This is a genomic window from Mycobacterium sp. SMC-14, assembly GCF_046250075.1.
Classification (GTDB): domain Bacteria; phylum Actinomycetota; class Actinomycetes; order Mycobacteriales; family Mycobacteriaceae; genus Mycobacterium.
Genome location: NZ_CP176429.1, coordinates 3920203 through 3976385, shown reverse-complemented (window position 1 = coordinate 3976385; position 56183 = coordinate 3920203). Strand labels below are relative to the sequence as shown.

Here is a 56183-nt window from a genome sequence, read left to right as displayed (position 1 = left end):
GACGGCCAGCAGCCGACAGACGTCCTTGAGCGCGTCGGGCAACCGGGTATCACCCATCGCGCAGTAGACCGCGGCCTCGGGCTTGGCGCCGATGATCGCCTCGAAGTCGTCGGTGGCGGCGATGCCGGTGTGGACGTCGAGACCGGCGAGCTCGCCGGCATCTTGGCCCACCTTGGCTGCTGTCGAGACCCACACTCCGGTGAGCTCGTAGGCGGGATTGGTGATCAGTCCGCGCAGGGCGATGCGCCCGGCGTTGCCGGTGCCGATCAGGGCGACGCGTATGGCCACGAGTTCTCCTGGAAGTGAGTTGTGTTCTACCAGAGTGGAACCGGAGCTGTTCCCAGCGGGTAGTAGCCGGGGAGCTTCTCGCCGGCCAGGCTGCGCTCGATGCGCTTCTGCATTCCGGCCGAGAGCTTGCCGGCGGTCATCAGGTCCAGGTAGAGCTTCTGGACGTGACCGAAGTCGAAGAAGTCACGCTGCCATTCGATCTTCGCGTCCGCGTTGAGGCGAAACCAGCTGCCGCCGATGCCGTAGATCTCCGACTCGGCACCGTCGGCGTCTGTCGCGACCTGCTTCCAGAAGCCGACGATCTCGCCCTGCTTCTCATCGATGAGCACCTTTTGGTAGGGGTACTGCCAGTTGTCCAGCCCCTCCATCTCCAGACCCAGGGCGATGTCGCGGATCTCGTCGATCCCGACGCACATGACGTCCTCTTTGGGACCGATGTTCCAGCCGTAGGTGGCGTCATCGGAGTAGAAGTCGGCCAGCGGCCGCCAGTCACCGGCCGCTTCAGCGTCGCGGTTGACCTGCAGCCAACGCTCGACCCAGTCATCGAGTTGTTCGCGGGAAAAAGACGCCATGTTCAATCCTGTTTCTCTTCGATGGACAACGCTCGGGTGGGGCAGGACCGCACGGCTGCCTGGATCTGGCGGCGGTCTTCGTCTGGTGGTTCGGAGTCGAGGATTTCGACCTTGCCGTGCTTGGGCACCTGGAAGTAGTCGGGCGCCTCCAGTTCGCACATGGCGTGGCCCTGACACAAGTCCAGGTCCACCTTCACTGTGTAGCTACCCATTTCAACGCTCCCTCGGCCTCTACTTGTTGCGCCGGCGGTAGCGCACCTTGGCGGGGCGAGCCAGTTGCACCACCATCTTGGAATGGTCGTTGCGGTAGGTCTCCGGAGGCTGCGACATCTCGAACTCATACTCGCGCAGCAGAACCGAGAAGATCGCCTTGATCTGCATGGTGGCGAACGCCGCCCCCACGCACCGGTGCCGACCAGCCCCGAACGGGATCCACGTCCAGCGGTGGATGACGTCTTCCTCGCGCGGTTCGTTGTAGCGCTCCGGCACGAAGTCATTGGGCTCGGGGAAGTTCTCCGGTATCCGGTTGGAGACCGCCGGCGAAGCCGCCACCATGTCGCCTTCGTGGATCGGGTAGCCACAGACCTCGAATTCACCCTTGGCGACCCGCATCAGAATGATCAGCGGCGGATGCATGCGCAGGGTCTCTTTGAGCACGTTCTCCAGGTTCGGGATCTGGCGCAGCGCATGGAAACTCACCTCGCCACCGTCGGCGTAGAGCTCGTCGAGTTCGGAGATCACCGCGGCATGGGCCTGCGGGTGGCGCAGCATCTCGATCAGCGTCCACGCGCTGGTTCCCGAGCTGGTGTGATGCCCGGCGAACATCATCGAGATAATGATCCCGGTGATTTCGTCGGCAGAGAACCGCGGGTTGCCGTTCTCGTCCGGGATCGACACCATGACGTCGATCATGTCCCGACGCTTCTTGTCGGACTCCGGGTTGGCCAGCCGGCCGTTCATGATGCCCTGCACCAGTTCGACCAGCTTGACTCGGGCCTCGTCACGGCGACGGAAGCTTTCGATCGGCAGGTACGGGTCGACGTAGCACAGCGGGTCGGTGCCGTTCTCCAGTTCGTAGTAGAGCTGGGCGAACCGGTTGTCGAGTTCTTCACGGAACTTTCGCCCGATCAGGCACGCCGTCGAGGTGTAGATGGTCAGCTCGGCGAAGAACTCCAGCAGGTCGATCTCGCCTTCGTCGCCCCAGTCGGCGATCATCTGGCGCACTTCATGCTCGATGGTGCTGGCATGGCGCTTCATGTGCTCGCCGCGAAGTGCGGTGTTGTGCAACATCTCCGCGCGCCGCTCCGGCGGGGCGTCGAACACCACGCCGTTGCCGAAGATCGGAGTCATGAACGGGTAGGCCGCGGCCTGGTCGAGCTCGTCGTCGGTGGAACGGAAGAAGAACTCGTTGGCTTCGGCGCCGGTCAGCAGCACGACCTTGCGGCCGGCCAGGTCGAACCAGCCGACGTCGCCGCATTCATCGCGCACGCGCTGCATCAACGCGATCGGATCGGTGCGGAACTCTTCGAGGTGGCCGTGTTCGGCCTCGCCCCCGGAGACCCGGGGAACCTCAGTCGCTAGCACCGTTGGTGCCACTCCTTCTCCGCCAGCTACGCGAGCTCCGCTGGCGGCATCGTCGATATCGCGGGTCATGACGGCATTCCTTCCTCACCCAGTTGCAGGTTCTGGCGATCGGAGGCGGTGTCGCGCAGCGGGGCCTCGGGCTGCACCTCCATGTCGACGATGTGTGCGCCGCGCGGAGTTTCGGCGACAAACGCGATGGCGCGAGCCAAATCTTGCGGGCGCAGGAAATAGCTGTGCCGGGCCTGACCCCACTTGGCCCAGTCCTCCAGCATCGGCCCCACCTGTTCGGCCGATAGCTTCCAGCCCATCTCGGTCAGGGTCGGGCCGGGGTGGACGATGGAAGCGCGTACCCCGGTGCCCTCCAACTCCATCCGCAGGTTGTGCACCATCGCGACCAGCGCAGCTTTGGCGGCGCCGTAGGCGCCCATGTGCGGACGCTGCTGCAACGCGACATCGGATCCGACGAAGATCACGTCGCCGCGCTGGCGGGCGACCATGTCCGGTAGAACCGCGGTGGCCAACCGGTTGGCACCGATCAGGTGTACTTGAATTTGGTCGTTGAACGCCTCGGTGGGCAGCTCGTGGATGCGCCCGGGGAACATGTCGCCTGCGCCGGAGACCAATAGCTCGATCTCTCCCAGTGCGTCGATACTTTGCGCCACAAACGATTTGACAGAGTCAGCGTCGGTTACATCGAGTGGGAACGCCACCGCCTCACCGCCATTGTCGCGGATCTTGGCGACCAGATCGGCGAGCCTATCCACACGCCTGGCGCCCAAGGCTACCGGGAATCCGCGGCCCGCCAACTCTTCTGCGGTGGCGGCGCCGATGCCCGAGGATGCACCCGTGACGATGGCGGGCCGCCGCTCGGGGGATGGGTCGAAACGTGGCATTTATGCCTCCTTGACGGTGATCGGGAGGTCGGCGAAGCCGCGCACGTTGGATGAATGCACCCGCACGGCCTTGGCCTCATCGACCTGGTAGTCGCTGATTCGACTGAAAAGTTCGTCGAGCGCCACCCGGGCCTCCATCCGGGCCAGGTGTGCGCCGAGGCAGAAGTGGGCGCCGCTGCCGAAACTGAGCAGCTTGGAGCCGATGTCGCGGCCGATCCGGAAGGCGTCGGGGTCGTCGAAGACCCGCTCGTCACGGTTTCCGGAACCGGGCAACAGCAACACCACCGAGTCGGCGGGAATGGTGGTGCCGTGCAGCGTGTAGTCCTGGGCGACGGTGCGCGCCAGGATCTGGCTGGGCGTGTCGTAGCGCAGTGTCTCCTCGACCCACAGCGGTATCAGCGAGCGGTCGGCGTAGAGCGGCGTCAGCTGGTCACGGTTGCGGTGGCCCCAGTAGATGGAACTGCCCAGCAGCTTGGTGGTGGTCTCATTGCCGGCGATCACCATCAGGAACAGGAACGCCAGGATCTCCTGGTCGCCAAGCCGGTCGCCGTCGACCTCGGTCTCCAGCAGCGCTGAGGTGAGGTTGTCGGCCGGATTTTTCTTGAAATCGGCGATCATCTCGTTGTAGTAGGTCATCAGATCCATCGATGCCTGGATCGCCGACTGCGGGACGTCGGTCACCCCGTCTTCGCGGTGCAGCACCCCGTCGGCGAGCTCCCGGATGCGTGCTCGATCGGCCTCCGGCACACCCATCAACTCGGAGATGACGTCCATCGGCAGCTTGCCGGCGAAATCGTTGATGAAGTCGAACGAGCAGGTGCCATCGGAGCCGGGCTGGATCGCGTTGTCCAGATGCTGACGCGCCAGCCGAATCACCTGCGGTTCGAGCTCGCGGATCCGGCGCGGGGTGAAGCCCCTGGACACCAGGGTGCGCAGTCGCAGGTGCTGCGGATCGTCCATCGCCAAAAACGACATCACCAGCTGGGCATGGGGACCGCGGGAGACCGGGTCCAGGGAAACCCCGTCCCGATTGGAGAGCGCTTCGCTGTTACGGAACCCGTGCAGCACATCCTGGTGGCGCGAGATCGCCCAGAAGTCGAGCTCTTCGTTGCGATACACCGGGGCCTCGTCGCGCAGGCGCCGATAGTAGGGGAACGGGTCCTCGTGGAAGTCGTAGTCGTACGGGTTGAGGACGGGTGGTGCCGTCTGCAAGCTCATCGTGGTGCTCCTGATTCGAGGATCAGGCTGACGACGTAGGCCAGCCGATCGGTGATCTGGTGGTAGGTGAAGGCGCCGCTGCCGGCGTTGACCAGAGCGCCGAAGAAGGTCATCTCCAGGGCGGAGACCTTCCGGGCATCCGCGTCCGGGCCGAACGCCGAGGTGATACGGCGGTGGATCTCCGCGCCGATCCGATCGCGCACCGTGCGGACCGCTGGGTCGCTGTTGCCGCTGAGCAGCGCTGCCGTGCAGGCCGCCGCGACTTCGGGTTCGTCGGCGACCACCAGTGCCAGGTGCCGCAGCGCCTGGTTGACCCGACTCGGCATCGGCTCGTTGACGTCGGTGAAGTACGGGACCTGACGAACCAGGTCCAGATACACCTCGGCGATCAGATGATTCTTGGAGGAGAAATAGGTGTAAGCGGTGGCCGGGGCGACCTTGGCGCGGGCCGCGACCGCGCGGACGGTCAGGTCTGCATAGGACTTCTCCCGCAGCATCTCGACGCCGGCGCTCAGCACCTTGCGGAAGGTCTCCTCCTGGCGCCGATTGCGGGTTGCGGGCGTGGCACCCGCAGTTGCGGGGTCAGCCAAGGCAGCGTTCGTCGATGTGACTGCCGCCACCGATTCGCTGGACACGTGTCCAACGTAGCTGAAGGTAGATTTGTTAGGCAAGTCCCCTGGGAAACAAGGGTTTCAGGCTCAGAGGGTTGCGGGGGCGCCAACTCTGGGTCTAGGGTTCGAGCCGGTGATAACGGACATGTGTCCATTTTCGCAGTGTTTCTTCACGGGGGCCTGCGACCAAGCTGCGGGAGTGAGACGATGGCGCTACTGGCTGACGGCGTGAGCCGGCTGCTTATCGACGGCAAGCTGACCTCGGGCGGAGCCGGCGGCTTCGCCACCGTCAACCCGGCCACCGAGGAGGTGCTCGGTGAGGCGGCCAATGCCGACGCCGCCGACATGGACCGCGCGATCGGTGCGGCGCGCCGGGCGTTCGACGAGACGGACTGGTCGACCAACACCGCACTGCGGGTGCGCTGTGTACGTCAGTTGCGCGACGCGATGCTCGAGCATGTCGAGGAGCTTCGCGATCTGACCATCGCCGACGTGGGCGCGCCCCGGATGCTGACCGCCGGCGCGCAGTTGGAAGGGCCGATCAACGACCTCAGTTTCGCCGCGGACACCGCCGAAAACTACGAGTGGACACAGGATCTCGGTCAGGCCTCGCCGATGGGCATCCCCACTCGACGCTCGGTGGTGCGGGAGGCGGTGGGCGTCGTCGGCGCCATCACCCCGTGGAACTTCCCGCACCAGATCAACCTGGCCAAGCTGGGCCCGGCGCTGGCCGCCGGCAACACCGTCGTGCTCAAGCCCGCCCCCGACACGCCGTGGGTCGCCGCGGTGCTCGGCGAGCTGATCGCGGAGAAGACCGACATTCCGCCGGGCGTGGTCAACATCGTCACCTCGACCGACCACGCGTTGGGCGCCACACTCGCCAAAGACCCACGGGTGGACCTGGTTTCGTTCACCGGCTCGACCGCCACCGGCCGCAGTGTGATGGCGGATGCCGCCGCCACCATCAAGAAGGTGTTCCTGGAGCTGGGTGGCAAGTCCGCCTTCCTGGTACTCGACGACGCCGACCTGGCCGCCGCCTGCTCGGTCGCGGGATTCTCGGTCTGCCTGCACGCCGGGCAGGGCTGCGCGATCACCACGCGACTGGTGGTGCCCCGGGCCCGCTACGACGAGGCGGTCGCTATCGCGGCCGGCACCATGGGCTCGATCAAGGCCGGCGACCCCTCGAAGCCCGGCACCATCTGCGGCCCGGTGATCTCGGCTCGCCAGCGTGACCGGGTGCAGAGCTACCTGGATCTGGCGATCACCGAGGGCGGGAGCTTCGCCTGCGGTGGCGGTCGCCCAGCGGACCAGCCCGCCGGCTTTTTCATCGAACCCACCGTGATCGCCGGGCTGACCAACGAGGCGCGGGTGGCCCGCGAGGAGATCTTCGGCCCCGTGCTCACCGTGATCCCGCACGACGGCGACGACGACGCGGTGCGCATCGCGAACGACTCGCCCTACGGGTTGTCCGCCACCGTCTACGGCGCCGATGCGCAGCGGGCGGCAGGGGTGGCCGCCCGACTGCGGGCCGGCACCGTCAACGTCAACGGCGGGGTCTGGTACTCCGCGGATATGCCGTTCGGCGGGTACAAGCAGTCCGGCAATGGCCGCGAGATGGGCGTCGCCGGGTTCGAGGAATACCTCGAAATCAAAGCCATTGCGACAGCAGCGAACTAACGACAATCACCGGATCAAGGAGAACAAGCTGATGGGTCAATTCGACGACAAGGTGGCTATCGTCACCGGCTCCGGTGGCGGGATCGGGCAGGCCTACGCCCAAGCTCTCGCCGCCGAGGGCGCCGCGGTGGTGGTCGCCGACATCAACGTCGACGGCGCGAAGACCGTGGCCGACCAGATCGTCGCCGACGGCGGCAAGGCCATCGCGGTGCGCGTCGACGTCTCGGACCTGGAGTCGGCGCAGGCCATGGCGGATGCGGCCGTGGCGGAGTTCGGCGGAATCGACTATCTGGTCAACAACGCCGCGATCTTCGGCGGGATGAAGCTCGATGGCCTGCTGACCGTGCCGTGGGACTACTACGAGAACTTCATGCGGGTGAATCTGGACGGTGCGCTGATCTGCACGCGAGCGGTCTACGAGCACATGGCTCAGCGCGGCGGCGGCGCCATCGTCAACCAGTCCTCCACCGCGGCATGGGTGTACTCGAACTTCTACGGCCTGGCCAAGGTCGGGGTCAACGGCCTGACCCAGCAGCTCTCCCGTGAACTGGGCTGGCGCAACATCCGGATCAACGCGATCGCGCCCGGCCCGATCGACACCGAGGCCAACCGGGTCACCACCCCGCAAGCGATCGTGAAGCAGATGGTGCAGCAGCTGCCGCTCGCTCGGATGGGCACGCCGGAGGATCTCGTCCCGATGTGTCTGTTCCTGTTGTCGGATCAGGCGTCGTGGATCACCGGCCAGATCTTCAACGTCGACGGCGGACAGATCATCCGGTCATAGCCACCGGTGACGACGCAGAGCGAAGCGATGAGGAGGAATCGGAACTTATGACTGTAGCCCCGGAAGAACAGCCCCGCCTCGGTTACATCGGCCTCGGCAATATGGGTGCGCCGATGGCCAAGCGTTTGGTGGAATGGCCGGGTGGCGTAACGATATTCGACCTGCGGACCGAGGCGATGACACCGCTGGCCGAGGCCGGAGCCAGTGTCGCCGGCAGTGTTGCCGAGGTGGGCGCGAACGCCGACATCATCAGCATCACGGTGCTCGACGACGCCCAGGTCCGACAGGTGGTCGCCGAACTGGTGCCCACGGTGAAGCCGGGCACCGTCATCGCAATCCACTCGACGATCGCCGATACCACGGCCGCTGAGCTGGCCGAGGAACTCAAGCCTCAGGGCATTCACGTCGTCGACGCACCGGTCAGCGGTGGTGCGGGCGCGGCCGAAAAGGGTCAGCTGGCAACCATGGTCGGTGCCGATCGCGCGGTCTACGACCAGATCAAGCCGGCGTTCAAGCAGTGGGCGTCGTTGGTGATCCACGCCGGGAAGCCTGGGGCTGGAACCCGAATGAAGCTGGCGCGCAACATGTTGACGTTCACCGCGTACGCTGCGGCCGGCGAAGCCATGAAGCTGGCCGAAGCGGCCGGACTCGATCTGCAGGCGCTGGGCCGGGTGGTGCGCCACACCGATGCGCTCACCGGCGGCCCCGGCGCGATCATGCTGCTGGACTCGACCACACCACTGCCGGCGGACCACTTCCTGTACAACGCCTTCACCCACACCCGCGGACTCGGCGAGAAAGATCTGCACCTCGCACTGGGATTGGGACAGGCCACCGGAGTCGACCTGCCGCTCGCCCAGGTGGCGCTCGCCGAACTCGCCGCCGGTCTGGGCGTGCCGCACACCGAGGACTCCGCTTTTCAAGAACCGGGAGAGATCTGATGGACGAACTGCGCCGTACCGGGCTTGCCAAGATGAACGAGGTCTACGCCTGGGACATGCCCGACATGCCCGGCGAGTACTTCGCGCTGACCGCCGACCACCTGTTCGGTCGAATCTGGAGTCGGCCCGGGCTTTCCATGCGCGACAAGCGCCTGATGACGCTGACGGTGGTCACCGCGGTGGGGGAGAAGGACCTGGCCGAGATCCAGGTCAACGCCGCCCTGCACAACGGCGAGCTGACTGAGGACGAGCTGCGCGAGATGGCCATCTTCATCACCCACTACGTCGGCTTCCCCCGCGGATCCGGGCTGAACGCCGTGGTGGAGAAGGTGATCGCCAAGCGCAACAAGGCCGCCGCCGAGGGCAAGGGTGAGGACAAGAAGGCCAACGTCGCAGCCGTGCTGGATAAGCAGAAGGGCGAGTGACCGAGTCCCTGCTCGCCGCGCGGGGCGCCGTCGTGGTCGGCGGCAGCCGTGGCATCGGCCGAGCGGTGGCGGAGCTGCTGGCGGGCTGCGGTGCCGGAGTGGTGGTGAACGGCCGGGACCCAGAGGCGGTGGACGAAACAACCGAAGCGATCACCGCATCGGGTGGGCGGGCCGTCGGCCTGGCCGGTGCGGCCCATGTCGAGGCGACCGCCGTGGCGCTGGTCCACGCCTGTCGGGAGGAATACGGCAGCGTCGACGTGCTGATCAACTGCGCCGGCGTTGCCGAACCCCCCGGCTCCTCGATCCTGTCGGTGTCCACCGAGCAATTCCAGGATCTGCTCGACGCACACTTGGGCACGGCTTTTCAGACCTGCCGGGCGGCCGCGCCGGTCATGGCCGAGCAGCGCCGCGGCTCGATCGTCAACAGCGGCTCGGTGGCATTTCTGGGCGATTACGGCGGCACCGGATATCCCGCCGGCAAGGGTGCGATCAACGGCCTGACCGTGGCGGTGGCCGCGGAGCTTGCGCCTTACGGGGTGCGGGCGAACGTCGTCTGCCCGGGCGCGAAGACACGGTTGTCCACCGGCGATGACTACGAGAAACACATCCGCGACCTGAACGCCAGGGGCCTGTTGGATGAGATCAGCATGCGGGCTTCGTTGGATCCGGCCCCCGCCGACTACGTCGCCCCGCTGTACGCCTACCTGGCCAGTGACCTGTCTGCCGGGGTGAGCGGATCGGTGTTCCTGGCATCGGGTGGTTTCCTGGGCCGTTTCGATCGGCCGGTCCCCGCGGTACTCGGATACCGCGATCACCAGCGCTTTTCGCCCTGGACCGTCGACGAACTGCACGCCATGGTGGCGAGCCGCTGACACGACGGAAGCGATGCCCGTATTGCCAGTAGGCCCGACTGTGGCGCGAACAGTCCGCACGCACCGCGGGCGGGCTCTTGCCTTCGATATCCTTTGTCTCGCGCCTCACCGATGACCATGCGAGGCGAACTCAGAGAGGAGTAGCGCCCATGCGCGTCCTGGTGATCGGTTCCGGCGCCCGGGAACATGCGTTACTTCTAGCCCTTCGCAACGACCCCAAGGTCGACCACGTGGTGATCGCCCCCGGTAACGCCGGTACCGCGGCGGTGGCCGAGCAACGAGACATCGACATCACCTCGGCGTCGGCCGTCACCGCCTTGGCCCGCGACGTCGAGGCCGACCTCGTGGTGATCGGGCCGGAGGTGCCGCTGGTCCTGGGTGTGGCAGATGCGGTGCGGGCCGCCGGCATCGCCTGCTTCGGGCCGTCGCAGGACGCCGCTCGCATCGAAGGCTCCAAGGCGTTCGCCAAGGACGTGATGGCCGCCGCCGGCGTGCGCACCGCCCGCTCGGAGATCGTCGACAGCCCCGCTGACCTGGACGCCGTCCTGACCCGCTTCGGCCCTGATGCCGGGGAGGCGGCCTGGGTGGTCAAGGACGACGGGCTGGCCGCGGGCAAGGGCGTCGTCGTGACTGCAGATCGGGCAGCGGCCCGGGCGCACGCTGCCGGGCTGCTCGACAGTGGGCATCCGGTGCTGCTGGAATCCTTCCTCGACGGACCCGAACTGTCCCTGTTCTGTGTCGTCGACGGCGCCACCGTGGTGCCGCTGTTGCCGGCGCAGGACTTCAAGCGGGTCGGCGACGGCGACAGCGGACCCAACACCGGCGGCATGGGCGCATACGCCCCGCTGCCGTGGCTGTCCCGGGAGGCCGCGGCCGGCATCGTCACCGACGTCGTCGAACCCGTCGCGGCCGAACTGCTCCGGCGGGGCAGCCGGTTCACCGGATTGCTGTATGCCGGTCTGGCGATGACGTCGACCGGGCCGGCGGTGGTCGAATTCAATTGCCGCTTCGGCGATCCGGAGACCCAGGCGGTGCTGGCGCTGTTGGAGTCGCCGCTCGGACAGTTGCTGCATGCCGCCGCCACCGGCGGACTGAGCGAGTTCGGTGTGTTGCGCTGGCGGGATGCCGCCGCGGTGACCGTGGTGCTGGCCGCCGAGAACTATCCCGGCCGGCCGCGTGTCGGTGACGTGATCGTGGGCGCCGAGGCCGACGGGGTGTTGCACGCCGGTACCGCGCGCCGTGACGACGGGGCGGTGGTGTCCTCCGGCGGGCGCGTGCTGTCGGTGGTGGGCGTCGGAGACGACCTCAATGCCGCGCGTGCCGACGCCTATCGGATCCTCGATTCAATTCGTTTGCCGGGAAGTCACTTCCGCAGCGACATCGGCGCGGCTGCCGCCGAGGGGAAGATCCAGATCTGACCGGATAGGCCTACCGCTATCCTTGGTGGCATGGCTGACCAAACTGAACCGGAGTCCACCGAATCCGAAACGCAGGATGCCCCGGCGAAAAGTGCCGGCGCGGCGAAACGGCGGTCAGCTCCCCTTCCGGCCCCGGCTCCGGCGCAGTCGAGCACCGGCCCCCTGCTGATCGCCGCGGCGGTCGGACTGGTCGCCGGGCTCATCGGTGGTGCGGCGGTAGCCGGCCTGTGGCACCCGGGTGGTTCGTCCTCGAGTGGTTCGACCAAGTTCAGCGGTGAGCAGGTCAACGACGCGAAGAAGGATGTGTGCGGCGCGGTCGTGCTTGCTCGTCAAGCGGTGGCCAACAACATGCACATGAAGAACCCGGACCCGGAGAACCCCATCGCCCAGCTCGCGGTGGCGGCCAACGCTCGGTTGTCGCTGACTGCGGGTGCGGCATATCTGCGTGGCCGGCTCGAAGCGGACCCCGCGACGCCGCAAGACATCGTGGAAACCACCCAGAAGATGGCCGGTGCGCTGGAGCGTCTGAACCTCAGCTACCTTGTCGGGCAACCGAATACGGAGCGCGAGCAGCTGGGGCATGACCTCGATGCGCACATCACCGCGCTGGGCAAGCTCTGCCAGTAACCCCGTTGGGGTTACCGCTCAGAGCCCGAACAGGGCCAGCGGGTCCATTGCCGACATGGCGCCGGCGTCGTCCAGGCCGTTGAAGGCGTCGCCCGGATCCAGTGGGTTGGCGGCGGAGAACATGCCGAACAACGAGCTCAGATCGACGTTGCCGAACGGCGTCACCAGGGTGTCGGTGACCGTGCCATCGTCGCCGGGCGTGGCGATGTAGATGTTCTGCCAGCCGCCGCCGAAGTTCAGGACGTCGTAGACGGTTCCTGCCGCCGGCAGCAGCGAGGCGTCCACCCCTTCGGCAGCGGCGACGCTCGCCACGGTGAACTCTGTGTTGGCCATCCCCAGCAAGTTCGACACATTCACGCCGGTGGTGATGCTCCCGAGGTCGGCGGGGCTTGACCCGGAGTCGTCGTAGACAGTGAAGACCTGCGGGGCGAAGTCGATCGGTGCACCTCCACCAATGCCGACCGAGGCACCGCCGAGGGCCAGCAGCGGCCCAACACCGAATAGCGCCGGCACGATGTTGAAACCCTCTTCCGAGCCGGTCAAGCCGAGCGTCGGGTCGAAGACGTACCCACCGAGGCTGAAAGCGTCCTCGCCGAGGCTGCTGTCGCCGACCTGTAGCCCGGTGAACGCGTCACCCGGGTCGAGCGGGTTGGCGGCGTTGATGCCGCCGAACAGCGAGTCCAGGTTCATGTTGCCGAACGGCGTGACCAAGGTGTCGTGGACGGTGCCGGGAGTGACGGTGCCGTCGACGGTGACGTCCGGCGTCGCCGTGTAGACATTCACCCATCCGCCGCCGAGGTTCAAGGCGTCGTAGACCGATCCCAGTACCGGTAGCTGCGAGTCCTCCACGCCGTCGGCCGCAGTGACATCTTGGACGATCAACTGGGTGTTGGTCATGCCCAGCAGATTCGCCACGTCCACCGCGGTCTTGACGCTGCCGAGCTCGCTGCCGTTGCTTCCGTAGACGTCGAAGTCCTGGGGTGCGAAGGCTTGTGGCTGGGTTCCGGGATACCCCAGGCTGAACACCAGTTGGCCGCCGCCGAGATTCAGCAGGGGCGGCAAGCTGGCGAGAGAGTCGACCGGGGTGAACCCCTCGGTCACCGTGCCGTCATCCCCGGTGCTGAATGGGTTGAACGTGAACCCGCCGATGGTGAAGGCGTCGGCGCCGATGCTGCTGTCACCGGCCTGCAGCGGGGTGAACGCATCGCCCGGCTGTAGCGGGTTGGCGGCGTTCATATCGGCGAACAGCGAGCTCAGGTCGGTGTTGCCGAACGGCGTCACCAGGGTGTCGGTGACCGTGCCGTTCGCGCCCGGGGTGGCGACATAGACGTTGTAGAAGCCATTGCCCAGGTTCAGTACGTCGTAAACCGTTCCCTTCACGGGTAGCGCCGAGGCCTCGACCCCGTCGGCGGGGGTGGTGTCGAGCACAGTGAACGCGGTGTTGGACAGGCCCAGCAGGTTCGCGACGGTTTCGTTGGTGCTGATGCTGCCGAGCGATTCGGTGCCGTTGTACAAATCGAAGGTCTGCGGGGCGAGGTCCAAGCTGGTGGGCCCAAGGCTCACCGACCCGCCGCCGAGACCCAACAGCGGCGGAGCCAAGCTGAGCGGACCGACCGGGTCGAAGCCCTCGGTGCCGGATGAGGTGATGGGGTCGAAGATGGTGCCGTCGATGGTGAAGGCGTTGTCACCGGGCGCAGCAGCGCCCAGCGCGGCCTGCATGAGTGCTGCGGTGATCAGCCCACCGCTGGCGGTGGCCGCAACGGCGGCAGTCTGAATTCGTCGATTTGTCATCACAAGGCCTTCCAATTCGTTCGGTTGGACTGGCATTTGGTGCGACCCAGAATCAGTTGAGTTACTGGTGAGTACTTTTTGACGCTACCGCGGGTGTTCTTCATCACACAAGGTTTTGTCGGGCTCATATACCGGACAATTCCGACGATTTCGGAGACAATGCGGCCGAATTACGGGACATGCACCCAGATTCGCGGTAAGTCCCGCCCGCGGCCTTCCGCTTCTTGTTCGTGCAGCGGTGTTCGCCAGACTGAAGAACGTTTAGGCAGTCAGGAGTGGGGCAAGCCAGGTCAACTCGGCGGGCAGCTGAGAACTCCAGTACGACCCGTCGTGCCCTCCGGGGGAGAAGCCGCCCGCCGGGGGGCTGGGCAACTGGGCGATGAAGGCCTGGGTCGCCGAATAGAACGGGTCGTCATTGCCGCAGTCCACCCGGATCGGGATCGAGCCCAATGCCGGCATCCCGAACACCGAGTTGGCCGCGAAGTCCGATGCGCCGTCGAACGCGCCCGGCGCCGTCGCTCCGGGTGACAGCCACAGTGCGGGGCTGACCGCGCAGATCGCCGCGGTTCGGCGCGGGCCGAGTCGGCCCCCCAGCAACAGGGCGCCGTAGCCGCCCATCGACCAGCCGATGAATCCCACCCGGGAGGTGTCCAGGCCCTGTTCGGCCAGCAGAGGCAACAACTCGTCGGTCACCATTGCGTCCGAGTCTTCACCGGAGGCGCGGTGGTGCCAGTAGCTCCCGCCGCCGTCGACGGCGACCACCGCGAACGGGGGCAGGCCCGCGTCCACGGCCTCGGCTAGGCCCTGCTCCACGCCGCCGGCCATCACGGTCGCGGCATCACTTCCCTTGCCGTGCAGCGCGATCAGTGGCCGCAACGCGCCGGTCTGGCCGGGCGGGCGGGCGATCGCCCAGTTGGTGGTGATGCCCCCGCGCGCCGCCGAGGTGAACGAGCCTGTCGTCATTGTTGGCGCGGCCTGCGCCGGGGCGGCCTGCGTGGGACGCGCATCGAGTAATGAGCTCGCCCCCAGTGCGCCCGCGGTACCCATCGCGGCTCCGAGGCGTAGTACCGTCCGTCGGCTCAACTCTGGCATGGCGGCCATCATGCCAGCGGGTGCTGTTTGTCCGAAAAGGCGGAAACGCATGATGCGGCGCTACCCGGGCTGGCAGCATCTCTAGGCGTGATGACAGCAGTGACGCCCAAGGGCGAACGACGGCGGTATGCGCTGATCAGCGCCGCCGCCGAGCTGCTGCGCGAGGGCGGTTTCGACGCCGTGCGGCATCGTGCCGTGGCGCAGCGAGCCGGTCTGCCGCTGGCATCGACGACCTATTACTTCTCGTCACTGGAAGACCTCATCGCCCACGCCGTGGAACACATCGGGATGTTGGAGGTCGCACAGTTGCGAGCGCGCATCACCGAGCTGTCCCGGCGCCGACGCAGTGCCGAGACCACAGCCGACATCTTGGTGGAGCTGTTGGTGGGGGAGGGCAGCGACGAGCAGATCGACGAGCAGCTCATCTCCCGCTATGAGCGCTATATCGTCTGTTCTCGCCACCCGGCGCTGCGCGGCATTCAGCGCCGGGTCCTGCATCAACGGTCCGACGCGGTCGCTGAAGCGGTCGAACGCTCCGGTCGGATCGCGCGGGTCGAGATGGCATATGCCCTGGTCTGCATGGTGGACGGCGCGGTGATGGCGGCACTGGTCGATGATCTGCAGGGGCCGCGGGTGGCCGCCCGGGCTGCGGTCGTCGACGTCATCGATATGCTCGCCCCACTGGATCAGCGCGCAGTGTCGGCCTGAGAGCCGCACACGGTATGCTGCCTCGATCCCTTTGTCGCTCCTTAGCTACTGGCGGGTAACAAAGGGGCCGGAGACGCTTGGAGAACGCCCGTCAGCGCCTGAAGACGGCCAAGAGATGCGAATGTGGAGAGCTACGTCATGAATATCGGTGTCCTATCCGAGGCGCAGCCCGGTGAGACGCGTGTGTCGGCGACGCCGACGACGGTCGCTGCACTGACCAAGCTCGGTTACGACGTCGTAGTGGATTCCGGTGCGGGCGAAGCGTCGTCCTTTTCCGACGCGGCGTACACCGAGGCCGGCGCCACGATCGGCGATGCGCGTGCCGCCGACATCGTGTTCGGTGTCAACGCCCCGTCGACCGAGCAGCTGGACGGCATGAAGCCGGGCGCGACGCTGGTCAGCCTGCTGGCTCCGGCGCTGAACCCGGACCGAGTGGAGGACCTGGCTCGCCGGCCAATCACGGCGCTGTCGATGGACGCGGTGCCCCGGATCTCGCGGGCGCAGTCGCTGGACGTGCTGAGCTCGATGGCCAACATCGCCGGCTACCGCGCCGTGATCGAGGCTGCCCACGTCTTCGGCCGGTTCTTTACCGGCCAGGTGACCGCCGCGGGCAAGGTACCGCCGGCCAAGGTGCTGGTGGTGGGCGCCGGGGTGGCGGGCTTGGCCGCGATCGGTGCCGCCGGCAGCCTGGGCGCCATCGTGCGGGCCACCGACCCCCGCCCGGAGGTGGCCGACCAGGTGCGCTCGCTCGGCGGGGAATACCTGTCGATCGAATCGACCGAGACCGAGGTTTCGGCCACTGGCTACGCCAAAGAGATGAGCGACGACTACAAGGTCCGCGAGGCAGCGCTCTACGCCGAGCAGAGTGCCGACGTCGACATCATCATCACCACCGCGCTCATCCCGGGTAAGCCCGCGCCGCGGATCATCACCGCCGAGATGGTCGCGTCGATGAAACCGGGCAGCGTGATCGTCGACATGGCCGCGGCCAACGGCGGCAACGTCGAGGGCACCGTCAAGGACCAGGCCGTCGTCACCGCCAACGGGGTGACGATCATCGGCTACACCGACCTGGCCGGCCGGCTGCCCGCGCAGGCGTCGCAGCTCTACGGCACCAACCTGGTCAACCTGATGAAGTTGATGACTCCCGGCAAGGACGGCCAGCTGGTGCTGGACTTCGACGACGTGGTGCAGCGGTCGATGACCGTGGTGCGCGACGGCGCCTCGACATGGCCGCCGCCCCCGGTGCAGGTCTCGGCCGCTCCGGCCAAGGTCGCCGAAGCCCCGGTGGTCACGCAGAAAGCCAAGGAACCGATGTCGGCCGGACGCCGGCTGGGCGTGGTGGTGTCCGCGGCGGCAGTGCTGTTCGCGCTGGTCGCCATGGCGCCGGCGGCGCTGCAGGTGCACCTGATCGTCTTTGCGTTGGCGATCGTGATCGGTTACTACGTGATCGGCCATGTGCACCACGCGCTGCACACGCCGCTGATGTCGGTGACCAATGCGATCTCCGGAATCATCGTGGTGGGCGCGCTGCTGCAGATCGGCCACGGTGACCCGGCCATCACGAGTTTGGCCGCCGCGGCGATCCTGCTGGCCAGCATCAACATCTTCGGTGGTTTCGCGGTGACCCGCCGCATGCTCGCCATGTTCTCCCGCAGCTAGGCGCTGCGCACCCCGACTTGGAGTAGACCCCGCTTATGTTTTCAGTTGAGACCGCCGCCTCGGCGGCATACATCGTCGCGGCGCTGCTGTTCATCCTGGCTCTGGCCGGGCTGAGCAAGCACGAGACGTCCAAGGCCGGCAACAGCTTCGGCATCCTCGGGATGGCGGTTGCGCTCGCCGCGACTATCACCTTGGCGGTCCATCACGACATCAATCAGGTCGGCCTGGCGCTGCTGATCGGGGCCACCGTGGTGGGTGCGGCGATCGGGTTGTGGCGCGCCAAGGTGGTCGAGATGACCGGCATGCCGGAGCTGATCGCGCTGCTGCACTCGTTCGTCGGTCTGGCCGCCGTGTTGGTCGGCTGGAACGGCTACCTGCACGTAGAAAACAGCCCGTGCAGCGCCGACGCCCGTGAACTGGCCGCCCAGGGGCTGTTCGGCATCCACTCGGCCGAGGTGTTCATCGGGGTGTTCATCGGTGCGGTGACCTTCACCGGCTCGATCGTGGCCAACCTCAAGCTCTCGGGGCGGATGAAGTCCAACCCGCTGATGCTGCCCGGCAAGAACTTCCTCAACATCGGCGCGCTGGTCGCGTTCGTCGCTTTGACGGTGTGGTTCGTCAACGAGCCCAAGCTGTGGCTGCTGATCGTGGTGACCCTGCTGGCGCTCGCGCTGGGCTGGCACCTGGTGGCATCCATCGGCGGCGGCGACATGCCGGTGGTCGTCTCCATGCTCAACAGCTACTCCGGCTGGGCGGCGGCGGCCTCGGGCTTCCTGCTCTCCAACGACCTGCTGATCATCACCGGCGCTTTGGTCGGCTCCTCGGGTGCCTACCTGTCCTACATCATGTGCAAGGCGATGAACCGGTCGTTCATCTCGGTGATCGCCGGCGGGTTCGGGATCGAGGCCGGACCGGCCGAGGACAAGGACTACGGCGAGCATCGGGAGATCACCGCCGAGGGCGTGGCCGAGATGTTGGGCGGCGCCGACTCGGTGATCATCACCCCCGGCTACGGCATGGCCGTCGCTCAGGCCCAGTACGGGGTCGCCGAGCTCACCCGCAAGTTGCGCGACCGCGGCGTCAACGTGCGCTTCGGCATCCACCCGGTCGCCGGCCGGCTGCCCGGCCACATGAACGTGCTGCTGGCCGAGGCCAAGGTGCCCTACGACATCGTGCTGGAGATGGACGAGATCAACGACGACTTCGGTGACACGTCGGTGGTGCTGGTGATCGGCGCCAACGACACCGTCAACCCGGCGGCCGCCGAAGACCCGTCCAGCCCGATCGCGGGCATGCCGGTGCTGACCGTGTGGGACGCCGACAACGTGATCGTCTTCAAGCGCTCCATGGCTTCCGGCTACGCGGGCGTGCAGAACCCGCTGTTCTTCCGGCCGAACTCCGCCATGTTGTTCGGTGACGCCAAGGACCGGGTCGAAGACATCCTGCACGCGCTGTAAGGCCGCGGCGGGTCGCCGTCAGCAGCACCCGGCGATCGCAAGCGCGGCGGAGCCGGGCGCGGCGGGTCGCCGCCACCAGCACCGCGGCGCCCCTTGCTGGGGCGTTTTCGGCTAGGGCGTTTTCGGCCGGGCGAAACCCAACCGTTTGGTTTCGCCCGCCGACTGCGGCTGGTCGCGATGCAGGCCGTTGAGCAACGCGAACAGCACCGGCTCGATCTCGCTGACCGCGTGTGCGGGATCGGCGGCGGCAGCGATGATGGGTCCGGTCTTGCTGAGCAGCGCGTAGAGCAACTCGGCGGTCACGGCAACGGGCACCGCTACGATCTCGCCGGCCTCGATCAGCTCGCCGAGTACCGCGCGCAGCAATGGAAGCGCCAGTTCCTCATCGACGGTCTGCTTGCGGTCCCAGCCCAAGGCGCTGGCCGATTCCCGTAGCAACACCCGTGCGTCGTGATTGTCGACGTAGCAGCGCAGCACCGCGCTGATGGCCAACAGCGCCTGTTCCCACGGGCTCGCGTCGCCAGGCATCGACTCCAGGGCGCCCGGTAGTACGGCCTGCATCACATCGGACTGGCTGAGCCGGAAGACCTCGGCGAAGATCGCCTGCTTGTCGCGAAAGTGGTGGTAGACGGCGCCCTTGCTGGACTGGGACGCCTGCGCGATCTCATCGACCGAGGTCGCTTCGAAGCCCTTGGCGACGAAAAGGGTCCGGGCGGCGTCGAGCACGGCGGTCCGCGTGAGCTCAGCGTGCATATCCCGCCGGGTTGGCCTCCCGTTGCTCATCGGCAAAAGGGTACTCACCGACCGGCAGTCTGTGTCAGACTACGAGCCTGTCCGTTTTTCTCGACATGTGGAGTCGCCATGTTGACCGTTGGCCGCGCCAACGAGAGTAATGCCGCGTTGGCGCATCATGAGTGGCCGCCGGCAGCCCGGATAGCGGTCGAGGTCTTCCTTGAGTTCATGCGTAACAAGCGAGTGCGCCCCTACGACATTGCCACCCGCTGCCGCACCCGTTCCCTCACCCGGCATGTCCCCGTAGGGCCGCGCCGAGAGATCGTGCGCTCCTTCGACCTCGCGCCGCCCTTCTGGCCGGTCACCGTCGACCCGTATGGCGGCCTGCTGGCCGGTTACGGCATCGACCGCGACGGGGCGTGCATTCGTTACACCCAGAACCCCTACCCGCTCACCAGCCGGGCTGACGAGGTGACGGTCCAGCGCGTGCAGTTCTCGCAGGGATGTCACCACGTGATGCGGCGCGCCACCCGAACCAACCCCGCCTTCATCTGCGAACCGCTGCCCTTATGGCGTGCCGTCCAGGTCGTCCGGGAGCACCTCATCGATGCCGCGATATCACTGTCCGAAGGTCGCGGCCCGGTCATGCTGCGAGCGGCGCCTGCTGTCCAGGCCGGTCAGACGCCGCCGGACAGGACGACCGTAAGCTAGCTGCTCGTGAGCATCCCCAATGTGCTGGCCACCCGTTACGCCAGCACCGCGATGACAGACATCTGGTCCCCGCAGGCCAAGATCGTCGCCGAACGGCGGCTGTGGCTGGCCGTACTGCGCGCCCAGTCCGAGCTTGGTGTGCCGGTCCCCGCACAGGCGATCGCCGACTACGAGGCCGTCCTCGGTGACGTCGACCTGGCGTCGATCGCAGCCCGCGAACGGGTGACCCGCCACGACGTCAAGGCACGTATCGAGGAGTTCAACGCCCTCGCCGGTCACGAGCACATCCACAAGGGCATGACCAGCCGCGACCTGACCGAGAACGTCGAGCAGCTGCAGATCCGCCAATCCCTGCAACTCGCCCACGACCACGGGGTCGCGGTCGCGGCGCGTTTGGTCAACCACGCGGTGGCCTACCGCGACCTGGTGATGGCCGGGCGCAGCCACAACGTCGCCGCGCAGGCCACCACGTTGGGTAAGCGGTTCGCTTCGGCTGCCGAGGAAACCCTGCTCGCGCTGGCGCGAGTGCGTGAGCTGATCGACCGCTACCCGCTGCGCGGCATCAAGGGGCCGATGGGCACCGCGCAGGACATGCTCGATCTGTTCGACGGCGACACCGCCAAACTCAGCGAGCTGGAACGTCGAGTCGCGGAATTCCTCGGGTTCTCCGCGGTGCTGACCAGCGTCGGGCAGGTATACCCCCGCTCGCTGGACCACGACGTGGTCTCCGCGCTGGTGCAACTGGGCGCCGGCCCCTCCTCGCTGGCCCAGACGATCCGGCTGATGGCCGGCCACGAACTGGTCACCGAGGGCTTCGCGCCCGGCCAAGTGGGCTCGTCGGCGATGCCGCACAAGATGAACACCCGCAGCTGTGAGCGGGTCAACGGCCTGCAGGTGGTGTTGCGCGGCTACGCCTCGATGGCAGCCGAACTGGCCGGCGCGCAGTGGAACGAAGGTGACGTCTTCTGCTCGGTGGTGCGTCGCGTCGCACTGCCCGACGCCTTCTTCGCCGTCGACGGGCAGACCGAGACCTTCTTGACAGTGCTCGACGAGTTCGGGGCCTACCCGGCGGTGATCACCCGCGAACTGGACCGCTACCTGCCGTTCCTGGCCACCACCAAGGTGTTGATCGCCGCGGTGCGTGCCGGGGTCGGCCGCGAAGCCGCTCACGAGGTGATCAAGGAACATGCGGTGGCCGTCGCGCTGGCGATGCGGGAGCGGGGCGCCGAACCCGACCTGCTGGACCGGCTGTCCGCCGACGAGCGGCTGCCGCTGGATCGGGCCGCGCTGGATGCGGCCGTCGCCGACCGGCAGGCATTCACCGGTGCGGCCGCCGACCAGGTCGACCGAGTGGCGGCAGAGGTGGCCGAACTCGTCGAACGGTATCCGGCCGGGGCTGCCTACACCCCGGGCGCGATCCTGTAGCCGTCATGGAGGTCCAGGGGCTCGCGGGCATCGATTTCACCGATCTGGACAACTTCGCCGACGGCTTCCCGCACCAGCTGTTCGCGCTGCACCGCCGCGTCGCCCCGGTGTTCTGGCACGAGCCCACCGCGCACACACCGGACGGCGACGGCTTCTGGTCGGTGGCCACGCACGCCGAAACACTCGAAGTGCTGCGCGACGCGCAGACCTATTCGTCGGTCACCGGCGGGGACCGGCCGTTCGGCGGCACCGTGCTGCAGGACCTACCGATCGCGGGCCAGCTGCTGAACATGATGGACGACCCGCGGCACGCGCAGGTCCGACGGCTGGTCAGCTCCGGACTGACTCCGCGGATGATCCGCCGCGTCGAAACCGACCTGCGCCACCGGGCCCGGGCCTTGCTCGACGCCGTCGAGCCCGGGGTTCCCTTTGATTTCCTGGTCGACATCGCTGCCGAGATACCGATGCAGATGATCTGCATCCTGCTGGGCGTACCCGAGGCCGACCGGCATTGGCTGTTCGAGGCGATCGAGCCCAGCTTTGACTTCCGCGGCTCGCGCAAGGCAGTGGTGTCGCGGCTGTCCATCGAGGACGCCGGCAACCGGGTCTACACCTTCGGGCGGGAGTTGATCGCGGCCAAGCGCGCCGAGCCCGCTGACGACATGCTGTCGGTGGTGGCCAACTCGACCGACCCCGAGCTCAGTGATCTCGAGGTGTATCTGTTCTTCCAGTTGCTGTTCAGTGCCGGCGCCGAGACCACCCGCAACGCCATCGCCGGCGGCCTGCTGGCGCTGGCTCAGCACCCCGACCAATATCGTGCGCTGCGTGGCGATCTCGGTCTGTTGCCCACCGCCATCGAGGAGATCCTGCGCTGGACCTCACCGGCGCCGTCGAAGCGGCGCACCGCCACCCGGCGCGCAGTGCTGGGCGGGCAGACCATCGAGGCCGGCCAGAAGGTACTGGTGTGGGAGGGATCGGCTAACCGCGACCCGGCGGTCTTCGACCGGTCCGAGCAGTTCGACATCACCCGTAAACCCAATCCGCACATCGGTTTCGGACACGGCGCGCATTTCTGTTTGGGCGCCCATCTGGCCCGATTGGAGCTACGGGTGCTCTACGAGGAGTTGCTGGGCCGATTCGGCGAATTGGCGGTGGTGGCGCCGGTGGAGTGGACGCGCAGCAACCGGCACACCGGGATGCGGCACATGGTGGTGGAACTGCGGCCCTGATATCCTGCGATTTCGGCGCGATCTCTCCCGGTCAGCGGGCACTACCGCGCCGAAATCGCCCACCGGATCTCGGCGATGACCCGGTCCGGGGCGGTGACCAGGTCCAGCCAGGTAAACCGGAGCACCGTCCAACCTCGCAACACGATCTGGTTCTGCCGCACCCGGTCACCTTCGAATTCATCCGGGCCGCTGTGATACGCCCAGCCGTCGACCTCGATCGCAATTGTGATTTCGGGAAAGGCAACGTCGATCTTGTAGCCGCCCAGTCGATAGTTCGCCACCCATCCAGTGATGCCGGCATCGCGCAACAGTTGGACTAGCATTCGCTCGGCCTGTGAACGCGCGCCGCTCTGCGCTGCCTGCAGCATCCGACGGGCCGCCGGGGATCCCTGCCGGCCTGCGTTTCGCAGCTGGGCCCGCCACAGGTGGGGTAGTTCAGTGTGACGCTGCAGGGCGGTATCCATCACCTTGGGGCCCCCGCCACGACGGGCAGCGGCTTCGACCGTTGTCAGGGCGAGCCCGGTAACCAGCAGCCCCCTGCGCTCGACCATGTCAGCGGGAAAGAGGTCCCGGCGCCTGAGCCGGGTGCCTCGGTGAGCCCGCCCATGTGAATTACGAGGAACGGTAACCTCGACCAAATTCGGTGCGGCGGTGGTCAGCTGGTGCCACCAGGCCGCGGCCAATCCGCTGGCGACGGCATTGGGTCCGTAGCTCCACACCGCTGCTCGGATGCGCGCGGCGGTGGTGAACGGACGATCGTCGGCAAAGTACACGCCCGGCCCGCAGCGCCGCCAGCGTCCGGATTGGAGTCGCCGGCCGATGGCGGAACTGGAGAGGCCGCACTCCAAGGCCTGAGAGCGGGTAATCACACCGTCATGACGCCGTAGATAGTTGTCCACACAGGTCGGACGTAGCCTGACCCGCCCGCGGTTCCCTGCGATTTTCGGCGCGATTTCTCCCGTTCAGCGGGCTGGACCGCGCCGAGATCGCCGGGCCAAGCCCGCGGAGTGCAGCTCAAGGGCGGCCAGTCCTCCGATCACCGCGGGGTCGGCATGCCGCCAGGCGCCGGCGGGATCGGGACTGATCGCGGTCAGCTTGCCCAAGGGACGATTGGTCAGCGCGCGCAGCGCCAGCAGTTGCTGCCCGGCCATGGTGGCGTACAGCCCCAGCACCGCTCGTTTGCGCAGGAAGAACCGCAGTCGCAAGGCCAGCCACGGCATCGCCACCGCCAGAATCGGCGGGGCCGCGACCGCGAACGCGAGCGCGTAGGCCAGCCAGCCGGCCGTGGTGTTCAGATTGTGGCCGGCCCCGGCGATGTCGACGGCGGCATGGCCCGCCGCGGTGAGCGGCTTGCTCACCGCGTCGCCCACCAGCGGGATACGGTCCGCGCTCTTGCCTGCCGACGTCAAGCTGTCGGCCACACCGTTGGCGCCGCGTTCGAACTGCTGCCCGACACCGGCGATGGTGGTGACCGCCCCATGGACGGCGAGCGCGACCAGCACCCACAAGAAGGTCCACGCCGCGACGACGACGTCGCTGAACAGTTGGGCCAGCAAGCGGCCGGGGGAGGTGGCGTAGGGCAGCAACCGGGACGTCATGATCCGATCCCAGCACATCCGAGGGCGTGCTGCGCCCGGCTTCGCCGGCCTTGCGGTCCCCGCTGCGTTTGTTGGCGGGGACCCGCTTCACCCGGCTTCGCCGGCCTTGCGGTCCCCGATAGGCTGACGCAATGTCGCGACCTGCGCTCTCCGATTACCAGCACCTGGCCAGCGGCAAAGTCCGCGAACTCTACCGGATCGATGATCAGCATCTGCTGTTCGTCGCGACCGACCGGATCTCGGCGTTCGACTACATCCTCGACAGCGAGATCCCGGACAAGGGCCGCATCCTGACCGCGATGAGTGTGTTCTTCTTCGACCTCGTCGAGGCCCCCAATCACCTGGCCGGGCCGCCCGACGACCCTCGCATCCCCGATGAGGTGCTCGGCCGCGCGCTGGTGGTGCGCCAGCTGAAGATGATGCCGGTGGAGTGTGTGGCCCGCGGCTACCTGACCGGCTCGGGGCTGCTGGACTACCAGCGCAGCGGTGCCGTGTGCGGCATCCCCTTGCCGCCCGGATTGGTCGAAGCCAGCAAGTTCCTCAACCCGCTGTTCACTCCGGCAACCAAAGCCGAGATCGGCGAACACGATGAGAACATCTCGTTCGCGCAGGTGATCGACCTGGTGGGTCCGGTGCGGGCCGGCCAGCTGCGCGACCGCACCCTGGCAACTTATGTGCAAGCGGCCGACCACGCGCTGACCAAGGGAATCATCATCGCCGACACCAAGTTCGAGTTCGGGATCGACGAACACGACAACCTGGTGCTGGCCGACGAGGTGTTCACCCCCGACTCGTCACGGTACTGGCCGGCCGACCACTACCGCGCCGGGGTCGTGCAGCAGAGCTTCGACAAACAGTTCGTTCGCAACTGGCTGACCGGTCCGGAATCCGGTTGGGACCGGGCTTCAGACCAGCCGCCCCCGGCGCTGCCGGACGACATCATCGCCGCGACGCGCGCCCGTTACATCGAGGCTTACGAACGTATTTCGGGTCTGTCCTTCGACGACTGGGTCGGCCCCGGAGCATGACCGACGTATCGCAGGATCTCCCGGGTCCACCTTCGGCAAAGCGGGTAGCCAGCACTCGCACGCACCACGGGGACGTCTTCGTCGACTCCTACGAGTGGCTGCGTGACAAGTCTGATCCCGCGGTGATCGCCCACCTGGAAGCCGAGAACGCGTACACCGACGCCGCCACGGCACATCTGGAACCCTTGCGGCAGACCATTTTCGACGAGATCAAGGCGCGTACCAAGGAAACCGATCTGTCGGTGCCCGCCCGCCGCGGCGACTGGTGGTACTACGCGCGCACATTTGAAGGAAAGCAGTACGGCGTCCACTGCCGCTGCCCGGTCAGCAGCCCCGATGACTGGGATCCGCCGCAGCTCGACGAGGCCACCGAGATCCCGGGCGAGCAGGTGTTGCTCGACCAGAATGCCGAGGCCGAAGGGCACGACTTCTTCGCGCTCGGTGCCGCCAGCGTCAGCCCGGACAGCCACGTCCTGGCCTACTCCGTCGACGTCGTCGGCGATGAGCGATACACCCTGCGGTTCAAGGATTTATCCACCGGCGAGCTGCTTGCCGACGAGATCGCCGGGATCGGCGCCGGGGTGACCTGGGCGACCGACAATCAGACCGTCTACTACACAACCGTCGACGAAGCCTGGCGCCCGGACACTGTGTGGCGCCACCGAATCGGCAACCCCGCGGACTCCGCCGAGCAGGTCTACCACGAGGCCGACGAACGATACTGGCTGTCGGTGGGACGCACCCGCAGCGATGCCTACGTGTTGATCGCGGCAGGTTCGTCGATCACCACCGAGGTACGCTACGCCGACGCGGCCGACTCGCACGCCGCGTTCACTGTGGTGCTGCCTCGCCGCGAAGGCGTCGAATACTCCGTCGAGCACGCCATCATCGGCGGTCAGGACCAATTCCTGATGCTGCACAACGACGGTGCGGTCAACTTCACTTTGGTGCAGGCCCCGGTGAGCGATCCGGCCGCGCAGCAGACCTTGATCGCCGGACGCGACGACGTGCGGCTCGACGCGGTGGACGCCTTCGCGCATCACCTCGTGGTCGGATACCGCGCCGAGGGCCTGCCTCGCATCCAGCTGTGGCCGATCGGCGCCGATGGTGATCTCCAACTGCCGCAGGAGATCACGTTCGACACCGAGCTGACGTCGTCGGGTCTGGCAACCAATCCGAACTGGGACGCCCCGAAGCTGCGGGTAGGTGCGACGTCGTTCATCACCCCGGTGCGGGTCTACGACATCGACCTAGCGACCGGTGAACGCACCCTGTTGCGCGAACAACCGGTACTGGGCGAATACCGCGGCACCGACTACGTCGAATATCGCGACTGGGCCTATGCCGAGGACGGCACCCGGGTACCGGTGTCGATCGTGCACCGAGCAGGGATCGAACTGCCTGCTCCCACACTGCTTTACGGCTACGGCGCCTACGAGGCGTGTGAGGACCCACAGTTCTCGATCGCTCGGTTGTCGTTGCTGGACCGGGGGATGGTGTTCGCCGTAGCTCACGTTCGCGGCGGCGGCGAGATGGGCCGGCTGTGGTACGAGCGCGGCAAGCTGCTGGAGAAGAAGAACAGCTTCACCGACTTCGTCGCCGTGGGACGTCACCTGATCGATGCAGGGGTGTGCCGGCCCGGGCATCTGGTGGCGATGGGCGGCAGCGCCGGCGGCCTGCTGATGGGGGCGGTTACCAACCTGGCGCCGGATCTGTTCGCCGGGGTGGTGGCGCAGGTCCCGTTCGTCGACCCGCTGACCACCATCTTGGACCCGTCGCTGCCGCTGACCGTCATCGAGTGGGACGAATGGGGAAACCCGTTGGACGACAAGGACGTCTACTTCTACATGAAGTCCTACTCGCCGTACGAGAACATCGCCAGCCGGGAATACCCGCCGATCCTGGCAATGACCTCGCTGAATGACACCCGGGTGTACTACGTCGAACCGGCGAAGTGGGTCGCGGCGCTACGGCATACCAAGACCGACATCAACCCAGTGTTGCTGAAAACCGAGATGAACGCCGGCCACGGCGGTATCTCCGGGCGCTACGAACGCTGGAAAGAGATCGCGTTCTCCTACGCCTGGCTGCTGGCGGTTGTCGGCTGCGGGTAACGTCGCGGCCATGAGCCTCGTCGATATCCCGCTGACCACCCTTGACGGCCGTGCCACCTCGCTGGCCGACTACGCCGACCGTGCGGTCCTGGTCGTCAACGTCGCGTCCAAATGCGGACTCACCCCGCAGTACGGCGCGCTGGAGAAGCTCGCGCAAGACTACGGCGACCGCGGGCTGACCGTGCTGGGCGTGCCCTGCAACCAGTTCATGGGCCAGGAGCCCGGAACGGCCGAGGAGATCGCGACCTTCTGCTCCACCACCTACGGGGTGACCTTTCCGCTGCTGGCCAAGACCGATGTCAACGGCGCGGACCGCCACCCGCTGTATGCGGAGCTGACCCAGACCGCCGACGCCGAGGGCGCTGCCGGTGACGTGCAGTGGAACTTCGAGAAGTTCCTGCTCGCCCCCGGTGCCAGCGTGGTCAACCGCTTCCGCCCGACCACGGTGCCGGATGCACCCGAGGTGATCGCCGCCATCGAAGCCGTCCTGCCTGGCTGATGCATACCCGGTCGGAACGCTTCCCCAGCGTGCGGGCGGCGGCGCTGGCCTACCGGTTCCGGGAGAGCCTGTTCGCGCTGCCGTTGGTGATCGTGTTCGGCGGAATGGCGCTCGCCGTCATCACCCGGGTGGCGGACCGCAACATCGGCCCGTCGCCGCGCTTCCTGCTGAAGATGGACAGCGGTGTGGCCACCACGCTGCTGTCCACCATCGCCGGCGCGACCATCACCACCGCGGGGGTCATCTTTTCGTTGACCATCGTCAGCCTGCAGCTGGCAAGCTCGCAGCTGTCGCCCCGAGTTATGCGGTGGTTCATCCGAGACCGGCTCAGCCAGGTTGTCATCGGCCTGCTGGTCGCGTCGTTCGTGTACTGCGTGCTGAGCCTGCCCGACCTCGATGGGTCGTCGCCGGTCCCCGCGCCACCGCTGACAGTGACGGTCGCGGTCGTACTGACAATCGCCACGGTCATCACGATCATCGCCCACGTCGACCACCTGGCCCACCGGCTGGAGGTCGGGCAGGTGGTGCGCGAGATCGCGGCCGAGGGATCGATGGTGATCGACGCGGTCGCGGCCGCGGCCGCCCACGAGCGGCCCGCGCACGAGGCGGACATGGAGGTTCCCTCGGACGCACTGCGGCTGACCTCGCCCGGCAACGGCTGGGTCAGTCAGGTCAACCCCCAGCGGCTGCTGGCCGCGATCCCGGCCGGCACCACAATCCGGTTGGACACCCGCGTCGGTGCCTACATCCACCTCGGCCAGCCGCTGGTCACCATCTGGCCGGTGCCGGCCAATCCGGATCGGGTGCGGGACAAGCTGTCCCGGGCCGTCGTCGTCAGTGACAGCCGCACCATGCAGGAAGACGTCGACTTCGCCTTCCGGCAGCTGGTCGATATCGGGCTGCGTGCACTCAGCTCGGCGATCAACGACCCGACCACGGCGGTGGAGGCCACGCTGCGGGTGGGCAGCCTGCTGCGCCGCGTGCTGACGGTGCCACCGCGACCGCGGGCGGTGGCCGGGCCGGACGGGCGAATACTGTTGCGGCCCTGGGATCTCGACCCCAAGGAATACATCGGGCACGGTTTCGACCAACTTCGCCAGGTTGCGCCCAGTCAGCCCCTGGTGGCAGCGGCGATCCTGCGGGTGCTGCGGATGCTGGTCGCTCACGTTAAGGAATACGGCCGGCCCGAGCACCTGCCCGCCCTGCGGGAGCAGACCGACCTGCTGCTGGAATCGCTGGAGATGACGCCGGGGCTGCACCCCCGTGATCTGGCCAGGCTCAAGGCTATCGCCGCGGACACCACCGATCCGGCCGACCACAGCCGCCGCCGGGCGACTCCGTAGCGCTATCTGACGTCTTCCTCGATGTCACCGACAGGACACCTGCGCTGGTCACACTGATGTGGTGACCGGACAACTGATCGTCTCCGTCTCCGGGATCGGGCCGCACACCCGGGCCGACGCCGAGGCCTTCTGCGCGCAACTGGACGCCCGCGGCGTACCGGTGTCGCTGCTGGTGGCGCCCCGACTGGGGGGCGACTACCGGCTCGACCGCGACCCCGACACCGTCGACTGGCTGACGCAGCGGCGCGCCGACGGCGCGGCGATCGTGCTGCACGGCTTCGACGAGGCCGCCACCAAGAAGCGCCGCGGCGAATTCGCCACACTGCCAGCCCATGAGGCCAATCTGCGGCTACTGGGCGCAGACCGCGTACTGGAGCATCTTGGTCTGCGCACCCGGCTGTTCGCCGCACCCGGCTGGACTGTTTCGCCGGGCACTGTCAAAGCATTGCCGCGCAACGGTTTCCGGATTCTAGCCGGTTTGCACGGCGTCACCGACCTGGTGCTGGGCCATACCGTGCGGGCCCGGGTGGTCGGCGTCGGGGCCGGATTTCTCGCTGCGCCCTGGTGGTGCCGGATGGTGGTGGTCACCACTGAGCGCATCGCTCGCCGCGACGGCGTGGTGCGGCTGTCGGTAGGCGCGCGACAGCTGAAGAAGCCAGGCGTGAGCGAGGCCATGCTGGACGCGGTGGACACGGCGTTGGGCCACGGTTGCCGGCCGGAGCGCTACCGCTGGCCGCTCGCGCCGGTCGACGTGGCCTCGGAGTTGAGCGCCTGAGTCGTTACCCTGGGACGCCATGAGCAGTAAGGCGGACGCTGACGCGATCGTCGTCGGGGCGGGTCTGGCGGGCCTGGTGGCGGCCTGCGAACTGGTGGACCGCGGCCAGCGCGTCCTCATCCTCGACCAGGAGAACAGCGCCAATCTGGGCGGACAGGCGTTCTGGTCCTTTGGCGGACTGTTCTTCGTCGACAGCCCCGAGCAGCGCAGGCTCGGGGTCCGTGACAGCCACGAACTGGCGCTACAGGATTGGCTGGGCACCGCCGGCTTCGACCGGGTGTGCGACCACTGGCCGCGCCAATGGGCACACGCCTACGTGGACTTCGCCTCGGGTGAGAAACGCAGCTGGCTGCGGGCCCGCGGGCTGAAAGTGTTTCCGCTGGTGGGCTGGGCCGAACGTGGCGGTTACGGCGCCACCGGGCCCGGCAATTCGGTGCCCCGATTCCACATCACCTGGGGCACCGGACCGGCCCTGGTGGAGATCTTCGCGGGCCGGCTGCGGGGCCGCTCACGGGTCCGATACGCCTTCCGGCACCAGGTCGACGAGCTGATCGTCGAGGGTGGCCGGGTGACCGGGGTGCGGGGCAGCGTGCTGGAGCCCTCGGCCGCCGAGCGCGGCGTGGCGTCATCGCGGAACACGTTGGGACAGTTCGAGTTCCGTGCCCCTGCGGTACTGGTCACCAGCGGCGGTATCGGCGGCAATCTCGATCTGGTGCGACAGAACTGGCCGGAGCGGATGGGCCGGGTGCCCGCGCAGCTGCTGGCCGGGGTGCCCGCCCACGTCGACGGCCGGATGATCGGGATCACCGAGGCGGCCGGCGGCCGGGTGATCAACCGGGACCGGATGTGGCACTACACCGAGGGCATCACCAACCACGACCCGATCTGGCCGGGCCACGGCATCCGGATCATTCCCGGCCCGTCGCCGCTGTGGCTCGATGCCGCCGGTGTGCGACTGCCCGGGCCGCTGTATCCCGGTTTCGACACCCTGGGCACGCTCGAGCACATCGCTCGCTCCGGTCAGGACTACACCTGGTTCGTGCTCAACCGGCGGATCATCGAGAAAGAATTCGCGCTGTCGGGCCAGGAGCAGAATCCCGACCTGACCAGCCGCAGTCTGCGTCAGCTGGCCGCGTCACGTGCCCGGTCCGGGCCACCCCCGCCGGTGCAGGCGTTCATCGACCGTGGGGTGGATTTCGTGCACGCTTCGTCGCTGCGTGACCTGGTAGCGGCCATGAACGACCTGCCCGACGTGGTGCCGTTGGACTACGCGACGGTCGAGGCCGAGGTCACCGCCCGCGATCGTGAAGTGGCGAACCGATTCAGCAAGGACGGTCAGGTCACAGCGATCCGCGGCGCCCGGGCCTACCTGGGTGACCGGATCGGCCGGGTGGTGGCCCCGCACCGGCTGACCGATCCGTCCGCCGGTCCGCTGATCGCGGTCAAGCTGCACATCCTGACCCGGAAAACGTTGGGCGGCTTGGAGACCGACCTGGACTCCCGGGTGTTGGGTGCCGACGGCAGGCCGATCGACGGGCTGTACGCCGCCGGCGAGGTGGCCGGTTTCGGGGGCGGCGGCGTGCACGGCTACCGGGCGCTGGAGGGGACATTCCTGGGCGGGTGCATCTTCTCCGGTCGCGCTGCCGGGCGGGGCGCCGCCAGCGACATCGCCTGACGCCGCTTGTCCCGCGAGCGTGCACAGATGTACGGCGTGGGCGGTGTGTCGCCGTACAGACACGCCCGCTCGCGCCGGGATTAGAACGTGACGGCGCTCTCCTGCGGCAGCACCTGGAAGTCGGCGCGTCCCATCTCGGCCAGGCGGCCGTGATAGATCCCGCGGGCCTCGGCGGCGATGATGCCCTGGTGGATCGGCACCGCGGCCCGCGGCGCGACCGCGCGCAGGTACTCGACCGCCTCGGAGATCTTCATCCACGGCGCCGCCGCCGGGGTGGCCAGCACGTCCACCGGTTCGCCGGGCACGAACAGCGCGTCGCCGGGGTGCATCAACCGGGCCGGATGGCCGTCGTCGCCGACCAGGTAGGAGATGTTGTCGATCATCGGTAACTCCGGATGGATCACCGCGTGCTGCCCGCCCACCCCGCGCACCCGCAGCGGCCCGACGTCGAAGGCGTCCCCGACGTGCACCGGCTGCCAGGGCGGGCCCAGCTGGGCGGCGGTCTGCGGGTCGGCGTAGAGCGCGGCACCCGGGTTGGCGTCGATCAGGGCCGGCAGCCGCGCCACGTCGGCGTGATCGGGGTGCTGATGAGTGACCAGGATGGCCGCCAGACCGGTGATGCCCTCGAAGCCGTGCGAGAAGTTGCCGGGGTCGAACAGCACCGTGGTCCCGCCGAAATCGGCGAGCAGACAGGAATGGCCGAAGTGGGTCAGTTGCATACCTAAAGATTGTGCGCTCCGGCGCCACCGACGGGCATCGGTATTGTTGACCCGACCGATTCCCCCGTCGACAGTAGGGAGCACCCGTGGCCCGGGTGGTTGTGCACGTGATGCCCAAAGCCGAGATCCTTGACCCGCAGGGACAGGCGATCGTCGGAGCGCTTTCTCGGCTCGGACACACCGGAGTGTCGGATGTGCGGCAGGGCAAGCGCTTCGAGCTCGAGGTCGACGATTCGATCGACGACGCCGCGCTGGCCGAGATTGCCGAGTCGCTGCTGGCCAACACGGTGATCGAGGACTTCACTGTCAGCCGGGAGACCTCGTGAGCGCCCGGATCGGCGTCATCACCTTCCCCGGCACCCTCGACGACGTCGACGCCGCCCGCGCGGTCCGGTTCGTCGGTGCCGAGCCGGTCAGCCTCTGGCATGCCGACGCCGACCTCAAGGGCGTCGACGCCGTGGTGGTACCCGGCGGCTTCTCCTATGGCGATTACCTGCGCTGTGGGGCCATCGCCCGGTTCGCCCCGGTGATGGGCGAGGTCATCAAGGCCGCCGGCCAAGGCATGCCCGTACTGGGCATCTGCAACGGCTTCCAGGTGCTGTGCGAGGCCGGGCTGCTGCCGGGGGCGCTGACCCGCAACGCGGGCCTGCACTTCGTCTGCCGCGATGTCTGGCTGCGGGTGGCCTCCACCTCGACGGCCTGGACCTCCCGATTCGACGCCGACGCCGACCTGCTGGTGCCGCTGAAGTCCGGCGAGGGCCGCTACGTGGCCTCCGAAGCGGTGCTCGACGAGCTGGAGGGCGAAGGCCGGGTGGTGTTCCGCTACCTCGACAACATCAACGGCTCACTGCGCGACATCGCCGGGGTGAGCTCGGCCAACGGCCGGGTTGTCGGGCTGATGCCGCACCCCGAGCACGCCATCGAGGCCCTGACCGGGCCCAGCGATGACGGACTGGGGCTGTTTTACTCTGCGCTGGACGCGGTGCTGTCGGTCTGACGGGCTCAGCCCGCCGGGGGCCGTGGCGTCAGCAGGTCAAGGCGACTGCTGCCTCGGCGGTGTAGCACAGGAACGTCAGCGTCTCCTGCAGGTAGAGCTGCACGTTCTCGGCATCGTGCGACAGGTAGCCGATCGACACGTCGGTGCCCAGCCGCAGGTCGAAATCGCCGCCCCGGGTGGTCAGCACAAACGCACCGTCGATCGCCGGTGCCCAGATGATGTCGCCGGTGACCAGCCGGCGCAGGTGCTCCAGGATCGGGTAGCCGTGATCGGAGGTCTCGGCGACCTTGGTGTAGGTCTCTGCCGACAACAGCACCGAGTACGGGCCGTCCACCCCGGCCAGTCGCAGCGCTGAGAGCGCCTGGCTGATCACGTCGGGGATGCCGCGCGGGTCCTCGGGCAGCGTCAGCTCCGGGTTCGAGCTCGCGCTGCGGATGCCCTCCACCGCGGCGCCCGGGTAGCCCCCGAAGATGATCCGGTCCTCGGCGAACGCCAGCTTCTTGGCGGCGGCCTTCACCGGGTCCCAGTCGGGATCTTGCGAGCCCCGCTCGACATCGTCGATCTCTTCACGCGACAGGGTGAACGGAACCCGCAGGCGCACCAGCGGTTTGCTGTCGCGAAGGTGGGCCTGGACGCCGTCGGCCGGGGCCCCGATGCCGGTCAGCCGGCCGGTGCCCACCGCGGCCGCCGTGGGGCCGGCCGGCTCGCTGACGTCGACGACGCGGCGCCCGGCAATGTGCCGCTTGAACGTCCGGGTGGCCTCCTGCTCGATGTCGGCCCAGGCCGCTTCGGTGACCGGGGCCAGATCGCGATACAGGTTGTTCATTGCGAGGTTCCTTTCAGGCTGCCGATGTTCAGTGCGCCGTCAACGGCGGTGGATTCGACGGACTCGGCGGGGGTGGGCGTCGCTGCTCCCGGCAGCGGCGGCGGATCGTCGAGGAAGTCGGCGGTCGGGGTGAAGAACATTCCGCCGGTGACCGCGGTGGAGAAGTCCAGGATGCGGTCGGTGTTGCCCGGCGGGTCGCCGAAGAACATGTTGCGCAGCATCTGCTCGGTGACGTCGGGAGTCCGCGAGTACGCGATGTAGTACGTGCCGGACTCGCCGGCGCCCACCGAGCCGAACGGCATGTTGTGCCGCACGATGTCCAGTTCGTTGCCGTCCTCGTCGGTGATGACATTCAGCGCGATGTGCGAGTTGGCCGGTTTCACCGCATCGTCGAACTCGATGTCGTCGGCCTTGGTCCGGCCGATCACGCGTTCCTGTTCGGTGACCGGCAGCGCCTCCCAGGCGGCCATGTCGTGCAGGTACTTCTGGATGTGCACATAGGACCCGCCGGCAAAGTCGGGATCGGAGTCACCGACCGCGGTGGCCTCCAGCGCCTCGTCGTCGACCGGGTTCTCGGTGCCGTCGACGAACCCGAGCAGGTCGCGATTGTCGAAGAACCGGAAACCGTGTACCTCGTCGACCACGGTGATCGCGCCGGCCATCGCCTTGACGATCCGCCCCGCCAGCTCGAAGCAGACGTCCATGGTCTCGCCCTTGACGTGAAACAGCAGATCCCCCGGGGTGGCCGGGGCGGTGTGGCGGGGACCGGTCAACTCGACGAACGGATGCAGCTGCGCCGGCCGGGGCCCGGTGAACAGCCGGTCCCAGGCCTGCGAGCCGATCGAGGTCACCAACGACAGACGTTTGGTCGGGTCGCGAAAGCCGATCGCCCGGGCGAAACCCGCCAGGTCGGGCAACGCGTCGTGCACTGTCTGCTCGCCGCCCTCGTTGACGGTTGCCACCAGAAAAATGGCCGCACAGGTCAGGGGAGCGGTCACGGGCTGGACGGACGGCACGGTATCGACCCTAACGCCCCCGCCGGCGTCCGGATGCGAAAGACTTGAGTCATGGCGGCCACCGCAACCGGATTATGCGAGTTCATCGACGCCTCACCGTCGCCGTTTCACGCCTGCGCAACCGTGGCCGAGCGGCTTCGGTCCGCCGGCTACACCGAGGTCGCCGAGACCGATCGGTGGCCGCAGGCGCCGGGGCGATACTTTGCCGTCCGTGCCGGTTCGCTGATCGCATGGAACAGTCCGGAGCGCGGCGGCCACATCCCGTTCCGGATCATCGGCGCGCACACCGACAGCCCGAACCTGCGGGTCAAGCAGCACCCCGCCCGCGAGGTCGCCGGCTGGCAGCTGGTGGCCCTGGCGCCGTACGGCGGGGCCTGGCTGAACTCCTGGCTGGACCGCGACCTGGGCATCAGCGGGCGACTCTCGGTGCGCGACGATTCTGCGGGCGCGGGAATCGGCCACCACCTGGTCCGTATCGATGAACCGATCCTGCGCGTGCCGCAGCTGGCCATCCACCTGGCCGACGACCGCAAATCGGTCACACTGGACCCCCAACGCCACGTCAACGCCGTCTGGGGAGATGGCCGGTCTCCGGACTTCCTCGGCTACGTGGCGCAGACCGCCGGCGTGGAACCCGGCGACGTGCTGGGCTTCGACCTGATGACCCACGACCTCGCGCCGTCGGCGGTGACCGGGGTGGGCCAGGAATTCGTCAGCGCGCCGCGGCTGGACAACCAGGCCAGCTGCTACGCCGGGCTGGAAGCGCTGATCGCAGCCAAGCCTGGCCGCCATCTGCCGGTGCTGGTGCTGTTCGACCACGAGGAGGTCGGATCGACGTCGGATCACGGCGCCCAGTCCGATCTGTTGAGGGGCGTGCTGGAGCGGATCACGCTGGCCGCCGGCGGCGACCGTGAGGACTTCCTGCGTCGGCTGACCGCCTCCACGCTGGCTTCGGCGGACATGGCGCACGCCACCCACCCGAACTACCCGGAGCGTCACGAACCGAGCCATCCGATCGCGGTCAACGCCGGCCCGGTGCTCAAGGTGCAGCCCAACCTGCGCTACGCCACCGACGGCCGCACCGCCGCCACCTTCGCGCTGGCCTGTGAGAAGGCCGGGGTGCCGCTGCAGCGCTACGAGCATCGAGCCGATCTGCCCTGCGGTTCGACCATCGGCCCGATGAGCGCCGCGAGTACCGGGATCCCCACCGTTGACGTCGGCGCTCCGCAGCTGGCCATGCATTCGGCACGAGAACTGATGGGCGCACGGGACGTGAGCTCCTATGCGGCGGCTCTGACGGCATTCCTGGCGCCGGACTGAGCCGAAATCGGTGCCATAGACTGTGCCCGTGACGCCCCCGACCGCGCTGGACACCGTCGAACACGCCGCTGCAACGCCCGAGCACCCGCAACCGTTCGCCGAGTTGGGTCTCAAAGACGACGAGTACCAGCGAATCCGTGACATCCTGGGCCGCCGCCCCACCGACGCCGAGTTGGCCATGTACTCGGTGATGTGGAGTGAGCACTGCTCCTACAAGTCCTCCAAGGTGCATCTGCGCTACTTCGGCGAGACCACCACCGACGAGATGCGCAAGGCCATGCTGGCCGGCATCGGCGAGAACGCCGGCGTCGTCGACATCGGCGACGGCTGGGCGGTCACCTTCAAGGTGGAGTCGCACAATCACCCGTCCTACGTCGAGCCCTACCAGGGTGCGGCCACCGGAGTGGGCGGCATCGTGCGCGACATCATGGCGATGGGCGCCCGCCCGGTCGCGGTGATGGACCAGCTGCGGTTCGGCGCCGCCGACGCCCCCGACACCCGCCGGGTGCTCGACGGGGTGGTGCGCGGCATCGGCGGCTACGGCAACTCCCTCGGGCTGCCCAACATCGGCGGCGAAACGATCTTCGACCCGTGCTACGCGGGCAACCCTCTGGTCAATGCGCTGTGCGTCGGCGTGCTCAAGAAGGAGGACCTGCACCTGGCGTTCGCCTCCGGTGCCGGAAACAAGATCATCCTGTTCGGCGCGCGCACCGGGCTGGACGGCATCGGCGGGGTGTCGGTGCTGGCATCGGACACCTTCGGCGGCGACGAGAGCGGTGCCGGCCGCAAGAAGCTGCCGTCGGTTCAGGTCGGCGACCCGTTCACCGAGAAGGTGCTCATCGAGTGCTGCCTGGAGCTCTACGCCGCCAAGCTGGTGGTCGGCATTCAAGATCTCGGTGGTGCCGGGTTGTCTTGTGCCACTTCTGAGCTGGCTTCCGCCGGTGATGGCGGGATGGCGATCCAGCTGGACCAGGTGCCGCTGCGCGCAGCGAACATGACTCCGGCCGAGGTGCTGTCCAGCGAGTCGCAGGAGCGCATGTGCGCCGTGGTCGCCCCGGAGAACGTCGACGCCTTCATGGCGGTCTGTGCCAAGTGGGACGTACTGGCCACCGTGATCGGCGAGGTCACCGACGGCGACCGGCTGCAGATCACCTGGCACGGACAGACCGTGGTCGACGTGCCGCCGCGCACCGTGGCCCACGAAGGCCCGATCTATCAGCGCCCGGTCGCGCGCCCCGACACCCAGGACGCGCTCAACGCCGACCGCTCCGACAAGCTGCCGCGGCCGGTCACCGGTGAGGAGCTGCGTGCGACGCTGCTTGCGCTGCTGGGCAGCCCGCACCTGTGCAGCCGGGCGTTCATCACCGAACAGTACGACCGCTACGTGCGCGGCAACACCGTGCTGGCCGAGCACGCCGACGGCGGGATGCTGCGCATCGACGAGGCCTCCGGTCGCGGGATCACGATCTCCACCGACGCCTCCGGTCGCTACACCAAGCTCGACCCCTACGCGGGGGCACAGCTGGCGCTGGCCGAGGCATACCGCAACGTGGCCGTCACCGGCGCCACCCCGATCGCCGTCACCAACTGCCTGAACTTCGGTTCTCCCGAAGACCCCGGGGTGATGTGGCAGTTCGCCGAGGCCGTTCGCGGTCTGGCCGACGGCTGTGCGGCACTGGGGATTCCGGTGACCGGCGGCAACGTGAGCTTCTACAACCAGACCGGCGCCACGCCGATCCACCCCACCCCGGTCGTCGGGGTGCTCGGGGTCATCGACGACGTCGGCCGCCGAATTCCCACGGCGTTCGGCGTCGAACCGGGCGAGACGTTGATCCTGCTCGGCGACACCCGCGACGAATTCGACGGGTCCATCTGGGCGCAGGTGACCGGCGATCACCTGGGCGGACTGCCGCCGAAGGTCGATCTGGAGCGCGAGCAGCTGCTGGCCGAGGTGCTCAGCGCGGCATCGCGCGACGGCCTGATCTCGGCTGCCCACGACTTGAGCGAAGGCGGGCTGATCCAAGCCGTGGTCGAATCGTCGATCGCCGGTGAAACCGGTTGCCGCATCTTGCTTCCCGAAGATGCCGACCCGTTCGTCTTCCTGTTCTCCGAGTCGGCGGGCAGGGCCCTGGTGGCGGTGCCGCGCACCGAGGAGAGCCGATTGCGCTCCATGTGCGAGGCGCGCGGCCTGCCGGCCACCCGCGTCGGCGTGGTGGACCAGGCCTCGCAGGAGATAGAGGTCCAGGGCCAGTTCAGTGTGTCGCTGACCGAACTGCGCAGCACCTCCGAAGCGGTGCTGCCGGGGCTGTTCGGATAGTCCGACCAGGATGCAGGCGCCGGCCAAACACCCACTGCTGGTGTGGGCTTGGAGCCTGCTGCGGCTGGGGTTCGTCGGGGTGGCGTTCGGCGCGCTGTTCTTCTGCCTGTCGCTGACCCCGTCGCTGCTGCCGCGCGACTGGCTGTTCCAGGGGCTGATCGGCGGGATCAACGCGGCATTCGGCTACGGGCTGGGGGTGCTGATCGGCGCGGCGGTGGAGCGGTTCGTCCTGCGCGGCGCCGACTGGTGGCCGCCGCCGCGCCCGGTCTTGTTCGCGCTCAAGGCAACAGTGGTGGTGGCGGCCCCGGCCGCGTGCATTGTGATGCTGATCCCGGCCGCCGGCTGGCAGCGCCAGGTCTCCGAACTGCTGGGCATCGAAGGCCCGGCAACACTGGGCTACCTGCGCACCCTCGGCGTGGCTATCGGGGTGGCCGCGGCGCTGGTGGCGACGGTGCGGGTGCTGATCGACGCCAGTCGGCTGCTGGCACGGGCGCTGATCCGGCGTTGGCACCTGCACCGCGAAGTCGCCATGTTCATCGGCAGCGCGATCGTGGTCGTGCTGCTGACCACCTTGATCAACGGCGTGCTGATCCGCGGTTTCTTCGCCGGTGCCAGCGCGGTGTTCCAGCCCGAGGACAGCGCCACCGTGCCCGGGACGAACCAGCCGCTGCAACCGGAGCGATCCGGCAGCCCGGAGTCGTTGGCGCCCTGGGCCACCCTGGGCAGCCAGGGCCGCAGCTTCGTTGCCGGAGGAGTGCACGCCGCCGAGCTCGCCCGGATCAACGGACGGCCCGCCCGTGAACCCATCAGGGTGTATGCCGGGCTGCACAGTGCGGGCGACGACCAGGCGCGAATGCAGCTGCTGCTCGACGAACTGGACCGCACCCACGCCTTCGACCGCCAGGTGTTGGTCGTGGTGCCCACCACCGGCACCGGGTGGGTCGACCCGGCCGCGGCCGACGCGCTGGAGATGCTCTACAACGGCGACACCGCCATCGTCGGTGTGCAGTACTCCTACCTGCCGAGCTGGATCTCGTTCCTGGCCGACCAACGTAAATCGATGGACTCCGGCCGGTTGCTGGTGCGCACCATCGCCGAGCGGTGGCGAGGCCTGCCCGAGCAGCACCGACCCAAGCTGGTGCTCTACGGGGAGAGCCTGGGATCGATGGCAGGGCAGGCCGCGTTCGACTGGCTGCCCGATGTCGCCGACATGGGCTATGAGGCCGTGCTGTGGGTGGGGCCACCGCAGGCCAGCCCACTCTGGCACGCGCTGCTGGTGCGGCGGGACCCCGGCAGCCCCGCGGTGTTGCCGCGCTACGACAACGGCCGCACAGTGCGGTTCGCTCAGGGCACGGTGCCGGCCGAGATCGCCCGGATCGCCGCGCCGCCGTGGCAGGGCACCCGGGTGCTGTTCCTGCAGCACGCCTCCGACCCGGTCGTGTGGTGGTCACCGGACTTGCTGTTCGCGCGGCCGGACTGGCTGACCGAAGCGCCCGGCCCGGACCGGACCGCCTCCATGCGCTGGTACCCGGTGGTGACGTTCTGGCAGGTCAGCGCGGATCTGTTCCACGGCGAGCAGATGCCCGCGGGGCACGGGCACAACTACGCCGACACCATCCTGGACGGTTGGGTGGCGGTGTTGCCGCCCGACGGCTGGACGCCGGCCGAGACCGAGCGGGTGCGGGCGGTGCTGCGGGGCGGCTAGGCAACCGCCGGGGTCTTGCGGAATGCTGCACCTATGGAGCGCTACACCCGTGACGGCCTGGTCTTCGATGTCCGCGACGCCGGGCCGCCCGACGGTCCCGTTGTGGTGCTGCTGCACGGCTTTCCGCAGCGAAACGACAGCTGGAGTGCCGTCATCGACCGGCTGACCGCCGCAGGCTACCGGTGTCTGGCGCCCAACCAGCGCGGCTATTCACCCGGTGCCCGGCCACCCCGGCGTCGGGACTATCGCATGTCCGAACTCGTCGCCGACATCGGCGCACTGATCGACGAAAGTGGTGCGCAGCGCGTGCACCTGGTGGGACACGACTGGGGTGCCGCGGTGGCGTGGGGAGTGGCAGCCGAACTGCCCGAACGGCTCGCTACGGTGTCGCCGGTGTCGGTCCCGCACCCCGCCGCCTTCCTGAAGTCGTTTGTCACCAGCCGTCAGGGGCTGGCGTCGTGGTACATGGGTTTCTTCCAGCTGCCGTGGCTGCCGGAGTGGTTGCTGACGCGTGGGAACGGCGCCGTGGCCGCCAAGACTCTGCGGCGAAGCGGCCAGACGGCGGCAGCTGCCGAACGGGATGCGCAGGCCATGACGGAGCCGGGCGCGCTGACTGGCGGGCTCAACTGGTACCGGGGTCTGCCGATGTCGAACCTGCAAGACAGCAACCAGCAGATCTCGGTGCCGACGATGTATGTGTGGAGTGACGACGACATCGCGCTGAAGCCCAAGGCGGCGCGCAACACCGCCCGATACGTCGACGCGGATTACCGATTCGAGATCATGTCGGGCGTCTCGCACTGGATTCCCGATACCGAGCCCGACCGGCTCGCCGACCTGCTGCTGGACTGGTTCGCCGCACACCCCATCGACTGACCCATGGCAGCCGCCCGCTCACGTGCGAAGCCCGACCCGGCGCAGACCCGCGCGGCAGTGCTGGCACTCGCGGCGTGGCTGCGCGACGAGACGCTGCCTGCCCCGGATCGCATCGAGCTGGCGGCCGCGGTTCGTCTGACCGCGCGCACCCTGGCCGAGCTGGCCCCCGGTGCCAGCGTCGAGGTGCGGATCCCGCCGTTCGTCGCGGTGCAGTGCATCGCCGGATCGCGGCACACTCGCGGCACCCCGCCCAATGTCGTCGAGACCGACCCGCGCAGCTGGCTGCTGCTGGCCGCCGGGCTGCTGGAGACCAGCGCGGCGACCGCGGCCGGAACGCTGCGGCTATCGGGTTCGCGGGCCGCCGAGATCGCCGATTGGCTGCCGTTGGTGAAACTTGACGCACGTTGACCGTAGACTGAACCTCGTCACTGTGGCCCGTCCCCCTGGAGCAGCTGAAACGTGCCGGACCAGCAGGTAGTAGACCTTGAGAACGCACCCCGTGAAGAGTGCGGCGTCTTCGGAGTTTGGGCTCCCGGCGAAGAAGTAGCCAAGCTCACTTATTACGGCCTGTATGCGCTGCAACACCGTGGCCAAGAGGCCGCCGGGATCGCGGTCGGCGACGGCTCGCAGGTGCTGGTCTTCAAAGACCTGGGCCTGGTCAGCCAGGTGTTCGAGGAGCAGACGCTGGCGGCCATGCCCGGGCACGTGGCGGTCGGGCACTGTCGCTACTCCACCACCGGCGACACCACCTGGGAGAACGCCCAGCCGGTGTTCCGCAACACCGCGGCCGGCACCGGTGTGGCCCTGGGGCACAACGGCAACCTGGTCAACACCGCCGAATTGGCCGGCCGTGCCCGCGAACTGGGCCTCATCGACACCCGGCGTCCCGGCGTGGCCACCACCGACTCCGACATCCTGGGTGCGCTGCTGGCGCACGGCGCCGCGGACACCTCCCTGGAGCAGGCGGCGCTGGAGCTGCTGCCGACGGCGCGCGGTGCCTTCTGCCTGACTTTCATGGACGAGAACACCCTGTATGCCGCCCGCGACCCGTGGGGGGTGCGGCCGCTGTCGCTGGGCCGGCTCGACCGCGGTTGGGTGGTGGCCTCGGAGACCGCGGCGCTGGACATCGTCGGCGCCTCGTTCGTCCGCGACATCGAGCCCGGAGAGCTGCTGGCGATCGACGCCGACGGGGTGCGCTCCACCCGGTTCGCGAACCCCACCCCGAAGGGCTGCGTCTTCGAGTACGTCTATCTGGCCCGGCCCGACAGCACGATCGGGGGGCGGTCGGTGCACGCCACTCGGGTGGAGATCGGCCGTCGGCTGGCGCGCGCGCACGGGGTGGAGGCTGACCTGGTCATCGGTGTGCCGGAGTCCGGCATCCCCGCCGCGGTGGGCTATGCCCAGGAGTCCGGTATCGACTACGGACAGGGCCTGACCAAGAACGCCTACGTCGGGCGGACCTTCATCCAGCCGTCGCAGACCATCCGCCAGCTCGGTATCCGGCTCAAGCTCAACCCGCTGCGCGAGATCATCCGCGGTAAGCGGCTGATCGTCGTGGACGACTCGATCGTGCGGGGCAACACCCAGCGCGCCCTGGTGCGGATGTTGCGGGAGGCCGGTGCCGTCGAGGTGCACGTGCGGATCGCCTCCCCGCCGGTGAAGTGGCCGTGCTTCTACGGCATCGACTTCGCCTCGCCGGCCGAGCTGATCGCCAACGCCGTCGAGGACGAGACCGAGATGGTCGAAGCGGTGCGGCGCGCGATCGGCGCCGACAGCCTCGGCTATGTCGGTCAGGAAGACATGATCGCGGCCACCGAGCAGCCCAAATCGCGGCTGTGCTGCGCCTGCTTCGACGGCAGCTACCCGATCGAGCTGCCCGATGACAGTGCCCTGGGCAAGAACGTCATCGAGCAGATGCTGAGCAACACCGCGCGCAAAGCCGAGAGCGACAACGACGCGGCACTGAGCAAGTCCTAGCCCGAAGTCAGTCTTTCAGAAACTGCTGAAGCTGACTTCCGGACACAGTATCAACTACTTGACACTAACCCGGCCGCTCGATAGCGTCGGCGCCAACGAGGCTCGTGACCCGACATGAGGACAGGAGTGGTTGTGGCGCGTTTTCCGAAGCCGCCCGAGGGCAGTTGGACCCAGCACTACCCCGAACTCGGTACCGAACCGGTGTCCTACCGCGATTCCATCAGCCCGGATGTCTACGAAAAGGAGCGCGCGGCGATCTTCCGGCGCGCCTGGCTCAATGTCGGTCGGGTAGAGCAGATTCCGCGAAAGGGCAGCTACTTCACTCGGGAACTCAAGGTGGTCAACACCTCGATCATTTTGGTGCGAACCGGATCTGGCCAGATCAAGGCCTACCACAACGTTTGTCGGCACCGCGGCAACAAGCTGGTGTGGGACACCATGCCGTTGGAGGAGACGAGCGGGAACTGCCGCCAGTTCACCTGCAAATACCATGCCTGGCGCTACGACTTGGATGGCAATCTGGCCTTCGTCCAACAGGAGGAGGAGTTCTTCGACCTCGACAAGAGCCGCTACGGGCTGGTCGGCGTGCACTGCGACGTCTGGGAAGGGTTCATCTTCGTCAACTTCGCCGCCACCCCGGAGCAATCGCTGCGCGAATTCCTCGGGCCGATGGTTACGGCGTTGGAGGGCTACCCCTTCGGGCAGATGACATCGCGGTGGCAATACCGCTCCTCGGTCAACTCCAACTGGAAGCTCTTCTTGGACGCGTTCCAGGAGTTCTATCACGCGCCGGTCCTACACGGGAACCAGACGCCGACGGCCTTCCGGGTAGCGGCAGAACAGGCCGGCTTCGAGGCGCCGCACTACCAGATCGAAGGCCCGCACCGGCTGGTGAGCACCTCGGGGGTGCGAGCCTGGGAAATGCCGGCCGAGATGCGCAAGCCGATCGAGGAGATCTGCCAGAGCGGGTTGTTCGGGCCATGGGACTCACCGGATCTCGGCCCGATGCCCGACGGCCTCAACCCCGCGAAATGCGAGCCGTGGGGCCTGGATTCGTTTCAGATCTTCCCCAACTTCACGATCCTGTTCTGGGGTCAGGGCTGGTATCTGACCTACCACTACTGGCCAACCGGACACGACTCGCACATTTTCGAAGGAACGCTGTACTTTCCTCAGCCGCGGACTCCCCGTGAGCGCGTCGCTCAAGAACTCGCGGCGGTGTCGTTCAAGGAATACGGGCTGCAGGACGCCAGCACCTTGGAGGCCACCCACACGATGATCGGCACCGGCGCGGTGGACCGGTTCCTGCTCAACGACCAAGAGGTGCTGATCCGGCACTTCCACTGCGAAACCGCCGCGTGGATCGCCGAGCACGAGCATGCGGCAGCGAAGGCGTGAGGAGCTTGACCGCCATGCTGCCCAAGGAATTCGGCGACCTCGAACCGTTCAGTCAGTGGTGCCTGCCGTCCGAGCCGGAGCGCTACGCCAAGCGCCTGAGCAGTTCCATGTTGGACATGCAGGTCTTCTACGACGCCGTCACGGCGCGCGCCGAAGACGCGCTGGCCTATTGCGACAAGTTCAGCCTCGACGACATGCCCGACGATGTGCTGAACCTGATGTACCTGCTGTATTCCATGATCACAGTGGCCTTTCCGGCCGAATCCTGGAAGCAGCCGCGCGTACCCGACTCCGGCGCCGCCGTCATCGAATGCGTCTCGGAGCCCTATCCGTGACCGGGGTCTTGGTGCTGCGCGCCGATCGGTGGCTCGACATCGACGCCGGTGTGGTGCGATCGCCCGCCGTCGTGGTGGTCGAGGACGGCCGCATCGCGGCCGTCAACCCCGAAGCGCCCCTTCCTGTTTCGGCTGAGGATATCGACCTCGGTGACGTCACATTGCTGCCCGGACTGATGGACATGGAGCTCAACCTGCTCATCGGCGGGCCGGGCAGTCCGGAAGGGCTCCCCACGCCGCTGCACGGCGTGCAGGACGACCCCGCCTACCGCACGTTGCGGGCCGCGGTCAACGCACGAACCACGCTGGAAGCCGGCTTCACCACCGTCCGCAATCTGGGGCTGATGGTCAAGACCGGCGGTTACCTGCTCGACGTCGCGCTACAGCGTGCCATCGACCAGGGCTGGCATGTCGGTCCGCGGATCTATCCCGCCGGCCACGCCGTCACGCCCTACGGTGGCCACCTGGATCCGACGGTCTTCCAACGGCTTGCGCCCGGCGTGATGCCGCTGTCGGTCGCCGAGGGCATCGCCAACGGCGTACCGGATGTGACCGCCTGCGTGCGCTACCAGATCCGCCACGGCGCCAAGCTGATCAAGGTGTCGGCCTCCGGCGGGGTGATGTCGCACAGCACCGCGCCGGGCGCCCAGCAGTACTCCGACGCCGAGTTGGCCGCAATCGCCGACGAAGCGCATCGTGCCGGGGTACGGGTGGCCGCACATGCCATCGGCGACACCGCGATTCGGGCGTGCATCCGGGCCGGTATCGACTGTATCGAGCACGGTTTCCTGGCCACCGACGAAACCCTGGCGATGATGGTGGACCATGGCACCTTCCTGGTCTCCACCACCTACTTGACGGACGCCTTGGCCGTCGACCGGATCGCCCCGGAGCTGCGCAAGAAGGCGGCCGAGGTGTTTCCGCGGGCCAAGGCCATGTTGCCCCGGGCGATCGAGGCCGGTGTACGCATCGCGTGTGGCACCGACGCGCCGGCAATTCCGCATGGCCAGAACGCCAAGGAACTGTGCGCACTGGTGCAGCGCGGCATGACACCGGTACAGGCACTGCAGGCGGCCACCGTCGTCAGCGCCGACCTCATCGACGCCGCCCACGAACTGGGCAGGCTGGCCCCGGGCTACTGCGCCGATATCATCGCGGTGCCGGGTGATCCGACCCGGGACATCAGCACCACCGGAGACGTGCGATTCGTCATGAAGGACGGCCGGGTCTGCAAGCGCAGCTGACAGGGAAGCGGGACATGGATCTCACCAACAACATCCTGTGGCTGCTCAAGCAGGCCTTCTACTACTCGCTGACGACCGTGAACGAGGCGATCAGCGAGCACGGGGTGAGCACCGCTCAGATCGGCCTGTTGCGCCAACTCGCCGGCGAACCGGGGTTGTCCGGTGCCGAACTGGCACGTCGTCTCCTGATCACCCCGCAGGGTGTGCAACTGGCCCTCAGTGCGCTCGAGCGCCGCGGATTGGTCGAGCGCAAGCAGGATCCCCATCACGGCCGAATCCTGCGGGCCTACCTGACCGACGAGGGGCGGGCGGTGACCTCGGCGGTCGTCACGGACGCGATCGCCGCCCATGACCAGGTGTTCGGGGTGTTGAGCATCGACGAGCAGGAGACGCTGCGAGCGTTGCTGGCCCGAGTCGTCGAGCAGGGTACCGGCCACACCCTCTTCGCCGACCACGTCGAGCCCTAAGGGCGCCGTCACGCAGTTCCGACTCGTGCGGGCATGCTGTCCCAGCCACGGACCGCTGAGGACGACGAAAAGATCGCAGCGTCGTGATCGATCTCCCAGTCCGGGAAGCGGTTGAGGATCTCATCGAGGGCGATCCGGCCTTCGAGACGGGCCAGGGCGTTGCCAAGGCAGTAGTGGGCGCCGACCCCGAAGGTCAGGTGTTGCCGTGGGGCCCGGGTGACATCGAAGGACTCCGCGGTCGCGCCGAATCGGCGCTCGTCGCGATTGGCCGCACCGATCAGGGTCAGCATTGCCGCCCCCGCGGGAACCACTCGGCCGTGTAACTCGACGTCGCGGGTGACATAGCGCGCCGCCTGCAGTGCCGGCGGTTCACAGCGCAGGATCTCCTCGATGGCGCTGCCCAGCAGCGACCGGTCGTCGGCGAGTAGCCGGCGTTGATCGGGGTATTGGGACAGCAACTTGGCCGTCCAGCCGATCAACCGGGTGGTGGTCTCGGCGCCGGCCACGGCGACGACGTTCATGAACATCAGCAGTTCGTCGCGGCGTAGGCGCCGCGTGTGACCGGTCTCGTCGGTGAACTCGACGTGCAGGAGTTCAGTGGTCAAGTCGTCGGCCGGATGGTTGATACGCCAGTCGATGAAGTCGGCGAAGACCTGCCCGTCGGTGAGCGCCCCGTCGGGATTGTCGGTCAGCTGCCCGCCGCGCTGGGTGCGCACATGCTTGTCGCCGTCCTCCTGAACACGGCGCTGGTAGTCCTCGGGAATGCCGAACAGCATGCCCACCACCCGCAGCGGCATCACCGCGCCGAGGGCGGTGACGAAGTCGATCCGGTCCGCGCCGATCAATGGGTCCAGGCACTGGGCGGTGAATTCTCGGATGGCCGCTTCGAGCGCAGTGATCTTGCGTGGAGTGAACGCCCGGGACAACAGGCTGCGGTGGATGTCATGGATCGGTGGGTCCTCGAAGATCAGCATGCCCGAAGGGATTTCGATGCCGGACTTGAGGATCTCCAGTACCACACCGCGTGCCGAGCTGAAGGTCTTGTGGTCGATCAGGGCCGCATTGACGTCCTCGAACCGGCTCACCGCGTAGAAGTCGTGAACTGCGTTGTAGTACAGCGGCGCTTCGGCCCGCAGCCGCGCGAACATCGGATAGGGATCGGCGTTGAGGGCGACGTCCCAGGGGTCGTAATACACGTCCTGAGTGGCGGTGGCGGCCACGGCGTAATTCACTCTCCGCGCTCGAACGGCACTATGGGTGGCACGCCGATTCCCTGTGGCATCACCAGGTGACCGTCGACGTCGATATAGCCGGAGCGGTTGGTCGGCAGTGGCAGAACAGGATTCGGGCAGGGCCGGTCGGTACCGTCACCGCAGATCCCGCCGGTGAAGTACGACCGCTTCTGGTGGTCGGCCGGCCACGGGTCGGAGTGCAGGGCGATCCATTGCGCAGGAACCATGTAGAGCACGAAGAAGCACGAGCTGACCCAGGCGAAGACCGCCAGGAACCGGGTGAACTGCTGACGGGCAACGCCCCCTCGTACGTGGTCGAGACCACGTTCGACGACGGTGCGCCCGCGCTCGTCGGTGAAGAAGCGCAGTGAGCACAACGCCGCCTGGACGGCGCCCCACATCAGGCCTTCGTAGATGGGCCATTGGTAGTAGGTGTCGGCATGGATCGACACCGACCGGATAGCGCCGGGGTAGGTGTAGAAACCGATCGGCAGCAGGACCAAGCCTTCCATGACGAAATCGAACACGAACGAGATCGCGTAGGTGATGGCAATAAGGCGCAGATTGCTGATGGAGGGCCAGCGCGCCTTGATCTTTCCCATGATCCAGCATCCGGCGATGGTGATCAGCAGAACCCCGTAGGCGTACCCGGGAATGTTGGTCAACAGGGGTTCGGCCACCTGGCGGCCGGGCTCCTCGGGCGATACCCAGCCGGGGATATGTGAGGTCCACGAACCCCGGTTGAACAGCCAGGTGTTGTAGGTGCACCAGGTGTTGAAGTAGTTCAGCAATGGGTCCAGGAAGAACATCAGGCCCATCGAGACAAACAGCAAGCCGTCCAACGTGATTCGGCGCTCGCGGCGCCACGGGCGGATGAAGAACCACCACACGGCCACTGGCAGGCCGACCCACAGCACGATGGCGTTGGCCATCAGGGGCACCTTCATGTACATCGGCGGATCGTTCGGCCCGCCTGGGACACGCTCGAAAAAGGGGCCGGTGATCCACCGGGTCCAGACATACAGCTGTAGTGCCAGCAGCGCGCCGCCGACGGCTGCCCACACCCGGATCGCTCCGCCCCCGCGCCCAGGCCGTTCCGGCTCGGCAAGAACGGATTCGATCTGCTCGCTCGACAAGCCGTTACTCACTGCACGGTCTCCTTCCGGGATGTCCCAGCACGGCGAAATATACTCATTGGTATCTGTGATGCCAATAGGTATCGAAGAATCTGTGGGAGAATTCGCGCCATGGTGGAGCAGTGGACCCGCGAACGCCGACTAGAGCGCACGCGGTCGCTGTTGCTGGACGCGGCCGAGGAAGTGTTCGCTGAAAAGGGCTTCACCACGGCGACTCTCGATGACATCGCCCAGGCTGCCGGCTACACCAAGGGCGCCATCTACAAGCACTTCACGGCCAAGGATGAGCTCTTCCTGGCGGTCAGTGATCGTTACTGGCGCCGGTACTTCGAGAACTTTGCCGAGGTGATGGCCAACGCCACGAAGGTCGGGGTGCGAGAGCTCGACGACATCGCCGAGCGCTGGCAACGGCTGAGCCGTGACCGGGGTGCCGAGCATGCCGCGCTCGGGTACGAGTTCACGCTGTACCTGTTACGCAACCCCGAAGCGCGCGAGCGCGTCGCCGCCAAGCGGGCCGAGGTCGTTGAGCAGTTGGCGAAGTTCATCGTCGAGGGCGTCCAGCGGCTCGGGGGGTCGCTGCTGATCCCGGCCCTCACCTTGGCGCAGGTCCTGGTCGCCACCAGCGACTCCGCCGTGTTGGCGAGCGAGCTCGACGGCATCGACCTGTATCGGCCGGTGGTGGCGATGTACGTCGCGATGATCAAGTTGCCCTGACGCCGCACGGCGGGTCTGAATATCAACCCTTGAGGTCAATGACAAGTACTTGATAACATACGCCACGAGGTGCGGTTCGCCGATCGACGCCGAAGGGGATGCAATGACCACAGGGGTGCCGCAGCGGGTTGCCGTGGTCACCGGTGGAGGCTCGGGCATGGGCGAGGCCACCTGTCACGAACTCGGCCGGCGCGGCTATCGCGTTGCCGTTCTCGACGTCAACGGCCAAGCCGCGCAGCGTGTTTCCGATGACCTGCGAGGCGGCGGAATGGCCGGGCTGGGTGTCGAGGCCGACGTCACCGATCGGGCCGCCGTCGACGAGGCCTTCGCCAGAGTGCGCAGTGAACTCGGCCCGGTCGCCGCGCTGATCACCAGTGCCGGACTCTTCGGCCACTGTGCCTTCGCTGACATCACTGAAGAGGCCTGGGCGCGGATCATCGACGTCAATCTGACCGGCACCTTCCACTGCTGCCAGGCCGCGTTGCCGGACATGGTCGCCGCCGGGTGGGGTCGCATCGTGATGATCTCCTCGTCCAGCGCCCAGCGCGGATCGCCGTTCGCCGCGCACTACGCGGCGTCCAAAGGGGCGGTCATCACCCTGACCAAATCGCTGGCGCGCGAATATGCCGCCCAAGGCATCACGGTCAACAACATCCCGCCGTCGGGTATCGAGACACCGATGCAGCACCAGGGTCAAGCGGCCGGATATCTGCCGCCGAACGAACAGATCGCCGCCAACATCCCGATGGGCCGGCTGGGCAGCGGCGCGGACATCGCCGCCGCCGTCGGATTCCTGTGCTCGGAGGAGTCCGGCTTCATCACCGGCCAGGTGCTCGGTGTCAACGGAGGGGCGGTGTTGTGACAGAACAATCTTCGGCGCGATCGGGCCGGACTCCCGAGGGCTCGTGGACGGAGCACTACCCGGAATTGGGTACCGGCCCGATCTCGTTCGCCGACTCCACATCGGATGAGTTCTTCGAGCTCGAACGCGAAGCGGTGTTCAAACGCGCCTGGCTCAACATCGGCCGCGTCGAGGAACTGCCCGATCACGGCAGCTACGCCACCAAGGAGATCGAAGCCGCCCGGGCCTCCGTCCTGCTGATCAGCACCACCGGCGGAATCGCGGCCTTCCACAACGTCTGCCCGCGGTGCGCGACCAAGCTGGTCTGGAACGATTTCCCGGATCGCGAGACCGCCGGACAGGGCGAGGCGATCACCTGCAAGCGCTGCCGGCGGACGCACGAATTCGACGGTGCCGACAGCGCGGCCCTGGTGCCGCTGCACTGCGACATCTGGAACGGCTTCATCTTCGTCAACCTCGACGCCGAGCCGCGTCAGGGCCTGCGGGAGTTCCTCGGGCCGATGATCACCGGCCTCGACGGCTACCCGTTCGAGAAGCTGACCGAGCGCTATGACTGGGTGGCCCACAACAACAGCAACTGGAAGATCTTCGCCGACGCGTTCCAGGAGTACTACCACGTTCCGGCGCTGCACTCCCAGCAGGTGCCCGCGCAGGTCCGGCTGCCAGGAGCCGGATTCACCTGCGGCCATTTCCAACTCGACGGCCCGCACCGATTGGTCTCGACCGCCGGTCGGCGCCGATGGCTGCTGCCCCCGGACTACATGTATCCGATCGAGCGGGCCACCCGCAGCGGGCTGGTCGGGCCCTGGGAGACCCCCGATATCGGTGAGCTGCCGGCCGGGGTGAATCCGGGCGGCATCGAGCCGTGGGGGATCAGCAACTTCCAGATCTTCCCCAACACCGAGATCCTGATCTACGGCGGCTGGTATCTGCTCTACCGGTACTGGCCCACCTCCCACAACACCCACCGGTTCGAGGCCCACACCTACTTCCATCCGGCCCGCACGGTGCGCGAACGCATCGAGCACGAGGTGGCGTCGGTGGTGCTCAAAGAGTTTGCGCTGCAAGACGCCGGCATGCTCGGCGGCACCCAGGCCGCGCTGGAGTACGGCGTCGTCGACGACTTCCCGCTGGGTGATCAGGAGATCCTGGTGCGGCACCTGCACAAGGTGATCGTCGACTGGGTGGAAACCCACCGGCGCGAGCATGCCGGCGTGGGAGCGGCGCAATGACCGGACCACGGCTGCCCAGCGCGTTCGCCGAACTGGAGAGCTTCGCCGAAACCTGGTGCTTACCAACCGAAACCGAACGCTTCAATCAAAGGCTGGCCAGCACCATCGGTGAGCTGCGGCAGTTCTACGACGCGTTCTTTCCGCGCCTGGAAGACGCGATCGAGCACTGCGACAAGTTCGCGCTGGACGAACTTCCCGAGGACGCCCTCAATTTGCTGCATCTGATCTATTCGCTGGTGATGGTGGCGATGGCGGTGGAGATCATGGGCCAGCCCACCCCCGTCGACGCCGCCGACGCCGTCATGATCCGCACCGGCTGGCCCCTTCCGTAGCGGTCACAGGCGCGAAACCCCTTGTCAGAAAGGACAGGCCGATGAGTCTGCTCACCCTCAACAAGCTGACGTCCTCGGTCGGTGCCGAGGTGCTCGGCGTCGACCCGGAGCGACTGGCTGCCGACGATAGCCTCGGTGCCGCGGTGCTCGAGGCGTTGGAAGACAACGGTGTTCTGGTCTTTCGCGGCCTGCATATCGGCCCCCGCGCCCAGGTCGGGTTCTGCGGACGCCTCGGCAGTGTCGACTACTCCGCGGACGGCCACCATGAGGTCGCGGGCATCTACCCGGTCACGTTGAACCGGTCCAAGAACTCCTCGGCGAGCTACCTGCGTGCCACCTTCGACTGGCACATCGACGGCTGCACGCCGACCGGCGACGAGTACCCGCAGAAGGCCACCGTGCTTTCGGCGGTGCAGGTCGCCGAGCGGGGCGGCGAGACCGAATTCGCCAGCTCATATGCCGCCTACGACCTGCTCACCGATGACGAGAAGCACCGCTGTCGCGCGCTGCGCGTGGTCCACTCGCTGGAGGCTTCCCAGCGGCGGGTCACCCCGGATCCGTCACCGGAGGAGCTGGCCCGGTGGCGGGCCCGGCCCACCCACGAACATCCGCTGGTGTGGACGCACCGCAACGGTCGTCGGTCACTGGTCCTGGGCGCCTCCGCAGACTACGTCGTCGGGATGGACCTCGACGAGGGGCGCGCACTGCTGGATGAATTGCTCACGCGCGCCACCGTTGCCGGCCGGGTCTATCGTCACCACTGGTCGGTGGGCGACACCGTCATCTGGGACAACCGTGGCGTACTACATCGGGCCGCTCCTTATGACCCCGATTCTCCCCGGGAGATGCTGCGCACCACGGTGCTCGGTGACGAGCCCATCCGGTGAGCGCGGTTATCGGGAGGAGATGACATGACCGACTCGTCAACGGAGAGCGAGCTGTTCGTCGCCACTGCGCGCGCATTCCTGGACAAGACCGCGACGCTGAGCGACTATCGCGACCTGCACGCGCGGGGCGGGTCCTATGACGCGCTGTGGTGGCGGCGGGCGGCCGAGCTCGGCTGGGCCGGCCTGCTGGTGCCCGAGGAGCTCGGCGGCGGCAGTGTCTCGGGCTGCGGCCTGCGCGACCTGGCCGCGATCGCCACCGAGATCGGACGCACCGTGGCGCCCGGGCCGCTGAACCCCGTGAGTGTGGTCCTGGCCGGTCTCGTCGACGCCGACAACCGGGACACTCACGCGCAGAGCATCGCGGCGTTGATCTCGGGGGAGATGGTGGCAACCTGGGCCTGCGACGAACCGGGCCGGGGCTTTCACCCCCAGCAGCCGGGCCTGACCGCGACCAGCATCCCCGGCGGCTACCGGCTCAACGGAGTCAAAGATCGGGTGGAGGCCGCGGACCGGGCGGACCTGGTGCTGATCGGCGCGCGCACCGACGACGGCGCGCTGCGCCAGTTCCTGGTCCGTACCGACAGTGTCGGAGTGCGGGTGGCGTCCCAGCCCGGCATCGATCTGGTGAAGCAGTACGCCCGCATCGAATTCAGCGATACCGACGTCGACGCGTCCGCGGTGGTCGGCACCGCGGCACAGACCGGTGCGCTCATCGACCGGCAGACCCAGGTCGGGATCGCGCTGGTGTGCGCCGAAACCGCCGGGATCCTGGACGCCGTCATGACCATGACGGTGGCGTGGGCCCGCGACCGGTACAGCTTCGGCAGGCCGCTGGCGTCTTACCAGGCGATCAAACACCGGCTCGCCGACATGACCATGTGGCTGCACGCCTGCCGCGCGATCACCGCCGGCGCCGTGGACAAGGTGGCAGCGCGTGACTCCGGCGCCGCCATGTGGGCCGGCGCCGCCAAGTCCTATCTCGGCGAACACGCCGGTCGGCTGATTCAGGAGTGCGTGCAACTGCACGGCGGAATCGGAGTCACCTGGGAACACGACCTGCACCTGTATCTACGTCGGGCCGCCCTGTACCGGAATCTGCTCGGCACCCCTGCCGAGCATCACCGGGCCATCTACGCGGCCGCCAGCGCCACGGAGCCCGCCGCATGATCGACATCACCGTCGAAGCCTTCGCCGCGTCGGCCCGCGACTGGCTGGCCGCCAACATGCCGCGCCTGGACCCGCGGCACCCCCCGCGCAACGGGCGCGACGACGACGGAGCCTGGCAACGCGCCCGCGAACTGCAGCGACTGCTGTACGACGGCGGTTTCGCCGGCATCTGCTTCCCCCGCGAATACGGCGGGCTCGGCCTGGACCTGCGCTACCAGAAGGCCTTCGACGCCGCGTCCGCCGGCTACGAGATGCCGCTGATCCTCAACGTCCCGACGTTCACCATCTGCTGCGCCACCCTGCTCGACACCGGCACCGAGGAACAGAAGCGCCGCCACATCCGCGCCGCGCTGCGCGGCGACGAGGTGTTGGTGCAGCTGCTCTCGGAGCCCAGCGGCGGCTCCGACCTGGCCGGCCTGATCACCCGCGCCGAGCGCGACGGCCAGGACTGGGTGGTCAGCGGGGCCAAGACGTGGAGCACCAGTGCGTTTGCCGCCGACTTCGGGCTGCTGCTGGTCCGCACCGATTCGACGGTGCCCAAGCACGACGGTCTGACGATGTTCCTGGTGCCGATCGACGCGCCCGGCGTCACGCTGCGGCGCATCGAGCAGGTCGACGGCTCCAACGAGTTCTGCGAGGAATTCTTCGACGGGTTGCGGCTTGGGGCCGACACGGTGGTCGGTGAGGTCAACAAGGGCTGGGACGTCGCGTCGCGGCTGCTGTACCACGAGCGGCGGGCCGTGGGGCAGGGTTCGGAGTTCGCCAGCGGGCGCGGCCCCGAACGAACCGAGATGGCCGCCGGCGACTTCCTGACCCTGGCGCAGGACGCCGGCACCGCGGACGACCCGCTGACCCAGGACCAGATCGGCCGGGTGCTTGCCCGGCGCATGGTGCGCGACAAGCTCATCGACTACGCCGGGAGTGGTATGCGCAGCGGTGAGCTTCCGCCCGCCGCGGCCTCGATCATCCGGCTGTTCCATTCCGATGTGACCTACCTGGAGGTCGACACCGCCATGGCGGTCGCCGGTCCGTTGGCGGTGGTGGACGACGAGGCGCACCTGCTCAGAGTGGGCCGGCGGTATCTGTCGCGGCAGACCGTGGGCCTCGGTGGTGGCAGCGACGAGATGGCGCGCAATGTCATCGCCGAGCGCGTTCTGGGCCTGCCCCGCGAGTACGCCGCCGACCGCGGCGTGCCGTTCAATCAGGTCCGCCATAACCGGCTCTGAGGCCGCAACGTCGAGCGCGATACCGCGCGCAGTCGGCGACCGGTAGCCTTTACCGCGATGACCTCAGCAGAATCAAGCTCCCAGGGCGTTACCTACGCATCGGCAGGAGTCGACATCGACGCCGGCGACCGGGCCGTCGAGTTGTTCAAACCCTTGGCCGCCAAGGCCACCAGGCCGGAGGTGCGGGGTGGCCTCGGCGGCTTCGCCGGCCTGTTCGCCCTGCGCAACGACTACCGCGAGCCGCTGTTGGCCTCCTCGACCGACGGCGTGGGCACCAAGCTGGCGATCGCCCAGGCGCTGGACAAGCACGACACCGTCGGCATCGACCTGGTTGCCATGGTCGTCGATGACCTGGTGGTGTGTGGCGCCGAGCCGCTGTTTCTGCAGGACTACATCGCCGTCGGCCGGACCGTGCCGGAACGGGTGGCCGCGATCGTCTCCGGCATCGC

At 67.6% G+C, this 56183-nt stretch carries 56 protein-coding genes (2 of these 56 only partly in view); 39 read left to right on the top strand and 17 right to left on the bottom strand.

Annotated elements, in window-relative coordinates:
• The 7 genes from ACKY0W_RS18935 to ACKY0W_RS18905 form a co-directional block, all read right to left on the bottom strand.
• Nucleotides 1-288, bottom strand: the beginning of a protein-coding gene (locus tag ACKY0W_RS18935) for a diacylglycerol kinase (protein ID WP_409435336.1). Its footprint begins 795 nt before the window's first position; the window shows 288 of its 1083 coding nt (coding positions 1-288); it begins with the start codon at nt 286-288; the stop codon falls past the left edge of the window.
• Nucleotides 289-314: 26 nt separating this feature from the next.
• On the bottom strand, nt 315-860 hold the full coding sequence (locus ACKY0W_RS18930; protein WP_409435335.1) for a nuclear transport factor 2 family protein: 546 nt from the start codon (nt 858-860) through the stop codon (nt 315-317).
• A gap of 2 nt (nt 861-862) precedes the next feature.
• The gene (locus tag ACKY0W_RS18925; protein WP_406759613.1) at nt 863-1072 is read right to left on the bottom strand and encodes a ferredoxin; all 210 of its coding nucleotides are present in this window, start codon (nt 1070-1072) and stop codon (nt 863-865) included.
• A gap of 19 nt (nt 1073-1091) precedes the next feature.
• Nucleotides 1092-2444 carry a cytochrome P450 gene (locus tag ACKY0W_RS18920; protein ID WP_409435334.1) on the bottom strand — a complete coding sequence of 451 codons (1353 nt, stop codon included), beginning with the start codon at nt 2442-2444 and terminating at the stop codon, nt 1092-1094.
• A 65-nt stretch (nt 2445-2509) separates the two neighbouring features.
• The gene (locus ACKY0W_RS18915; protein ID WP_409435333.1) at nt 2510-3337 is read right to left on the bottom strand and encodes an SDR family oxidoreductase; all 828 of its coding nucleotides are present in this window, start codon (nt 3335-3337) and stop codon (nt 2510-2512) included.
• Nucleotides 3338-4555, bottom strand: coding sequence for a cytochrome P450 (locus ACKY0W_RS18910; protein WP_409435332.1), 1218 nt, complete (start codon nt 4553-4555; stop codon nt 3338-3340). It lies immediately after the preceding gene.
• Nucleotides 4552-5145 (bottom strand): TetR family transcriptional regulator, encoded by a 594-nt coding sequence (locus tag ACKY0W_RS18905; protein WP_409437852.1) that lies wholly within the window; start codon nt 5143-5145, stop codon nt 4552-4554. The genes ACKY0W_RS18910 and ACKY0W_RS18905 overlap by 4 nt, the downstream gene beginning before the upstream one ends.
• Nucleotides 5146-5373: 228 nt before the next feature.
• Here ACKY0W_RS18905 and ACKY0W_RS18900 point away from each other — a divergent pair, with 228 nt between their 5' ends.
• The 7 genes from ACKY0W_RS18900 (at nt 5374) to ACKY0W_RS18870 (ending at nt 11910) form a co-directional block, all read left to right on the top strand.
• Entirely contained in the window at nt 5374-6843 is a 1470-nt protein-coding gene (locus ACKY0W_RS18900) for an aldehyde dehydrogenase (protein WP_409435331.1), read from the top strand.
• A 31-nt stretch (nt 6844-6874) separates the two neighbouring features.
• On the top strand, nt 6875-7627 hold the full coding sequence (locus ACKY0W_RS18895; RefSeq protein WP_409435330.1) for an SDR family oxidoreductase: 753 nt from the start codon (nt 6875-6877) through the stop codon (nt 7625-7627).
• Between the two features lie 47 nt (nt 7628-7674).
• Nucleotides 7675-8568: an NAD(P)-dependent oxidoreductase gene (locus ACKY0W_RS18890; protein ID WP_409435329.1), complete on the top strand. Its 894-nt coding sequence runs from the start codon at nt 7675-7677 to the stop codon at nt 8566-8568.
• The gene (locus ACKY0W_RS18885; protein WP_065041074.1) at nt 8568-8993 is read left to right on the top strand and encodes a carboxymuconolactone decarboxylase family protein; all 426 of its coding nucleotides are present in this window, start codon (nt 8568-8570) and stop codon (nt 8991-8993) included. Before ACKY0W_RS18890 ends, ACKY0W_RS18885 begins: the two co-directional genes overlap by 1 nt.
• Entirely contained in the window at nt 8990-9865 is an 876-nt protein-coding gene (locus tag ACKY0W_RS18880; protein ID WP_409435328.1) for an SDR family NAD(P)-dependent oxidoreductase, read from the top strand. Before ACKY0W_RS18885 ends, ACKY0W_RS18880 begins: the two co-directional genes overlap by 4 nt.
• A gap of 149 nt (nt 9866-10014) precedes the next feature.
• Nucleotides 10015-11283: a phosphoribosylamine--glycine ligase gene (purD, locus tag ACKY0W_RS18875; protein ID WP_409435327.1), complete on the top strand. Its 1269-nt coding sequence runs from the start codon at nt 10015-10017 to the stop codon at nt 11281-11283.
• Between the two features lie 30 nt (nt 11284-11313).
• Nucleotides 11314-11910: a hypothetical protein gene (locus ACKY0W_RS18870; protein ID WP_409435326.1), complete on the top strand. Its 597-nt coding sequence runs from the start codon at nt 11314-11316 to the stop codon at nt 11908-11910.
• 18 nt (nt 11911-11928) lie between these two features.
• Here the strand turns inward: ACKY0W_RS18870 and ACKY0W_RS18865 are convergent, their stop codons facing one another.
• Nucleotides 11929-13701 carry a hypothetical protein gene (locus ACKY0W_RS18865; protein ID WP_409435325.1) on the bottom strand — a complete coding sequence of 591 codons (1773 nt, stop codon included), beginning with the start codon at nt 13699-13701 and terminating at the stop codon, nt 11929-11931.
• Between the two features lie 261 nt (nt 13702-13962).
• The gene (locus tag ACKY0W_RS18860; protein ID WP_409435324.1) at nt 13963-14805 is read right to left on the bottom strand and encodes an alpha/beta hydrolase-fold protein; all 843 of its coding nucleotides are present in this window, start codon (nt 14803-14805) and stop codon (nt 13963-13965) included.
• A gap of 78 nt (nt 14806-14883) precedes the next feature.
• Between ACKY0W_RS18860 and ACKY0W_RS18855 the strand changes: the two genes are divergently transcribed.
• The 3 genes from ACKY0W_RS18855 (at nt 14884) to pntB (ending at nt 18620) form a co-directional block, all read left to right on the top strand.
• Nucleotides 14884-15501: a TetR/AcrR family transcriptional regulator gene (locus tag ACKY0W_RS18855; RefSeq protein WP_409437851.1), complete on the top strand. Its 618-nt coding sequence runs from the start codon at nt 14884-14886 to the stop codon at nt 15499-15501.
• Between the two features lie 138 nt (nt 15502-15639).
• Nucleotides 15640-17163: a Re/Si-specific NAD(P)(+) transhydrogenase subunit alpha gene (locus ACKY0W_RS18850; RefSeq protein WP_409435323.1), complete on the top strand. Its 1524-nt coding sequence runs from the start codon at nt 15640-15642 to the stop codon at nt 17161-17163.
• A 35-nt stretch (nt 17164-17198) separates the two neighbouring features.
• Nucleotides 17199-18620: a Re/Si-specific NAD(P)(+) transhydrogenase subunit beta gene (gene pntB / locus ACKY0W_RS18845; RefSeq protein WP_406759599.1), complete on the top strand. Its 1422-nt coding sequence runs from the start codon at nt 17199-17201 to the stop codon at nt 18618-18620.
• 111 nt (nt 18621-18731) lie between these two features.
• On the opposite strand, the gene ACKY0W_RS18840 is transcribed toward pntB, so the two are convergent.
• Nucleotides 18732-19403, bottom strand: coding sequence for a TetR/AcrR family transcriptional regulator (locus ACKY0W_RS18840; RefSeq protein ID WP_409435322.1), 672 nt, complete (start codon nt 19401-19403; stop codon nt 18732-18734).
• Nucleotides 19404-19481: 78 nt separating this feature from the next.
• Here ACKY0W_RS18840 and ACKY0W_RS18835 point away from each other — a divergent pair, with 78 nt between their 5' ends.
• Genes ACKY0W_RS18835 through ACKY0W_RS18825 form a run of 3 tightly spaced genes read left to right on the top strand, consistent with a single transcriptional unit; the run spans nt 19482 to nt 22717 of the window.
• Nucleotides 19482-20063 (top strand): hypothetical protein, encoded by a 582-nt coding sequence (locus tag ACKY0W_RS18835; protein ID WP_409435321.1) that lies wholly within the window; start codon nt 19482-19484, stop codon nt 20061-20063.
• Nucleotides 20064-20069: 6 nt separating this feature from the next.
• The gene (purB, locus tag ACKY0W_RS18830; RefSeq protein ID WP_409435320.1) at nt 20070-21488 is read left to right on the top strand and encodes an adenylosuccinate lyase; all 1419 of its coding nucleotides are present in this window, start codon (nt 20070-20072) and stop codon (nt 21486-21488) included.
• Nucleotides 21489-21493: 5 nt separating this feature from the next.
• Nucleotides 21494-22717 (top strand): cytochrome P450, encoded by a 1224-nt coding sequence (locus ACKY0W_RS18825; RefSeq protein ID WP_409435319.1) that lies wholly within the window; start codon nt 21494-21496, stop codon nt 22715-22717.
• A gap of 41 nt (nt 22718-22758) precedes the next feature.
• On the opposite strand, the gene ACKY0W_RS18820 is transcribed toward ACKY0W_RS18825, so the two are convergent.
• Together ACKY0W_RS18820 and ACKY0W_RS18815 are read right to left on the bottom strand one after the other, a co-directional pair.
• Nucleotides 22759-23616 carry a type IV toxin-antitoxin system AbiEi family antitoxin domain-containing protein gene (locus ACKY0W_RS18820; RefSeq protein WP_409435318.1) on the bottom strand — a complete coding sequence of 286 codons (858 nt, stop codon included), beginning with the start codon at nt 23614-23616 and terminating at the stop codon, nt 22759-22761.
• Nucleotides 23617-23679: 63 nt separating this feature from the next.
• Complete coding sequence (locus ACKY0W_RS18815) at nt 23680-24315, bottom strand: hypothetical protein (protein ID WP_409435317.1); 636 nt, start codon at nt 24313-24315, stop codon at nt 23680-23682.
• 131 nt (nt 24316-24446) lie between these two features.
• On the opposite strand from ACKY0W_RS18815, the gene ACKY0W_RS18810 reads away from it, so the two are divergent.
• From ACKY0W_RS18810 to ACKY0W_RS18785, 6 genes are all read left to right on the top strand, one after another.
• Nucleotides 24447-25343, top strand: a complete 897-nt coding sequence (locus ACKY0W_RS18810; RefSeq protein ID WP_409435316.1) for a phosphoribosylaminoimidazolesuccinocarboxamide synthase — start codon at nt 24447-24449, stop codon at nt 25341-25343.
• Nucleotides 25340-27457 (top strand): S9 family peptidase, encoded by a 2118-nt coding sequence (locus ACKY0W_RS18805; RefSeq protein ID WP_409435315.1) that lies wholly within the window; start codon nt 25340-25342, stop codon nt 27455-27457. Before ACKY0W_RS18810 ends, ACKY0W_RS18805 begins: the two co-directional genes overlap by 4 nt.
• Nucleotides 27458-27467: 10 nt before the next feature.
• Nucleotides 27468-27956, top strand: coding sequence for a glutathione peroxidase (locus ACKY0W_RS18800; protein WP_406759590.1), 489 nt, complete (start codon nt 27468-27470; stop codon nt 27954-27956).
• Nucleotides 27956-29299 (top strand): DUF2254 domain-containing protein, encoded by a 1344-nt coding sequence (locus tag ACKY0W_RS18795; RefSeq protein ID WP_409435314.1) that lies wholly within the window; start codon nt 27956-27958, stop codon nt 29297-29299. Before ACKY0W_RS18800 ends, ACKY0W_RS18795 begins: the two co-directional genes overlap by 1 nt.
• A gap of 61 nt (nt 29300-29360) precedes the next feature.
• Complete coding sequence (locus tag ACKY0W_RS18790; protein WP_409435313.1) at nt 29361-30074, top strand: DUF2334 domain-containing protein; 714 nt, start codon at nt 29361-29363, stop codon at nt 30072-30074.
• Nucleotides 30075-30093: 19 nt separating this feature from the next.
• On the top strand, nt 30094-31749 hold the full coding sequence (locus ACKY0W_RS18785) for an FAD-binding dehydrogenase (protein ID WP_409435312.1): 1656 nt from the start codon (nt 30094-30096) through the stop codon (nt 31747-31749).
• 80 nt (nt 31750-31829) lie between these two features.
• On the opposite strand, the gene ACKY0W_RS18780 is transcribed toward ACKY0W_RS18785, so the two are convergent.
• Nucleotides 31830-32468 (bottom strand): MBL fold metallo-hydrolase, encoded by a 639-nt coding sequence (locus tag ACKY0W_RS18780; protein ID WP_409435311.1) that lies wholly within the window; start codon nt 32466-32468, stop codon nt 31830-31832.
• A gap of 86 nt (nt 32469-32554) precedes the next feature.
• Between ACKY0W_RS18780 and purS the strand changes: the two genes are divergently transcribed.
• Nucleotides 32555-32794, top strand: coding sequence for a phosphoribosylformylglycinamidine synthase subunit PurS (gene purS, locus ACKY0W_RS18775; RefSeq protein ID WP_024441898.1), 240 nt, complete (start codon nt 32555-32557; stop codon nt 32792-32794).
• Nucleotides 32791-33465, top strand: coding sequence for a phosphoribosylformylglycinamidine synthase subunit PurQ (purQ, locus tag ACKY0W_RS18770; protein WP_409435310.1), 675 nt, complete (start codon nt 32791-32793; stop codon nt 33463-33465). Before purS ends, purQ begins: the two co-directional genes overlap by 4 nt.
• A 28-nt stretch (nt 33466-33493) precedes the next feature.
• Here the strand turns inward: purQ and ACKY0W_RS18765 are convergent, their stop codons facing one another.
• Both ACKY0W_RS18765 and ACKY0W_RS18760 read right to left on the bottom strand, forming a co-directional pair.
• Nucleotides 33494-34291 (bottom strand): family 1 encapsulin nanocompartment shell protein, encoded by a 798-nt coding sequence (locus ACKY0W_RS18765; RefSeq protein WP_409435309.1) that lies wholly within the window; start codon nt 34289-34291, stop codon nt 33494-33496.
• Entirely contained in the window at nt 34288-35307 is a 1020-nt protein-coding gene (locus tag ACKY0W_RS18760) for a Dyp-type peroxidase (RefSeq protein WP_409435308.1), read from the bottom strand. The genes ACKY0W_RS18765 and ACKY0W_RS18760 overlap by 4 nt, the downstream gene beginning before the upstream one ends.
• A gap of 51 nt (nt 35308-35358) precedes the next feature.
• Between ACKY0W_RS18760 and ACKY0W_RS18755 the strand changes: the two genes are divergently transcribed.
• The 10 genes from ACKY0W_RS18755 to ACKY0W_RS18710 all read left to right on the top strand — a co-directional run bounded on the left by ACKY0W_RS18755 (nt 35359) and on the right by ACKY0W_RS18710 (nt 46946).
• Nucleotides 35359-36627, top strand: coding sequence for a M18 family aminopeptidase (locus tag ACKY0W_RS18755; protein WP_409435307.1), 1269 nt, complete (start codon nt 35359-35361; stop codon nt 36625-36627).
• A 22-nt stretch (nt 36628-36649) separates the two neighbouring features.
• Entirely contained in the window at nt 36650-38944 is a 2295-nt protein-coding gene (purL, locus tag ACKY0W_RS18750) for a phosphoribosylformylglycinamidine synthase subunit PurL (RefSeq protein ID WP_409435306.1), read from the top strand.
• 10 nt (nt 38945-38954) lie between these two features.
• A complete protein-coding gene (locus ACKY0W_RS18745) occupies nt 38955-40649 on the top strand; it encodes an alpha/beta hydrolase (protein WP_409435305.1) in 1695 nt (564 codons plus the stop codon).
• Nucleotides 40650-40682: 33 nt separating this feature from the next.
• The gene (locus tag ACKY0W_RS18740) at nt 40683-41525 is read left to right on the top strand and encodes an alpha/beta fold hydrolase (RefSeq protein ID WP_409435304.1); all 843 of its coding nucleotides are present in this window, start codon (nt 40683-40685) and stop codon (nt 41523-41525) included.
• Nucleotides 41526-41528: 3 nt separating this feature from the next.
• On the top strand, nt 41529-41933 hold the full coding sequence (locus ACKY0W_RS18735; RefSeq protein ID WP_409435303.1) for a sterol carrier family protein: 405 nt from the start codon (nt 41529-41531) through the stop codon (nt 41931-41933).
• A 51-nt stretch (nt 41934-41984) separates the two neighbouring features.
• Nucleotides 41985-43502, top strand: a complete 1518-nt coding sequence (gene purF, locus ACKY0W_RS18730; RefSeq protein ID WP_409435302.1) for an amidophosphoribosyltransferase — start codon at nt 41985-41987, stop codon at nt 43500-43502.
• Between the two features lie 132 nt (nt 43503-43634).
• Nucleotides 43635-44900 (top strand): aromatic ring-hydroxylating oxygenase subunit alpha, encoded by a 1266-nt coding sequence (locus ACKY0W_RS18725; RefSeq protein WP_409435301.1) that lies wholly within the window; start codon nt 43635-43637, stop codon nt 44898-44900.
• 14 nt (nt 44901-44914) lie between these two features.
• Nucleotides 44915-45235: a hypothetical protein gene (locus tag ACKY0W_RS18720; protein WP_409437850.1), complete on the top strand. Its 321-nt coding sequence runs from the start codon at nt 44915-44917 to the stop codon at nt 45233-45235.
• On the top strand, nt 45211-46479 hold the full coding sequence (locus tag ACKY0W_RS18715; RefSeq protein ID WP_409435300.1) for a metal-dependent hydrolase family protein: 1269 nt from the start codon (nt 45211-45213) through the stop codon (nt 46477-46479). Before ACKY0W_RS18720 ends, ACKY0W_RS18715 begins: the two co-directional genes overlap by 25 nt.
• Before the next feature lie 14 nt (nt 46480-46493).
• The gene (locus ACKY0W_RS18710) at nt 46494-46946 is read left to right on the top strand and encodes a MarR family winged helix-turn-helix transcriptional regulator (RefSeq protein ID WP_409435299.1); all 453 of its coding nucleotides are present in this window, start codon (nt 46494-46496) and stop codon (nt 46944-46946) included.
• Nucleotides 46947-46954: 8 nt separating this feature from the next.
• Here the strand turns inward: ACKY0W_RS18710 and ACKY0W_RS18705 are convergent, their stop codons facing one another.
• Nucleotides 46955-48166 carry a cytochrome P450 gene (locus ACKY0W_RS18705; protein WP_409437849.1) on the bottom strand — a complete coding sequence of 404 codons (1212 nt, stop codon included), beginning with the start codon at nt 48164-48166 and terminating at the stop codon, nt 46955-46957.
• A gap of 8 nt (nt 48167-48174) precedes the next feature.
• Complete coding sequence (locus tag ACKY0W_RS18700; RefSeq protein ID WP_409437848.1) at nt 48175-49299, bottom strand: spirocyclase AveC family protein; 1125 nt, start codon at nt 49297-49299, stop codon at nt 48175-48177.
• 126 nt (nt 49300-49425) lie between these two features.
• Between ACKY0W_RS18700 and ACKY0W_RS18695 the strand changes: the two genes are divergently transcribed.
• The 8 genes from ACKY0W_RS18695 to purM all read left to right on the top strand — a co-directional run.
• Nucleotides 49426-50028 (top strand): TetR/AcrR family transcriptional regulator, encoded by a 603-nt coding sequence (locus ACKY0W_RS18695; protein ID WP_409435298.1) that lies wholly within the window; start codon nt 49426-49428, stop codon nt 50026-50028.
• Between the two features lie 103 nt (nt 50029-50131).
• Nucleotides 50132-50890, top strand: a complete 759-nt coding sequence (locus ACKY0W_RS18690) for an SDR family NAD(P)-dependent oxidoreductase (protein ID WP_409435297.1) — start codon at nt 50132-50134, stop codon at nt 50888-50890.
• Nucleotides 50887-52122, top strand: coding sequence for an SRPBCC family protein (locus ACKY0W_RS18685; RefSeq protein ID WP_409435296.1), 1236 nt, complete (start codon nt 50887-50889; stop codon nt 52120-52122). The genes ACKY0W_RS18690 and ACKY0W_RS18685 overlap by 4 nt, the downstream gene beginning before the upstream one ends.
• Nucleotides 52119-52454, top strand: a complete 336-nt coding sequence (locus tag ACKY0W_RS18680; protein WP_409435295.1) for a hypothetical protein — start codon at nt 52119-52121, stop codon at nt 52452-52454. The genes ACKY0W_RS18685 and ACKY0W_RS18680 overlap by 4 nt, the downstream gene beginning before the upstream one ends.
• A 41-nt stretch (nt 52455-52495) precedes the next feature.
• Complete coding sequence (locus ACKY0W_RS18675) at nt 52496-53341, top strand: TauD/TfdA dioxygenase family protein (RefSeq protein ID WP_409435294.1); 846 nt, start codon at nt 52496-52498, stop codon at nt 53339-53341.
• A gap of 24 nt (nt 53342-53365) precedes the next feature.
• Nucleotides 53366-54508, top strand: a complete 1143-nt coding sequence (locus ACKY0W_RS18670) for an acyl-CoA dehydrogenase family protein (protein ID WP_409435293.1) — start codon at nt 53366-53368, stop codon at nt 54506-54508.
• Nucleotides 54505-55734: an acyl-CoA dehydrogenase family protein gene (locus ACKY0W_RS18665; RefSeq protein WP_409435292.1), complete on the top strand. Its 1230-nt coding sequence runs from the start codon at nt 54505-54507 to the stop codon at nt 55732-55734. The genes ACKY0W_RS18670 and ACKY0W_RS18665 overlap by 4 nt, the downstream gene beginning before the upstream one ends.
• A 57-nt stretch (nt 55735-55791) precedes the next feature.
• A protein-coding gene (gene purM / locus ACKY0W_RS18660) for a phosphoribosylformylglycinamidine cyclo-ligase (RefSeq protein ID WP_409435291.1) crosses the window boundary here: on the top strand, nt 55792-56183 show its start. 694 nt of this gene lie beyond the right edge of the window; the window shows 392 of its 1086 coding nt (coding positions 1-392); its start codon is at nt 55792-55794; its stop codon lies off the right edge, out of view.

Excerpts from the sequence above, each read along its gene's own strand:
- ACKY0W_RS18675 (WP_409435294.1), top strand. The coding sequence starts at position 52,496 with ATGAGTCTGCTCACCCTCAACAAGCTGACGTCCTCGGTCGGTGCCGAG.
- ACKY0W_RS18740 (WP_409435304.1), top strand. The coding sequence starts at position 40,683 with ATGGAGCGCTACACCCGTGACGGCCTGGTCTTCGATGTCCGCGACGCC.
- ACKY0W_RS18695 (WP_409435298.1), top strand. The coding sequence starts at position 49,426 with ATGGTGGAGCAGTGGACCCGCGAACGCCGACTAGAGCGCACGCGGTCG.
- pntB (WP_406759599.1), top strand. The coding sequence starts at position 17,199 with ATGTTTTCAGTTGAGACCGCCGCCTCGGCGGCATACATCGTCGCGGCG.
- ACKY0W_RS18765 (WP_409435309.1), bottom strand. The coding sequence starts at position 34,291 with ATGAACAACCTGTATCGCGATCTGGCCCCGGTCACCGAAGCGGCCTGG.
- ACKY0W_RS18855 (WP_409437851.1), top strand. The coding sequence starts at position 14,884 with ATGACAGCAGTGACGCCCAAGGGCGAACGACGGCGGTATGCGCTGATC.
- ACKY0W_RS18670 (WP_409435293.1), top strand. The coding sequence starts at position 53,366 with ATGACCGACTCGTCAACGGAGAGCGAGCTGTTCGTCGCCACTGCGCGC.
- ACKY0W_RS18785 (WP_409435312.1), top strand. The coding sequence starts at position 30,094 with ATGAGCAGTAAGGCGGACGCTGACGCGATCGTCGTCGGGGCGGGTCTG.
- ACKY0W_RS18720 (WP_409437850.1), top strand. The coding sequence starts at position 44,915 with ATGCTGCCCAAGGAATTCGGCGACCTCGAACCGTTCAGTCAGTGGTGC.
- ACKY0W_RS18710 (WP_409435299.1), top strand. The coding sequence starts at position 46,494 with ATGGATCTCACCAACAACATCCTGTGGCTGCTCAAGCAGGCCTTCTAC.
- ACKY0W_RS18755 (WP_409435307.1), top strand. The coding sequence starts at position 35,359 with ATGGCGGCCACCGCAACCGGATTATGCGAGTTCATCGACGCCTCACCG.
- ACKY0W_RS18800 (WP_406759590.1), top strand. The coding sequence starts at position 27,468 with ATGAGCCTCGTCGATATCCCGCTGACCACCCTTGACGGCCGTGCCACC.
- ACKY0W_RS18810 (WP_409435316.1), top strand. The coding sequence starts at position 24,447 with ATGTCGCGACCTGCGCTCTCCGATTACCAGCACCTGGCCAGCGGCAAA.
- ACKY0W_RS18745 (WP_409435305.1), top strand. The coding sequence starts at position 38,955 with ATGCAGGCGCCGGCCAAACACCCACTGCTGGTGTGGGCTTGGAGCCTG.
- ACKY0W_RS18865 (WP_409435325.1), bottom strand. The coding sequence starts at position 13,701 with ATGACAAATCGACGAATTCAGACTGCCGCCGTTGCGGCCACCGCCAGC.
- ACKY0W_RS18835 (WP_409435321.1), top strand. The coding sequence starts at position 19,482 with ATGTTGACCGTTGGCCGCGCCAACGAGAGTAATGCCGCGTTGGCGCAT.
- ACKY0W_RS18895 (WP_409435330.1), top strand. The coding sequence starts at position 6,875 with ATGGGTCAATTCGACGACAAGGTGGCTATCGTCACCGGCTCCGGTGGC.
- ACKY0W_RS18885 (WP_065041074.1), top strand. The coding sequence starts at position 8,568 with ATGGACGAACTGCGCCGTACCGGGCTTGCCAAGATGAACGAGGTCTAC.
- ACKY0W_RS18900 (WP_409435331.1), top strand. The coding sequence starts at position 5,374 with ATGGCGCTACTGGCTGACGGCGTGAGCCGGCTGCTTATCGACGGCAAG.
- ACKY0W_RS18780 (WP_409435311.1), bottom strand. The coding sequence starts at position 32,468 with ATGCAACTGACCCACTTCGGCCATTCCTGTCTGCTCGCCGATTTCGGC.
- ACKY0W_RS18735 (WP_409435303.1), top strand. The coding sequence starts at position 41,529 with ATGGCAGCCGCCCGCTCACGTGCGAAGCCCGACCCGGCGCAGACCCGC.
- ACKY0W_RS18805 (WP_409435315.1), top strand. The coding sequence starts at position 25,340 with ATGACCGACGTATCGCAGGATCTCCCGGGTCCACCTTCGGCAAAGCGG.
- ACKY0W_RS18915 (WP_409435333.1), bottom strand. The coding sequence starts at position 3,337 with ATGCCACGTTTCGACCCATCCCCCGAGCGGCGGCCCGCCATCGTCACG.
- ACKY0W_RS18850 (WP_409435323.1), top strand. The coding sequence starts at position 15,640 with ATGAATATCGGTGTCCTATCCGAGGCGCAGCCCGGTGAGACGCGTGTG.
- ACKY0W_RS18795 (WP_409435314.1), top strand. The coding sequence starts at position 27,956 with ATGCATACCCGGTCGGAACGCTTCCCCAGCGTGCGGGCGGCGGCGCTG.
- ACKY0W_RS18890 (WP_409435329.1), top strand. The coding sequence starts at position 7,675 with ATGACTGTAGCCCCGGAAGAACAGCCCCGCCTCGGTTACATCGGCCTC.
- ACKY0W_RS18815 (WP_409435317.1), bottom strand. The coding sequence starts at position 24,315 with ATGACGTCCCGGTTGCTGCCCTACGCCACCTCCCCCGGCCGCTTGCTG.
- ACKY0W_RS18925 (WP_406759613.1), bottom strand. The coding sequence starts at position 1,072 with ATGGGTAGCTACACAGTGAAGGTGGACCTGGACTTGTGTCAGGGCCAC.
- ACKY0W_RS18870 (WP_409435326.1), top strand. The coding sequence starts at position 11,314 with ATGGCTGACCAAACTGAACCGGAGTCCACCGAATCCGAAACGCAGGAT.
- ACKY0W_RS18930 (WP_409435335.1), bottom strand. The coding sequence starts at position 860 with ATGGCGTCTTTTTCCCGCGAACAACTCGATGACTGGGTCGAGCGTTGG.
- ACKY0W_RS18825 (WP_409435319.1), top strand. The coding sequence starts at position 21,494 with ATGGAGGTCCAGGGGCTCGCGGGCATCGATTTCACCGATCTGGACAAC.
- ACKY0W_RS18910 (WP_409435332.1), bottom strand. The coding sequence starts at position 4,555 with ATGAGCTTGCAGACGGCACCACCCGTCCTCAACCCGTACGACTACGAC.
- ACKY0W_RS18665 (WP_409435292.1), top strand. The coding sequence starts at position 54,505 with ATGATCGACATCACCGTCGAAGCCTTCGCCGCGTCGGCCCGCGACTGG.
- ACKY0W_RS18715 (WP_409435300.1), top strand. The coding sequence starts at position 45,211 with ATGCGTCTCGGAGCCCTATCCGTGACCGGGGTCTTGGTGCTGCGCGCC.
- ACKY0W_RS18690 (WP_409435297.1), top strand. The coding sequence starts at position 50,132 with ATGACCACAGGGGTGCCGCAGCGGGTTGCCGTGGTCACCGGTGGAGGC.
- ACKY0W_RS18840 (WP_409435322.1), bottom strand. The coding sequence starts at position 19,403 with ATGAGCAACGGGAGGCCAACCCGGCGGGATATGCACGCTGAGCTCACG.
- purD (WP_409435327.1), top strand. The coding sequence starts at position 10,015 with ATGCGCGTCCTGGTGATCGGTTCCGGCGCCCGGGAACATGCGTTACTT.
- ACKY0W_RS18680 (WP_409435295.1), top strand. The coding sequence starts at position 52,119 with ATGACCGGACCACGGCTGCCCAGCGCGTTCGCCGAACTGGAGAGCTTC.
- ACKY0W_RS18860 (WP_409435324.1), bottom strand. The coding sequence starts at position 14,805 with ATGATGGCCGCCATGCCAGAGTTGAGCCGACGGACGGTACTACGCCTC.